This is a genomic window from Providencia heimbachae ATCC 35613 (assembly GCF_001655055.1).
Classification (GTDB): domain Bacteria; phylum Pseudomonadota; class Gammaproteobacteria; order Enterobacterales; family Enterobacteriaceae; genus Providencia; species Providencia heimbachae.
The window spans coordinates 57,672-115,342 of record NZ_LXEW01000047.1; the positions used below are offsets into that span (position 1 = coordinate 57,672).

At 39.9% G+C, this 57,671-nt stretch carries 52 protein-coding genes (2 of these 52 cut by a window edge); 43 read left to right on the forward strand and 9 right to left on the reverse strand.

What is annotated here, in order from left to right:
* From M998_RS16490 to lpxC, 20 genes are all read left to right on the forward strand, one after another.
* Positions 1–168: the final stretch of an AMP-dependent synthetase/ligase gene (locus M998_RS16490; protein WP_068909920.1), read on the forward strand. Its footprint begins 1,593 nt before the window's first position; only the last 168 of its 1,761 coding nucleotides appear in the window; its start codon lies beyond the left edge, outside the window; it ends in the stop codon at positions 166–168.
* Between the two features lie 360 nt (positions 169–528).
* On the forward strand, positions 529–2,256 hold the full coding sequence (ilvI, locus tag M998_RS16495) for an acetolactate synthase 3 large subunit (RefSeq protein ID WP_068445713.1): 1,728 nt from the start codon (positions 529–531) through the stop codon (positions 2,254–2,256).
* Positions 2,257–2,258: 2 nt separating this feature from the next.
* The gene (gene ilvN / locus M998_RS16500; protein WP_068445711.1) at positions 2,259–2,750 is read left to right on the forward strand and encodes an acetolactate synthase small subunit; all 492 of its coding nucleotides are present in this window, start codon (positions 2,259–2,261) and stop codon (positions 2,748–2,750) included.
* Between the two features lie 84 nt (positions 2,751–2,834).
* Entirely contained in the window at positions 2,835–3,845 is a 1,011-nt protein-coding gene (gene cra, locus M998_RS16505) for a catabolite repressor/activator (protein WP_068445709.1), read from the forward strand.
* A 693-nt stretch (positions 3,846–4,538) separates the two neighbouring features.
* Positions 4,539–4,997 carry a division/cell wall cluster transcriptional repressor MraZ gene (gene mraZ, locus M998_RS16510; RefSeq protein ID WP_068445707.1) on the forward strand — a complete coding sequence of 153 codons (459 nt, stop codon included), beginning with the start codon at positions 4,539–4,541 and terminating at the stop codon, positions 4,995–4,997.
* A 2-nt stretch (positions 4,998–4,999) separates the two neighbouring features.
* Positions 5,000–5,953, forward strand: coding sequence for a 16S rRNA (cytosine(1402)-N(4))-methyltransferase RsmH (rsmH, locus tag M998_RS16515; protein ID WP_068909869.1), 954 nt, complete (start codon positions 5,000–5,002; stop codon positions 5,951–5,953).
* Positions 5,953–6,273 (forward strand): cell division protein FtsL, encoded by a 321-nt coding sequence (gene ftsL, locus M998_RS16520; protein ID WP_068445703.1) that lies wholly within the window; start codon positions 5,953–5,955, stop codon positions 6,271–6,273. The genes rsmH and ftsL overlap by 1 nt, the downstream gene beginning before the upstream one ends.
* An 11-nt stretch (positions 6,274–6,284) precedes the next feature.
* Positions 6,285–8,051 (forward strand): peptidoglycan DD-transpeptidase PBP3, encoded by a 1,767-nt coding sequence (gene ftsI / locus M998_RS16525; protein WP_068445701.1) that lies wholly within the window; start codon positions 6,285–6,287, stop codon positions 8,049–8,051.
* A complete protein-coding gene (murE, locus tag M998_RS16530) occupies positions 8,038–9,525 on the forward strand; it encodes a UDP-N-acetylmuramoyl-L-alanyl-D-glutamate--2,6-diaminopimelate ligase (protein WP_068909870.1) in 1,488 nt (495 codons plus the stop codon). Before ftsI ends, murE begins: the two co-directional genes overlap by 14 nt.
* The gene (gene murF, locus M998_RS16535; RefSeq protein WP_068909872.1) at positions 9,522–10,886 is read left to right on the forward strand and encodes a UDP-N-acetylmuramoyl-tripeptide--D-alanyl-D-alanine ligase; all 1,365 of its coding nucleotides are present in this window, start codon (positions 9,522–9,524) and stop codon (positions 10,884–10,886) included. Before murE ends, murF begins: the two co-directional genes overlap by 4 nt.
* On the forward strand, positions 10,880–11,962 hold the full coding sequence (mraY, locus tag M998_RS16540) for a phospho-N-acetylmuramoyl-pentapeptide-transferase (RefSeq protein ID WP_068909874.1): 1,083 nt from the start codon (positions 10,880–10,882) through the stop codon (positions 11,960–11,962). The genes murF and mraY overlap by 7 nt, the downstream gene beginning before the upstream one ends.
* A 13-nt stretch (positions 11,963–11,975) precedes the next feature.
* A complete protein-coding gene (gene murD / locus M998_RS16545) occupies positions 11,976–13,304 on the forward strand; it encodes a UDP-N-acetylmuramoyl-L-alanine--D-glutamate ligase (RefSeq protein WP_068909922.1) in 1,329 nt (442 codons plus the stop codon).
* The gene (ftsW, locus tag M998_RS16550; protein ID WP_068445695.1) at positions 13,304–14,497 is read left to right on the forward strand and encodes a cell division protein FtsW; all 1,194 of its coding nucleotides are present in this window, start codon (positions 13,304–13,306) and stop codon (positions 14,495–14,497) included. Before murD ends, ftsW begins: the two co-directional genes overlap by 1 nt.
* Entirely contained in the window at positions 14,494–15,567 is a 1,074-nt protein-coding gene (gene murG, locus M998_RS16555; protein ID WP_068445693.1) for an undecaprenyldiphospho-muramoylpentapeptide beta-N-acetylglucosaminyltransferase, read from the forward strand. Before ftsW ends, murG begins: the two co-directional genes overlap by 4 nt.
* Before the next feature lie 56 nt (positions 15,568–15,623).
* Positions 15,624–17,087, forward strand: coding sequence for a UDP-N-acetylmuramate--L-alanine ligase (gene murC / locus M998_RS16560; RefSeq protein WP_068445691.1), 1,464 nt, complete (start codon positions 15,624–15,626; stop codon positions 17,085–17,087).
* Between the two features lie 2 nt (positions 17,088–17,089).
* Positions 17,090–18,010 carry a D-alanine--D-alanine ligase gene (locus M998_RS16565; RefSeq protein WP_068909876.1) on the forward strand — a complete coding sequence of 307 codons (921 nt, stop codon included), beginning with the start codon at positions 17,090–17,092 and terminating at the stop codon, positions 18,008–18,010.
* A 1-nt stretch (position 18,011) separates the two neighbouring features.
* The gene (gene ftsQ / locus M998_RS16570; protein ID WP_068445686.1) at positions 18,012–18,821 is read left to right on the forward strand and encodes a cell division protein FtsQ; all 810 of its coding nucleotides are present in this window, start codon (positions 18,012–18,014) and stop codon (positions 18,819–18,821) included.
* A gap of 36 nt (positions 18,822–18,857) precedes the next feature.
* On the forward strand, positions 18,858–20,114 hold the full coding sequence (gene ftsA, locus M998_RS16575; protein ID WP_068909877.1) for a cell division protein FtsA: 1,257 nt from the start codon (positions 18,858–18,860) through the stop codon (positions 20,112–20,114).
* Between the two features lie 60 nt (positions 20,115–20,174).
* Positions 20,175–21,332, forward strand: coding sequence for a cell division protein FtsZ (gene ftsZ / locus M998_RS16580; protein WP_042845111.1), 1,158 nt, complete (start codon positions 20,175–20,177; stop codon positions 21,330–21,332).
* Positions 21,333–21,431: 99 nt separating this feature from the next.
* Complete coding sequence (gene lpxC, locus M998_RS16585; protein ID WP_068445679.1) at positions 21,432–22,349, forward strand: UDP-3-O-acyl-N-acetylglucosamine deacetylase; 918 nt, start codon at positions 21,432–21,434, stop codon at positions 22,347–22,349.
* A 38-nt stretch (positions 22,350–22,387) separates the two neighbouring features.
* Here the strand turns inward: lpxC and M998_RS16590 are convergent, their stop codons facing one another.
* Complete coding sequence (locus M998_RS16590) at positions 22,388–22,909, reverse strand: DUF721 domain-containing protein (RefSeq protein WP_068909879.1); 522 nt, start codon at positions 22,907–22,909, stop codon at positions 22,388–22,390.
* A gap of 137 nt (positions 22,910–23,046) precedes the next feature.
* On the opposite strand from M998_RS16590, the gene secM reads away from it, so the two are divergent.
* From secM to mutT, 3 genes are all read left to right on the forward strand, one after another.
* The gene (gene secM / locus M998_RS16595; RefSeq protein ID WP_068909881.1) at positions 23,047–23,574 is read left to right on the forward strand and encodes a secA translation cis-regulator SecM; all 528 of its coding nucleotides are present in this window, start codon (positions 23,047–23,049) and stop codon (positions 23,572–23,574) included.
* Positions 23,575–23,676: 102 nt separating this feature from the next.
* Positions 23,677–26,388, forward strand: a complete 2,712-nt coding sequence (gene secA, locus M998_RS16600) for a preprotein translocase subunit SecA (protein ID WP_068909882.1) — start codon at positions 23,677–23,679, stop codon at positions 26,386–26,388.
* A gap of 62 nt (positions 26,389–26,450) precedes the next feature.
* Entirely contained in the window at positions 26,451–26,843 is a 393-nt protein-coding gene (mutT, locus tag M998_RS16605) for an 8-oxo-dGTP diphosphatase MutT (protein ID WP_068445673.1), read from the forward strand.
* Between the two features lie 90 nt (positions 26,844–26,933).
* Here mutT and yacG read toward each other — a convergent pair whose 3' ends face one another.
* The 7 genes from yacG to ampD all read right to left on the reverse strand — a co-directional run bounded on the left by yacG (position 26,934) and on the right by ampD (position 32,537).
* Positions 26,934–27,137 (reverse strand): DNA gyrase inhibitor YacG, encoded by a 204-nt coding sequence (gene yacG / locus M998_RS16610; protein WP_068445671.1) that lies wholly within the window; start codon positions 27,135–27,137, stop codon positions 26,934–26,936.
* Between the two features lie 32 nt (positions 27,138–27,169).
* The gene (gene zapD / locus M998_RS16615) at positions 27,170–27,928 is read right to left on the reverse strand and encodes a cell division protein ZapD (protein WP_068445669.1); all 759 of its coding nucleotides are present in this window, start codon (positions 27,926–27,928) and stop codon (positions 27,170–27,172) included.
* Between the two features lie 3 nt (positions 27,929–27,931).
* Positions 27,932–28,543 (reverse strand): dephospho-CoA kinase, encoded by a 612-nt coding sequence (coaE, locus tag M998_RS16620; RefSeq protein ID WP_068446578.1) that lies wholly within the window; start codon positions 28,541–28,543, stop codon positions 27,932–27,934.
* Positions 28,544–28,698: 155 nt separating this feature from the next.
* On the reverse strand, positions 28,699–29,886 hold the full coding sequence (locus M998_RS16625; RefSeq protein ID WP_068909884.1) for a type II secretion system F family protein: 1,188 nt from the start codon (positions 29,884–29,886) through the stop codon (positions 28,699–28,701).
* Positions 29,886–31,286 carry an ATPase, T2SS/T4P/T4SS family gene (locus M998_RS16630; RefSeq protein ID WP_068909885.1) on the reverse strand — a complete coding sequence of 467 codons (1,401 nt, stop codon included), beginning with the start codon at positions 31,284–31,286 and terminating at the stop codon, positions 29,886–29,888. The genes M998_RS16625 and M998_RS16630 overlap by 1 nt, the downstream gene beginning before the upstream one ends.
* A gap of 12 nt (positions 31,287–31,298) precedes the next feature.
* Positions 31,299–31,724 carry a prepilin peptidase-dependent pilin gene (ppdD, locus tag M998_RS16635; protein WP_068445662.1) on the reverse strand — a complete coding sequence of 142 codons (426 nt, stop codon included), beginning with the start codon at positions 31,722–31,724 and terminating at the stop codon, positions 31,299–31,301.
* Positions 31,725–31,997: 273 nt separating this feature from the next.
* Positions 31,998–32,537 carry a 1,6-anhydro-N-acetylmuramyl-L-alanine amidase AmpD gene (ampD, locus tag M998_RS16640; RefSeq protein WP_068909924.1) on the reverse strand — a complete coding sequence of 180 codons (540 nt, stop codon included), beginning with the start codon at positions 32,535–32,537 and terminating at the stop codon, positions 31,998–32,000.
* Positions 32,538–32,646: 109 nt separating this feature from the next.
* Between ampD and nadC the strand changes: the two genes are divergently transcribed.
* The 18 genes from nadC to M998_RS16725 all read left to right on the forward strand — a co-directional run bounded on the left by nadC (position 32,647) and on the right by M998_RS16725 (position 55,124).
* Positions 32,647–33,546 (forward strand): carboxylating nicotinate-nucleotide diphosphorylase, encoded by a 900-nt coding sequence (nadC, locus tag M998_RS16645; protein WP_068909889.1) that lies wholly within the window; start codon positions 32,647–32,649, stop codon positions 33,544–33,546.
* A 614-nt stretch (positions 33,547–34,160) separates the two neighbouring features.
* Positions 34,161–34,934, forward strand: coding sequence for a pyruvate dehydrogenase complex transcriptional repressor PdhR (pdhR, locus tag M998_RS16650; RefSeq protein ID WP_068445657.1), 774 nt, complete (start codon positions 34,161–34,163; stop codon positions 34,932–34,934).
* A gap of 170 nt (positions 34,935–35,104) precedes the next feature.
* The gene (gene aceE, locus M998_RS16655; protein WP_068445655.1) at positions 35,105–37,771 is read left to right on the forward strand and encodes a pyruvate dehydrogenase (acetyl-transferring), homodimeric type; all 2,667 of its coding nucleotides are present in this window, start codon (positions 35,105–35,107) and stop codon (positions 37,769–37,771) included.
* 13 nt (positions 37,772–37,784) lie between these two features.
* Positions 37,785–39,650 carry a pyruvate dehydrogenase complex dihydrolipoyllysine-residue acetyltransferase gene (aceF, locus tag M998_RS16660; RefSeq protein WP_068909891.1) on the forward strand — a complete coding sequence of 622 codons (1,866 nt, stop codon included), beginning with the start codon at positions 37,785–37,787 and terminating at the stop codon, positions 39,648–39,650.
* Between the two features lie 205 nt (positions 39,651–39,855).
* The gene (gene lpdA, locus M998_RS16665; protein WP_111750932.1) at positions 39,856–41,283 is read left to right on the forward strand and encodes a dihydrolipoyl dehydrogenase; all 1,428 of its coding nucleotides are present in this window, start codon (positions 39,856–39,858) and stop codon (positions 41,281–41,283) included.
* Positions 41,284–41,363: 80 nt separating this feature from the next.
* A complete protein-coding gene (locus tag M998_RS19950; protein WP_269459835.1) occupies positions 41,364–41,486 on the forward strand; it encodes a hypothetical protein in 123 nt (40 codons plus the stop codon).
* Between the two features lie 234 nt (positions 41,487–41,720).
* Positions 41,721–42,005 carry a hypothetical protein gene (locus M998_RS16670; protein WP_068909893.1) on the forward strand — a complete coding sequence of 95 codons (285 nt, stop codon included), beginning with the start codon at positions 41,721–41,723 and terminating at the stop codon, positions 42,003–42,005.
* A gap of 539 nt (positions 42,006–42,544) precedes the next feature.
* The gene (gene acnB, locus M998_RS16675; protein WP_068909894.1) at positions 42,545–45,142 is read left to right on the forward strand and encodes a bifunctional aconitate hydratase 2/2-methylisocitrate dehydratase; all 2,598 of its coding nucleotides are present in this window, start codon (positions 42,545–42,547) and stop codon (positions 45,140–45,142) included.
* 883 nt (positions 45,143–46,025) lie between these two features.
* Positions 46,026–46,652 carry a fimbrial protein gene (locus tag M998_RS16680; protein WP_068445641.1) on the forward strand — a complete coding sequence of 209 codons (627 nt, stop codon included), beginning with the start codon at positions 46,026–46,028 and terminating at the stop codon, positions 46,650–46,652.
* 56 nt (positions 46,653–46,708) lie between these two features.
* Positions 46,709–47,389: a hypothetical protein gene (locus M998_RS16685; protein ID WP_082913044.1), complete on the forward strand. Its 681-nt coding sequence runs from the start codon at positions 46,709–46,711 to the stop codon at positions 47,387–47,389.
* 39 nt (positions 47,390–47,428) lie between these two features.
* The gene (locus M998_RS16690; protein WP_068909896.1) at positions 47,429–48,082 is read left to right on the forward strand and encodes a hypothetical protein; all 654 of its coding nucleotides are present in this window, start codon (positions 47,429–47,431) and stop codon (positions 48,080–48,082) included.
* 41 nt (positions 48,083–48,123) lie between these two features.
* The gene (locus M998_RS16695) at positions 48,124–50,550 is read left to right on the forward strand and encodes a fimbria/pilus outer membrane usher protein (protein ID WP_068445637.1); all 2,427 of its coding nucleotides are present in this window, start codon (positions 48,124–48,126) and stop codon (positions 50,548–50,550) included.
* A 41-nt stretch (positions 50,551–50,591) separates the two neighbouring features.
* Positions 50,592–51,278: a fimbria/pilus chaperone family protein gene (locus M998_RS16700; protein WP_068445636.1), complete on the forward strand. Its 687-nt coding sequence runs from the start codon at positions 50,592–50,594 to the stop codon at positions 51,276–51,278.
* Between the two features lie 43 nt (positions 51,279–51,321).
* Positions 51,322–51,672 (forward strand): helix-turn-helix domain-containing protein, encoded by a 351-nt coding sequence (locus M998_RS16705; RefSeq protein ID WP_068445635.1) that lies wholly within the window; start codon positions 51,322–51,324, stop codon positions 51,670–51,672.
* Between the two features lie 349 nt (positions 51,673–52,021).
* The gene (locus tag M998_RS16710; RefSeq protein ID WP_068909927.1) at positions 52,022–52,387 is read left to right on the forward strand and encodes a YacL family protein; all 366 of its coding nucleotides are present in this window, start codon (positions 52,022–52,024) and stop codon (positions 52,385–52,387) included.
* A gap of 141 nt (positions 52,388–52,528) precedes the next feature.
* Positions 52,529–53,401, forward strand: a complete 873-nt coding sequence (gene mscS, locus M998_RS16715) for a small-conductance mechanosensitive channel MscS (protein WP_068445629.1) — start codon at positions 52,529–52,531, stop codon at positions 53,399–53,401.
* A 209-nt stretch (positions 53,402–53,610) separates the two neighbouring features.
* On the forward strand, positions 53,611–54,231 hold the full coding sequence (gene argO, locus M998_RS16720; RefSeq protein WP_068445628.1) for an arginine exporter ArgO: 621 nt from the start codon (positions 53,611–53,613) through the stop codon (positions 54,229–54,231).
* Positions 54,232–54,389: 158 nt separating this feature from the next.
* Positions 54,390–55,124, forward strand: coding sequence for an oxidative stress defense protein (locus M998_RS16725; protein WP_068909898.1), 735 nt, complete (start codon positions 54,390–54,392; stop codon positions 55,122–55,124).
* Here the strand turns inward: M998_RS16725 and M998_RS16730 are convergent.
* The gene (locus M998_RS16730) at positions 55,121–56,035 is read right to left on the reverse strand and encodes a LysR family transcriptional regulator ArgP (protein ID WP_068445625.1); all 915 of its coding nucleotides are present in this window, start codon (positions 56,033–56,035) and stop codon (positions 55,121–55,123) included. The genes M998_RS16725 and M998_RS16730 overlap by 4 nt on opposite strands.
* A gap of 286 nt (positions 56,036–56,321) precedes the next feature.
* Between M998_RS16730 and rpiA the strand changes: the two genes are divergently transcribed.
* Positions 56,322–56,981 carry a ribose-5-phosphate isomerase RpiA gene (rpiA, locus tag M998_RS16735; RefSeq protein ID WP_068445623.1) on the forward strand — a complete coding sequence of 220 codons (660 nt, stop codon included), beginning with the start codon at positions 56,322–56,324 and terminating at the stop codon, positions 56,979–56,981.
* Positions 56,982–57,387: 406 nt separating this feature from the next.
* On the forward strand, positions 57,388–57,671 hold the start of the coding sequence (gene serA, locus M998_RS16740; protein ID WP_068909899.1) for a phosphoglycerate dehydrogenase. The gene runs 967 nt beyond the window's last position; 284 of the gene's 1,251 nt are visible here — the first part of the coding sequence; it begins with the start codon at positions 57,388–57,390; the stop codon falls past the right edge of the window.

Here is a 57,671-nt window from a genome sequence, read left to right on the forward strand (position 1 = left end):
AAAGAATTACAAAAGAACTTGGAAAATTTTCATCAGGTAAAACGATTTACCCTACTTCCCGTTAATTTTTCGATGGAGAAAGGCGAATTAACACCTACGTTGAAATTACGCCGAAAAATTATTTCTGAACGTTATCAATCAGAAATAGAATCGATGTATCAAGAGTAGTCGTTTTCATCCTTAAAACGACTCGGTGAACGTCAAACAATCGTGAGCCGAGTCGTCAATTACAAATTGATACACTTCCCCCTTATACCAACGAATAGAAAGCTGGCTTTTATTTGTGTTCTTTTCGTCTAGGTTTTAGTTATTTCAGCTTTCTTTTTGATTATATGCAGTCAATGCATCTGCTAATCATTAACGCTCAAGACAAAATGAAAATTTAATGGGTCTTCTGTTGAAATGATGTTTGCGTCGTTTCAGCCGGAGCGATATGTTAATAGTGGTAATTACGATACTTAATGATAAAAATTAAAGAGGGAAACCATACCTCTGTTAACTTGCAAAAAATAGTCTGGGAGCAAACGCATGGAGATGTTGTCGGGAGCTGAAATGGTCGTCAAATCCTTGATTGACCAAGGAGTAAAGCACGTGTTTGGTTATCCAGGCGGTGCTGTTTTAGATATATATGATGCATTGCATACGGTTGGTGGAGTCGAACATATTTTAGTGCGCCATGAACAAGCTGCGGTGCATATGGCTGATGGCTACGCGCGTTCTACTGGCGATGTTGGTGTCGTCTTAGTAACTTCTGGGCCGGGTGCAACAAACGCAATTACCGGTATTGCGACTGCCTACATGGACTCAGTGCCATTGGTGGTTTTATCTGGGCAAGTAGCCAGTTCCCTCATCGGAAATGATGCCTTTCAAGAATGCGATATGGTGGGAATTTCGCGGCCCATCGTCAAACATAGTTTCTTAATTAAAAGTGCTGAAGAAATTCCAGAAACAATTAAAAAAGCCTTTTATATTGCGGCAAGTGGTCGTCCGGGTCCTGTCGTCATCGACTTTCCAAAAGATACGGTTAACCCAGCCTTAAAATTTGCTTATCGCTATCCTGATTCAGTTTCATTGCGTTCTTACAATCCTACATTACAAGGGCATAAAGGGCAGATCAAAAAAGCATTATCTAAATTAGTCTCCGCGAAAAAGCCGGTTTTTTATATTGGTGGCGGTACTGTCAATGCTAATTGTTCAGCAGAGCTTATTGAGCTGGCGGAAAAATTACAGTTACCTGTTGTGTCAACATTGATGGGGCTTGGGGCATTCCCTGAAACCCATGCGCAATCCGTTGGTATGTTAGGCATGCACGGTACATTCGAAGCCAATAAAGTGATGCACCATTCGGATGTGATTTTTGCCGTTGGTGTACGCTTTGATGATAGAACAACCAATAACTTAGAAAAATATTGTCCGAATGCGACGGTGATCCAAATTGATGTTGACCCAACGTCGATTTCTAAAACGGTAAGTGTTGATATCCCGATTGTTGGTGATGCGAAATTAACACTAAAACAGATGCTTGGGCAACTTGAGCAATCGCTGTCCAAACAAGATAGCCAAGCACTGAAAGATTGGTGGAAAGAGATTGAAGTATGGCGCAGTAAAAAATGTTTGAATTACGCAACCAATCCAGAAAAAGTGAAACCACAACAAGCCATTGAGACGATTTACCGTTTAACCAACGGGGAAGCGTATGTCACCTCAGATGTTGGGCAACATCAAATGTTTGCCGCCTTATATTATCCGTTTGATAAACCGCGTCAGTGGATCAATTCAGGGGGATTAGGCACTATGGGGTTTGGCTTGCCAGCAGCACTTGGCGTGAAATTAGCACATCCAAAATCAACCGTGATTTGTGTGACTGGTGATGGCAGTATTCAAATGAATATTCAGGAGCTTTCAACCGCGTTGCAGTATGGTTTACCTGTTCTCGTGCTTAATTTGAATAATGGTTTTCTTGGCATGGTTAAACAGTGGCAGGATATGATTTACCAAGGGCGTCATTCTCAATCTTATATGCAATCATTGCCAAATTTTATCAAGCTTGCTGAAGCGTATGGACACGTAGGGATTTCAATCTCTTCGCCAGATGAGCTTGAAGAGAAGCTGAAACAGGCTTTAGTAGAAGTGAATGAGAATCAACGGTTAGTATTTGTTGATGTGAATATTGATGAAACAGAACACGTTTACCCAATGCAAATCCGCGGTGGAGCAATGGATGAAATGTGGTTGAGCAAAACAGAGAGGACCTGATCATGCGTCGTATTTTATCCGTTCTACTAGAAAATGAATCAGGTGCATTATCTCGTGTTATTGGGCTGTTTTCTCAACGAGGCTATAATATTGAAAGCCTGACCGTTGCACCGACTGATGACCCGACTTTGTCACGTATGACCATTCAAACGAAAGGTGATGCGAAAGTGCTTGAGCAAATTGAAAAACAGCTGCATAAGCTGGTTGATGTGCTGCGTGTTAGCGAGCTTACAGCATCTGCACATATTGAGCGTGAAATCATGTTAGTGAAGTTGCAAGCGTCAGGTTATGGACGTGATGAAATTAAACGTTGCTCCGATATTTTTCGTGGACAAATCGTCGATGTGACTCCAACGCTTTATACCGTTCAGCTCGCAGGAACAAGCGATAAACTGGATGCTTTCATTGAAGCAGTTCGTGGTGTTGCTGAAATTGTTGAAGTTGTCCGCTCAGGGATCGTCGGCGTTTCCCGTGGTGATAAAATTATGCGATGAAAAATTTATCATCAAAAGGTAGAATGTCTTGGTGTAATGCCCCGAATGGCTCGGGGCTACCCCCAATATTGTAAAGAGGTTAACGTGAAACTGGATGAAATAGCTCGTTTAGCAGGTGTTTCCCGCACAACGGCTAGTTATGTGATCAACGGCAAGGCCAAGCAGTATCGAGTCAGCGATAAAACTGTAGAAAAAGTGATGGCAGTCGTCAGAGAACACAATTACCATCCAAATGCAGTAGCCGCAGGCTTGCGCGCAGGCCGAACTCGTTCTATTGGGCTCGTGATCCCCGATCTTGAAAATACCAGCTATACCCGTATAGCGAATTACCTTGAGAGACAGGCACGTCAGCGCGGCTATCAATTATTGATAGCGTGTTCAGAAGATCAGCCTGATAACGAAATTCGTTGTGTAGAACATCTTCTTCAGCGCCAAGTTGATGCGATTATCGTTTCAACGGCACTACCGCCAGAGCACCCTTTTTATCAGCGTTGGGCTAATCGTTCTTTGCCTATCATTGCCCTTGATAGGGCATTGGAAAAAGAGCACTTTATTAGCGTCGTCGGCGATGATCAAGAAGACGCGTTTATGGTTTCAGCTGAATTACGTAAATTTCCGGCAGCGTCGGTATTGTACCTTGGTGCATTACCTGAATTATCGGTCAGTTATTTACGTGAACAGGGATTTCGTAAGGCGTGGGAAGGGGATCCTCGTGAAGTTGATTACCTTTATGCCAATAGCTATGAAAGAGATTCAGCCGCAGACGTTTTTGCAAATTGGTTAGATAACGGTAATGCAATGCCAGATGCGTTGTTCACAACCTCATTCTCTTTATTGCAAGGTGTGCTTGATGTTGCATTAAAACGTAACGGCCGTTTACCTGAGCATATGGTAATAGCGACCTTTGGTGACAACGAATTACTCGATTTCTTAGAGTGCCCAGTACTTTCTCTTGCCCAACGGCACAGAGATATTGCTGAACGCATATTGGAACTGGTATTAGCGAGTCTTGATGAAAAACAAAAACCAGATGCAGGAATTACACGTATTCGTCGAGATTTATGCCGCCGTGGAAGTCTAGGTCGTAAGCAATAAAGCCAATTTATCTTTAACAATTAGATAAAACCCGTTTAATAGTTAGTGATGTTGATCACAATTATGAGTAATATATGGACCCCTACTGAGTAGGGGTCTTTTTTTTATATGCTAAAAACGTGTAAATATTTAACTTTAGGAATTATCTTAATATATTTATAGGGAATTTTTAAACGTAAATAAAATTTATCAATGATTTTGTCCTAATTTTATTTTTTTTATGTAAAAAATGAAATCAATGTTAATTAATTTTGTTGTACTGTTTATTAAAACAGTTGTTTAATTTATTGAAATTTATTGATTTTATTTAGCTGTAAGGGGGTTTTAACTCGAAGCGATAATTAAGCATCGTTTGTAGATAATTTTAAAGTAAAGGATCGGTATAAATAAAGCTGATTAAAAATGAGACATATATAGCATTTACTCGAATTTGTATGATTTTGCAGCAATAAAATCACGTTTAACGTGTTTTAACTGTGTTCTATAAAATAAGTGAATTATATCAACCCGTTATTTCTCATTTTCTTTCCAAGTTAGATCTTACTCAATCTTATCTTTTCTGAATTCTTCTGTAAATAAGGCTAAAGCTAGGTGCGACTGGCTTGACAACGTTTTCATACCATTCGTAAACTTTATATGTGGTGAATTGTGGGGTAAAGTGGGTGCTAAGGAAATTAAGGGGATAAATCGGGTATGTTTCGTGGGGCTACACTGGTTAATCTCGACAGCAAAGGGCGAATAACCGTGCCGACTCGTTATCGAGGAATGCTGAGCGAGGAATCGAAAGGGCAAATGGTATGTACCATTGACCTTCACCAGCCATGCCTGCTGCTTTATACCTTACCCGAGTGGGAGATTATCGAAGAAAAACTGTCACGCTTATCAACGATGAACCCCGCAGAAAGACGTGTACAGCGCCTTTTACTTGGTCACGCCAGTGAATGTCAGATGGATAATGCCGGACGTCTTTTGCTAGCTAATACGCTGCGCCAGCACGCAGGGCTAACAAAAGAAGTCATGCTGGTAGGCCAAATAAATAAATTTGAACTTTGGGATGAGCAGATGTGGTATCAGCAGGTGGAAAATGACATTGCCGCTGAACGTCTTGCAGAAGAACCTCTGTCATCCCGTTTACAGGATTTGTCACTATAACAATGACACAGCAGCAATTTAAACATGTAACAGTTCTGCTCGATGAAGCAGTCAACGGCTTAAATATTAAGCAAGATGGTATCTACATTGATGGAACTTTTGGTCGAGGTGGACATTCTCGCCTGATTTTAAGTCAGCTAGGTGAAAACGGTCGCTTAATTGCCATTGACCGCGACCCTGAAGCGATAAAAGCAGCACAATCCATTGATGATCCTCGTTTTATGATCAAGCATGGCCCATTTTCAGAGATTGCTGAGTATGTGGAAGAAGAAGGCTTAGTCGGTAAAATTGATGGCGTTCTATTGGATTTAGGGGTTTCTTCACCGCAATTGGATGACCCTGAAAGAGGTTTTTCGTTTATGCGTGATGGGCCACTGGACATGCGTATGGATCCAACTAAAGGTCAATCAGCGCAGCAATGGCTGATGACGGCGGAAGCAGATGATATTGCTTGGGTATTAAAAACCTTTGGTGAAGAGCGTTTTTCTCGACGTATCGCAAGGGCTATTGTGGAACGTAATCATAACCCTGATGAAGAGCCGTTAACACGTACTCGCCATCTTGCAGAGTTGATCGCAAAAGTCAGTCCGATGAAAGACAGGCATAAACATCCGGCTACCCGAAGCTTTCAAGCAATTAGAATTTATATCAACAGTGAATTAGAAGAGATTGAAAAAGCATTAAATGGTGCGATGTCAGTGCTAGCACCTGAAGGGCGATTATCAGTGATCAGTTTCCATTCATTGGAAGATAGGTTGGTTAAACGTTTTATTCGTCAAAACAGTAAAGGGCCAAGTGTCCCCGCAGGGATCCCGCTGACGGAAACTCAAATTAAAGCGCTGGGTGCAGCAAAACTGCGTGATCTTGGAAAGATGAAGCCATCTGAGGGTGAAATCAATGAAAACCCAAGAGCGCGTAGCTCAGTGCTGCGATTTGCAGAAAGGGCAGTAGAATAATGATCCCTGAAAGGCACAGCCTTGCAAAAGTTATCGGGCGTGATTTATTTCGCTATGGCATCATCCCGTTAATTTTGTTAGGTGCGATAACGATCAGTGCCATATTTGTCGTAACGACAGCCCATGAAACACGCTTATTGACTGCAGCTAAAGACAAATTGTATGAAGAAAAAGATTCCCTCGATATTGAATGGCGGAACCTTATTCTGGAAGAAAATGCTTTAGCCAGCCATAGCCGCGTTGAGCGTTTGTCAGTAGAAAAATTACAGATGGTTCATGTTGAGCCATCACAAGAAAATATTATTGTTTCTAAACAATAAAAAGGTTCCTAATGAAAGCGCCGAAATCAGCTAAAAACAAGAAGCAAGAAGAAACCAGCAGTTTTATCCGCTGGCGCTTTATTTTGCTGTGTGGATGCATTGTGTTGGCTTTAGCTGGTTTATTGACGCGTGTGGCTTACTTACAAATTATCGCCCCAGAAAAATTAGTAAAAGAAGGCGATATGCGTTCTTTACGTGTGCAAGAAGTGGCGACAGCACGCGGTATGATCAGTGATAGGGAAGGGCGTCAATTAGCGGTAAGTGTACCTGTTTATGCTATCTGGGCTGATCCCAAAGAGATTTTTGAAAAAGGTGGGATAAGCAATGATGAACACTGGAAGGCACTCGCCGATTCGCTCGAAATACCACTCGAGCAAATTACCACTAAAATTTCAGCGAACCCTCGGGGTCGCTTTGTTTATATTGCACGCCAAGTAAACCCATCGATTGGTGAGTATGTTAAAAAATTAAAGATCAAGGGTATTTATTTACGCAAAGAATCTCGACGTTACTACCCGTCAGGTCCAGTTACCGCTCACTTACTCGGTGTAACTAATATTGATGGTGAAGGAATAGAAGGCGTTGAAAAAAGTTTTAATCGCTGGCTAAAAGGTTCTCCTGGTGAGCGAACTGTGCGTAAAGATCGGAATGGACGCGTGATTGAAACGGTTTCATCGGTTGATAGCCAAGCAGCGCATAATCTCACGTTAAGTATTGATGAGCGTATTCAATCGATTGTATACCGTGAGTTGACCAAAGGGGTTCAAGAAAATAAAGCAGAATCAGGTATCGCTATTTTAGTGGATGTACATACAGGCGAAATTTTGGCGATGGCAAATAGCCCATCATATAACCCAAATAATCTTGCAGGTACAACAATGGACTCCATGCGAAATCGCGCAATTACCGATATTTTTGAACCGGGTTCAACCGTAAAACCGATGGTTATTATGAGTGCGTTGCACAATAAAATTATTAAAGAAAATACCGTATTGAATACTTACCCATATCGGATCAGCGGCCATGAAATTAAGGACGTTGCACGTTATGCAGAGCTTTCTATTACCGGTATTTTACAGAAGTCGAGTAACGTTGGTGTTTCTAAACTGGCGTTAGCGATGCCTGCTACAGAGCTGGTGGATGTGTATAACCGCTTTGGGTTTGGCAAGCCGACTAACTTGGGGTTAGTTGGGGAAAGTAGTGGCATCTTTCCAAGTAAAAAAAACCGGTGGTCTGATTTAGAAAGGGCCACCTTTTCTTTTGGCTACGGGCAAATGGTAACACCGTTACAATTAGCACGAGCTTATGCAACGATTGGTAGCTTTGGGATTTATCGCCCATTATCAATTACGAAGGTTGACCCTCCTGTCCCCGGAACTCGTGTTTTCCCCGAGCCGATAATGAAGACAGTTGTTCATATGATGGAAAGTGTTGCTCTACCGGGTGGTGGAGGAACACGCGCAGCCATAAAAGGTTATCGCATTGCGATTAAAACGGGTACGGCTAAAAAAGTGGGCCCAGAAGGGCGTTATGTGAATAAATACATCGCTTACGCGGCAGGTGTCGCGCCTGCGAGTAATCCGCGCTATGCCCTTGTTGTTGTGATCAACGAGCCAAGCGCTGGGAAATATTACGGTGGTGCGGTCTCCGCACCGATATTTGGGTCAATTATGGGCGGCGTTTTACGCCTGATGAATATTGAGCCAGATGCATTACAAACAGGCGATAAAAACGAAATCGTGAACAGTCAAAAAGAGGTTAAAAGTGGCAGATCGTAATCTTTGTGATCTTCTCGCACCTTTTGGTGTGAGCACAACAAATATCTCACTACGTGAGATGACGCTAGACAGCCGAAAGGCTGCTGCGGGTGATCTGTTTATTGCGATAAAAGGCCATCAGTCAGACGGTAGACACTATATACCTCAAGCTATTGCACAAGGTGTGTCTGCGGTGATAGCAGAAGCACAAGATGAAGCGGAAGAAGGGGAAGTCCGTTTTATTCATGGTGTCCCGGTTATTTATCTTAGTGACCTTAATAACCGTTTATCCGCTTTAGCTGGCGAATTTTATCATCAACCATCATCACAAATGAAATTAGTGGGTGTTACTGGTACGAATGGTAAAACGACCACGACTCAGCTAATCGCACAGTGGGCTAAAGGGCTCGGTGAAATTAGTGCGGTGATGGGAACCGTAGGGAATGGTTTACTGGGTCATGTATCTCCGAGTGAGAACACAACCGGTTCAGCCGTTGATATTCAACTTGAATTGACACAATTATTGCAGCAGAAAGCCACATTAACGGCAATGGAAGTTTCCTCTCACGGTTTAGTGCAAGGGCGTGTTGCCGCACTCAATTTTGATGCTGCTGTATTTACTAATTTAAGCCGTGATCACCTTGACTATCATGGTGATATGGCAAGTTATGAAGACGCTAAGTGGCTATTGTTCTCCACGCATCTTGCGAAAACGCAAATAATTAATGCAGATGATGAAGTGGGATTAAAATGGTTACAACGCTTACCGCAAGCTTGCGCGGTTTCAATGGAAAACCGTTTGCCGAATAATTGGCAGGGGCCGTGGTTACAAACGACGAATGTGGATTACCACGATAAAGGTGCAACGATTCATTTTGATTCCTCATGGGGCAATGGCAGCTTTGAAAGCCCTCTGATGGGTGCCTTTAATGTCAGCAATTTACTGCTAGCCATGGCAACTTTGCTAATGATGGAATATCCATTAACACAATTATTAGCCGCGACAAAATACCTCGAGCCCGTTTGTGGACGAATGGAAGTTTTCAGTGCGCCGGGTAAGCCGACGGTGGTGGTTGACTATGCACATACCCCTGATGCATTAGAGAAAGCCCTTGCTGCTGCGCGTTTACATTGCAAAGGCCAGCTATGGTGCGTCTTTGGCTGTGGTGGTGATAGGGACAAAGGCAAACGCCCATTAATGGGGGCTGCGGCTGAAGAGTGGGCAGATAAAGTCGTCATTACTGATGATAACCCCCGCAGCGAAGAGCCATTAGCGATTATTAATGACATCATGGCAGGGGTTTTAGATTCTACTCGTGTACTGGCTATTCCAGGACGTCCTGAAGCCGTAACGAACACCATCTTACAAGCCGCCGTGGATGATGTGATCCTCATCGCAGGTAAAGGTCACGAAGACTATCAAATTATTGGTCAACGCAGGTTAGATTATTCAGACCGCTTAACGGTGGCAAGACTTTTGGGGGTACTCGCATGATCCCTATTACATTAACGCAACTCGCAGACGTGATCCACGGCCGCATTATAAAAGCGGCAGAGAGTGAATTGACGATACAAAATGTCAGCACGGATAGCCGTAATATGGGGCAAAACTGTGCATTTATCGCCTTGAAAGGCGAACGCTTTGATGCTCATGATTTTGTTTCACAAGTGGTTATTGACGGTGCTAAGGCGTTAATCGTTGAGCGAGAACTTGATGTTGATTGCCCACAAGTTATTGTTGATGATACACGTATTGCGATGGGGAAATTGGCGGCTTGGGTTCGCCAACAATGTAAAGCCAAAGTGGTTGGTTTAACAGGCTCTTCAGGTAAAACCTCCGTCAAAGAGATGACCGCATCAATTTTATCCGAGCGTGGTAATACACTTTATACCGCAGGAAACCTAAATAATGACATCGGCGTACCGCTAACACTGTTTCGATTAACCCCTGAATATGATTTTGCGGTTATCGAAATGGGTGCGAACCATCCGAATGAAATCGCGTATACCACCAATTTAGTGAAACCTGAAACGGCTTTGGTGAATAACTTATTTGGTGCGCATCTTGCCGGTTTTGGTTCTCCCGAAGGTGTCGCGAAAGCAAAAGGTGAAATCTACCAAGGCTTACCTGATGAAGGTACTGCGATTGTTAACCTTGATAGCTATAGTGATAAATGGCAATTTCAACCGCGCCAAACCGTTTGGTATTATTCGTTAACAGCACAAGCAAAAGCAGACTTCTACCCATCGAATATTCAAATCAAACAGTTAACCACTGATTTTACCTTGCATACACCTGTTGGACAGGTCGAAATTACCTTGCCATTACCGGGTGAGCACAACATTGCAAATGTATTAGCGGCAAGTGCACTGGCGATTTCTGTAGGCGCCTCCTTGAATGAAATTCAAAACGGATTAGCGAAAACGCAGGCGGTTCCAGGGCGTTTATATCCGGTACGCTTGAGTGAGCAAAAAGTCGTTTTAGATGATACTTACAACGCCAATGACGGCTCAATGATTGCGGCTATCAAAGTACTGGCTAAAATGCCGGGCTACCAAATCTTAGTCGTAGGCGATATGGGCGAGTTGGGTGATTACGCTGATGAATGCCATCAACGTGTAGGTATCGAAGCAAAAAATGCCGGATTAGATAAAGTCCTTAGCGTTGGGCAACTGAGCGAAATTATTAGCCAGTCTAGCGAGTGTGGTGAGCACTTTACATTCAAAAGAGATTTATTAACCCGACTCATCCCGCTGGTTCAGCAGAATGAGGTTGTTTCTATTTTAGTTAAGGGTTCACGCAGCTCCGCGATGGAAGATGTAGTGAATGCATTGAAGGAGTGCTTCGAATGTTAGTCTGGCTTGCCGAAATGTTGGTCCATAAGTTTTCTGTCTTTAACGTCTTTTCTTATCTGACGTTTAGAGCCATTGTCGGTTTGCTGACCGCCCTTGCCATCGCGTTGTGGATGGGGCCACACCTTATTGCTTACTTACAAAAAATGCAGATTGGTCAAGTTGTGCGTAGCGAAGGGCCAGAATCACATTTTAGTAAGCGTGGCACGCCAACCATGGGCGGTTTACTTATTCTGTTCTCTATCACTGTCTCGACTTTATTGTGGGCGCGTTTAGACAACCCCTATGTCTGGTGTGTTCTGCTCGTCCTCGTTGGTTATGGCGTGGTGGGTTTTGTTGATGATTACCGTAAAGTGGTTAGAAAAGATACTCGTGGTTTAATTGCACGTTGGAAATATTTTTGGCAATCAGCTTTGGCCTTGGTTGTCGCATTTTCCATGTATGCGATTGGTAAAGATACCGCGGCGACTCAGCTAGTCGTACCATTTTTCAAAGATGTTATGCCACAGCTTGGTTTGCTTTATATCTTATTAGCTTACTTTGTCATTGTTGGAACCAGTAATGCTGTTAATTTAACCGATGGCCTTGATGGCTTAGCTATCATGCCGACGGTTTTTGTTGCCGCTGGTTTTGCCCTTGTCGCTTGGGCAACAGGTAACGTTAATTTTGCGAGTTACCTACACATTCCATTCCTACCTCACGCGGGTGAGTTGGTGATTGTTTGTACCGCAATCGTCGGTGCAGGACTTGGGTTTTTATGGTTTAACACTTACCCAGCGCAAGTATTTATGGGGGATGTCGGCTCCCTGGCACTTGGGGGAGCATTAGGCACAATCGCGGTATTGCTGCGCCAAGAGTTTTTACTTGTCATCATGGGCGGTGTGTTTGTCGTTGAAACACTGTCAGTCATATTACAAGTGGGTTCATTTAAGTTACGTGGACAAAGAATTTTCCGTATGGCGCCAATTCACCATCATTATGAATTGAAAGGCTGGCCTGAACCACGCGTGATCGTGCGTTTTTGGATCATTTCCTTAATGTTAGTCCTCATTGGGCTAGCGACATTGAAGGTGCGTTAAGATGGCACAAAAAATGGGTCGATTATTGCTTGGGGATGTATACCAAGGTAAAAAAGTGGTCATTATCGGGCTAGGGTTAACCGGCCTGTCATGTGTTCGCTTTTTTCTCGACCGTGGTGTTGTTCCTCGTGTGATGGATACCCGTGCTACCCCGCCGGGACTTGATGAGCTTCCTGAAAATGTTGTTTGTCACTGTGGCAGCTTAAATGATGAATGGTTGCAACAAGCTGATTTAATTGTCGCAAGTCCAGGTATTGCGCTGGCGACGAAGCAGTTGCAACAAGCGGCAGATCGCGGAATTGAAATTGTGGGTGACATTGAGTTGTTCTGCCGTGAGGCCGATGCACCGGTTATTGCTATTACAGGGTCGAATGGGAAAAGCACCGTAACCACTTTAGTAGGTGAAATGGCGAAAGCTGCGGGTATTTCGGTCGGTGTTGGTGGCAATATTGGCATCCCTGCACTGTCATTATTAAATTCAGGTCATACTTTATATGTCTTAGAATTATCCAGCTTTCAACTTGAAACCACATCAAGCTTAAAAGCCTTGGCCGCAACAGTATTGAATATTAGTGAAGATCATATGGATAGATATCCATTAGGCCTTGAACAATACCGTGATGCGAAATTAAAAGTGTATGACAATGCACAAAATTGCATTGTTAATGCCCAAGACTCGTTAACCTTACCTAAAGGCCAGACGCTTAATAAATGCATGAGTTTTGGTGTGAATAATGGCGATTATGTCTTTGATACACAACAACGTGTATTAATCGCCAAAGGGGAAACCGTGTTAGATGTGGCACAAATGCATTTAACTGGGCAACACAATTATATGAATGCGCTCGCTGCTCTTGCATTAGCCGATACGGCAGGTATTGAACGAAATGCTAGCCTTCAAGTATTAAAAGAATATGCGGGTTTAGTACACCGTTTTCAGTTGGTGTTGTTTAACAACGGTGTTCGTTGGATTAACGACTCTAAAGCGACCAATGTGGGAAGCACTGAAGCGGCGTTAAATGGTTTACATGTGGATGGCACGATTTATTTATTACTCGGTGGAGATGGTAAGTCTGCGGATTTTTCTTCACTAAAACAGTATATTACTGCGGATAACTACCGGCTTTATTGTTTTGGTCGCGATGGAAAAGCTTTGGCTCAGTTAGCACCAGAGAAGTCAGTACTCACTGAAACGATGGAACAAAGTATGAGGCAATTGGCACCATTACTGAAAGATGGAGATATGGTGCTGTTATCGCCAGCCTGTGCAAGTTTGGATCAATTCAAAAGTTTTGAACAGCGTGGTGATGTGTTCGCTAAATTAGCCAAGGAGTTAGGTTAATGACGATACCGGGTGCTGCGCGCATAAAAAATTGGGTCATAGGCGAAAAACATGGCGTGATTTCGGGCACGACACTCTACGACCGTACGCTGGTATGGTTGGCATTCGGCTTAGCAGCAATTGGTTTTATTATGGTGACTTCAGCATCGATGCCTGTAGGCCAACGATTGACAGAAGACCCGTTTTATTTTGCCAAGCGAGATATGGTTTACATCGTTATTGCCTTTATTCTTGTTTTAGTTGTCATGCGGATATCAATGGCAACATGGGAAAAATATAGCTTTGTGTTATTAATGATTTCCCTCGGTTTATTGGCAATAGTATTGGTTGCAGGTAGCTCCGTTAATGGCGCTTCACGTTGGATAGATGTGGGTGTTGTGAAAATTCAGCCCGCAGAAATTTCAAAATTTGCCCTATTTTGCTATGTATCAAGTTATTTAGTGCGCAAATCCGATGAAGTCCGTACACGTTTTCTTGGTTTTGTAAAACCGATGTGTATTCTGATCGCAATGTCGCTATTGCTGTTGCTGCAACCCGATTTAGGTACAGTAGTCGTGTTAGTCGTCACCACGCTGGGACTGCTTTTTCTCGCAGGTGCAAGGCTGGCCCCCTTTATTATTGGTATTGCAGGTTGTGCTGTTGGTGTACTGGCATTGATTTGGTTCGAGCCATATCGTTTGCGCCGTGTTACGTCGTTTTTAAATCCGTGGGATGATCCTTTTGGAAGCGGTTATCAGTTGACTCAATCATTGATGGCATTTGGTCGCGGTGAGTTGTTTGGTCAAGGGTTAGGAAATTCAGTACAAAAATTAGAATATTTACCCGAAGCGCATACCGATTTTATTTTTTCAGTACTCGCCGAAGAGCTTGGCTATATTGGTGTCGTACTTGTTTTGATTATGGTTTTTATGCTGGCATTTAGGGCGATGATGATAGGCCGCCGTGCGTTGCTCTCTAATCAGCTGTTTGGTGGTTACTTAGCTTGTTCGATTGGTATTTGGTTTACATTCCAAGCCCTTGTTAATGTTGGAGCGGCAGCAGGGATGTTACCCACGAAAGGGCTCACATTACCGTTAATTAGTTATGGTGGTTCGAGCCTATTAGTGATGTCAGCGGCGATAGCAATATTATTGCGTATAGATTTTGAAACACGCCTTGAAAAGGCACAAGCATTTGTAAGGAGTACCAAATGAGTCAGGCAAAAAAATTACTCGTCATGGCTGGTGGAACTGGGGGACATGTTTTTCCGGGCTTAGCGGTGGCGCATTATTTGCAGGCTCAAGGTTGGGAAATTCGCTGGTTGGGCACGGCCGATCGTATGGAAGCGACACTCGTGCCTAAACATGGCATTGAAATTGAATTTATTCAGATTTCAGGTCTAAGAGGCAAAGGCCTTGTCGCGATGCTTGGAGCGCCTTGGCGTATTTACAAAGCAATTGGCCAAGCGAAAGCAATCATTAAACACTATCAGCCCGATGCCGTCTTAGGAATGGGGGGGTATGTTTCAGGCCCCGGTGGTATAGCCGCTTGGCAATGTGGTGTCCCTGTTGTACTGCATGAGCAAAATGGTATCGCGGGTTTGACGAACAAATGGCTATCGCGAATTGCCAAAAGAGTATTGCAAGCATTCCCAGGTGCTTTTCCAGATGCGCCCGTTGTTGGTAATCCGGTGCGTGATGATGTGCTAGCCTTGCCATCGCCACAAGAGCGCTTAACCGGTCGTGAAGGTGCTATACGCGTTTTGGTTGTGGGTGGAAGTCAAGGGGCACGTATTTTAAATCAAGTCATGCCTGTTGTTGCTCAAAAAACAAACAAACAGTTAAATATATGGCATCAAGCTGGAAAAGGCAGTAAGGAATCTACTGAAGCATTGTATAATGAGTATCTGCAAGATTCAGTCAATTCCGAGTATAAAGTTACTGAATTTATTGACGATATAGCGCAAGCTTATGCATGGGCAGATATTGTAATTTGTCGCTCAGGCGCATTAACTGTCAGTGAAGTTGCAGCAGCAGGTTTACCTGCCATATTTGTTCCTTTTCAGCATAAAGACCGTCAGCAATATTGGAATGCTTTACCATTAGAAAAAGCAGGCGCTGCAAAAATTATCGAGCAGCCACAATTTACAGCAGAGGCGGTTGCTATCTTGTTAGAACAATGGGATAGAGCAGAATTATTATCGATGGCCGAAAAAGCGCGTAGCTGCGCAATTACGAATGCGACTGAGCGTGTTGCCGCTGTAATTTGCGAAGTGGCAAAATGATTCGGCCGTTATAAGCCAAAATTGATACAGAATTAATTAATAAGCGAAGACATATAGTGAATACACAACAATTAGCGAAATTAAGAACATCAGTGCCAGAAATGAGAAGAGTCAGGCACATCCATTTTGTCGGCATCGGCGGTGCTGGCATGGGTGGTATCGCTGAAGTGTTGGCAAATGAAGGTTATGAAATTAGTGGTTCGGACTTGGCTCCAAATGCAGTGACTCAGCAATTAACCAATTTGGGCGCAACAATTTATTTTAATCACCGCCCTGAAAATGTTGAAAATGCCAGTGTTGTGGTGGTTTCTACAGCCATTTCTGCTGAAAATCCAGAAATTCAAGCGGCAAATGAATTACGGATACCCGTTATTCGTCGTGCAGAGATGTTGGCTGAATTAATGCGTTATCGTCATGGAATTGCTGTGGCGGGTACGCACGGAAAAACAACCACGACTGCGATGATTTCAGGTATTTATGCGCAAGCAGGCCTAGATCCAACATTTGTGAATGGTGGGTTAGTGAAATCAGCAGGTACGCATGCCCGTTTAGGTAGCAGTCGCTATCTCATCGCAGAGGCCGATGAAAGTGATGCATCGTTCTTACATTTACAGCCTTTGGTTGCGGTAGTCACGAACATTGAAGCTGACCATATGGACACCTATCAGGGCAACTTTGAAAATTTAACGGATACTTTCATTAATTTTCTGCATAACTTGCCTTTCTATGGTCGTGCTGTGATGTGTATTGATGACCCAGTGATCCGTACATTACTGCCAAGAATTGGTCGTTACATCACCACTTATGGTTTTAGTGAAGATGCTGATGTCAGAATTATCAAGTACGAGCAAAAAGGCAACCAAGGGTTCTTTACTATTGCTCGTGAAGGAATGCCTGAGCTAACTGTCGTTTTAAACGCACCGGGTCGCCATAACGCATTGAATGCGACAGCGGCAGTTGCAGTAGCAACAGAAGAAGGCATTGATGACCTTCATATTTTGACTGCTTTGGTTGAATTCCAAGGAACAGGACGCCGCTTTGATTTCCTCGGGAATTATGCATTACGTCATGTCAATGGCAAAGAAGGCGAAGTGATGCTGGTTGATGACTATGGCCATCACCCGACGGAAGTGGATGCAACAATTAAAGCAGCAAGAGCAGGGTGGCCGGATAAACGCATTGTCATGGTTTTTCAGCCACATCGTTATTCGCGTACACGCGATTTATATGATGACTTTGCCAACGTATTGAGTCAGGTAGATGTACTGCTAATGCTTGAAGTATATGCCGCCGGGGAAAAAGCTGTGCCCGGTGCAGACAGCCGCTCATTATGCAGAACGATTCGTAATCGTGGTCAGGTAGATCCAATTTTTGTGGCAGATCCTGAACAAGTCAGCCATATCTTGGCTCAGGCACTTGATGATAATGATTTAATTTTAGTTCAAGGCGCAGGAAATATTGGTAAAATAGCCAAAACCCTTGCTGAAACAAAATTACAGCCACCAATGGTTGAGGAATGAGCATGACAGAGAAAGTTGCGGTTTTATTAGGAGGAACATCTGCTGAACGTGAGGTTTCACTTCAGTCAGGAAGCGCTGTGCTAAAAGGGCTTTGCCAAGCAGGCATTGACGCGCACCCTATTGATACCAAAGATTTCCCTGTGGTGACACTAAAAGAAGCCGGTTTTGATAAAGTCTTTATCGCATTACATGGTCGCGGCGGTGAAGACGGTACTATCCAAGGCATGCTTGAATTTCTCGGTCTTCCATACACAGGCAGTGGTGTAATGGCCTCAGCCTTAAGTATGGATAAGCTAAGAACTAAACAACTTTGGCAAGGTGCTGAGCTGAGTGTATCGCCTTATATCTCGTTGACGAAACAGCAATATACACAAATGACTGAAGCGCAAATTGCTCAGCAAGCTAAGCCTCTTGGATTGCCATTGATAGTTAAACCAAGCTTGGAAGGCTCAAGTGTTGGTATGAGTAAAGTTGATAGTTTAGATAAATTATCCTCAGCCATTGAACTGGCATTTGAATTTGACGAAACATTGCTAATTGAAAAATGGTTGAGTGGTCCTGAATATACGGTTGCTGTGTTGGGTAATGAAACATTACCGTCAATTCGTATTCAACCACCGGGTATTTTTTATGACTATGAAGCAAAGTATCTCTCTGATGAGACTCAATATTTTTGCCCAAGTGGTTTAGATGCTCAGCGAGAATCTGAACTTGCGACGCTTGCGATGCAAGCATATCAAGCGGTGGGTTGTCGTGGATGGGGTCGAGTTGATGTCATGCAAGACAGTGACGGCCAATTTTATTTGCTTGAGGTGAATACTTCACCGGGCATGACTAGCCATAGCCTTGTGCCGATGGCAGCGAATCAAGCAGGATTGGATTTCTCACAATTAGTTGTGCGTATTTTGGAATTGGCTCGTTGATATGTCACAGGCAGCGTTAAACGTAAAGCATCATCAGAATAAGGGGAACGATGAAGATCCCCATTCAGGACCGAGTAATGGTGCTTTTCTGAGCGGATTGTTCTTCTTCTTAGTGGTTGTGAGTACAATCGTTTGGAGTGGTTGGACTGTGATGACTTGGATGAAGGACGCAGATAGGCTGCCAATGTCAAAGTTAGTCCTGACAGGCGAGCGTCACTACACCAAAAACGATGATGTTAGGAAAGCAATTTTGTCCCTTGGTCAGCCGGGCACATTTATGACCGTAGACGTTAATGCTATCCAAAATCAAATTAGTATGATGCCTTGGATCCGCCAAGTTACTGTGCGTAAACAATGGCCAGATGAGTTAAAGATCCACATCGTTGAGTATGTTCCTTTCGCAAGATGGAATGATCAAAATATGGTGGATGGTGAAGGTCGAGTATTTACGCTTCCAGCAAGTGAAAATAGTAAAGGCGATTATGTCTTACTGTATGGACCGCAAGGAAGCCAGACCGAAGTACTTAAAGAATATTCTGTACTAAAAAATATTCTAGCGAAGCATAATATAAAGTTAAAATCGGTATCGATGACAGCGCGACATGCTTGGCAGGTTATTTTAGATAACGATGTGCGAATCGAGCTAGGCAAAAAAGAGGTATTAGAGCGGTTAAATCGGTTCCTTGAGCTTTATCCGCTTTTGCAGCAAACAACGGACAAACGCGTCGACTATGTTGACCTACGTTATACCAGTGGTGCTGCGGTGGGGTGGGCACCTTTATTGGTTGACGCACCACCGGGGTTTCAATAATGAACATTGCTAATAATTCAAATTAGGCAGAAGCAAATGATTAAAACAACGGACAGAAAATTAGTGGTAGGCCTTGAAATTGGAACTTCCAAGGTATCGGCCCTTGTTGGCGAAATTCTGCCCGATGGTATGGTTAATATTATCGGGGTGGGAAGTTGTCCATCTCGTGGAATGGATAAAGGCGGCGTCAACGACCTAGAATCGGTCGTAAAATGTGTACAAAGAACCATTGACCAAGCTGAATTAATGGCAGATTGCCAAATATCTTCTGTCTATCTCGCATTATCAGGCAAGCACGTTAGCTGCCAGAACGAAATTGGGATGGTACCTATATCGGAAGAAGAGGTAACACAGGAAGATGTGGATAGCGTTGTTCATACTGCAAAATCAGTTCGAGTGCGCGATGAACATCGAATTTTACATGTGATTCCGCAAGAATTTGCCATTGATTACCAAGAAGGTATCAAAAATCCGGTTGGGTTATCCGGTGTTCGTATGCAAGCGAAAGTCCATTTGATTACCTGCCATAACGATATGGCAAAGAATATTGTTAAAGCGGTTGAGCGTTGTGGATTAAAAGTTGATCAGCTTATTTTTGCAGGTCTTGCTGCAAGCTATGCCGTATTAACAGAAGATGAGCGTGAATTAGGCGTATGCGTTGTTGATGTCGGTGGCGGCACCATGGATATGGCTGTTTATACGGGTGGCGCTTTACGTCATACCAAGGTCATTCCTTACGCAGGTAATGTGGTCACCAGTGATATCGCCTATGCTTTTGGTACACCACCCACTGACGCGGAAGCGATTAAAGTGCGTCACGGTTGTGCAGTCGGTTCTATCGTAAGTAAAGATGAAACTGTCGAGGTGCCGAGTGTTGGTGGGCGTCCACCGAGAAGTTTACAGCGCCAAACCTTAGCAGAAGTGATTGAGCCACGTTATACTGAGTTGTTGAATTTAGTTAATGAAGAAATTTTAAATTTACAGGAACAGTTACGCCAACAAGGTGTCAAACACCATTTGGCAGCGGGTATTGTCTTGACAGGCGGTGCCGCACAAATTGACGGATTAGTCGAGTGCGCACAGAAAGTCTTTCATACGCAGGTTAGAATTGGTACACCGCTGAATATTACAGGATTAACGGATTATGCGCAGGAGCCATACTACTCAACGGCAGTCGGGCTTCTGCATTACGGTAAAGAAAGCCATTTAGGCGATGATACCGAGATAGAAAAACGTTCTTCAGTGGGCGGATGGTTTAGTAAAATCACCAGCTGGCTAAGAAAAGAATTTTAATTTTTATTCAGAAGCATATTATTAGCTTCGCAAGTAGTAAGCACAATACGGAGAGACATTATGTTTGAACCAATGGAGCTAACCAATGATGCGGTGATTAAAGTCATCGGCGTTGGTGGCGGCGGCGGCAACGCTGTTGAACACATGGTGCGTGAGCGTATCGAAGGCGTTGAGTTCTTCGCTGTGAACACTGACGCACAAGCCCTGCGTAAAACCGCAGTCGGACAAACTATCCAGATCGGTACAGGTATTACCAAAGGTCTGGGTGCTGGCGCAAACCCTGAAGTTGGCCGCAATGCCGCTGAAGAAGACCGTGAAGCATTACGCAATGCCCTTGATGGTGCAGACATGGTTTTCATCGCAGCAGGTATGGGCGGTGGTACTGGTACTGGTGCGGCTCCGGTCGTTGCCGAAGTTGCCAAAGAATTGGGAATTCTAACGGTTGCTGTTGTGACTAAGCCATTCAATTTTGAAGGCAAAAAGCGCATGGCATTCGCAGAAGCTGGTATCACTGAGTTATCTAAGCATGTTGACTCATTGATCACTATTCCTAACGACAAATTACTGAAAGTTCTTGGTCGTGGTATCTCTTTACTGGATGCTTTTGGTGCGGCAAATGACGTACTTAAAGGCGCAGTACAAGGTATTGCAGAACTGATTACTCGCCCTGGTTTGATGAACGTGGACTTTGCTGACGTACGTACTGTTATGTCAGAAATGGGCTACGCGATGATGGGTTCAGGTGTTGCTCGTGGCGAAGACAGAGCGGAAGAAGCGGCTGAAATGGCAATTTCTAGCCCACTTCTAGAAGATATCGACTTATCTGGCGCTCGCGGTGTGTTAGTCAACATCACTGCTGGTTTCGATCTGCGTTTAGATGAGTTTGAAACGGTAGGTAACACTATCCGTGCATTCGCATCTGACAACGCAACGGTAGTCATCGGTACTTCTCTCGACCCAGAAATGCACGAAGAGCTGCGTGTAACCGTTGTTGCTACAGGTATTGGTATGGATAAACGTCCAGAAATTACTTTAGTTAGCAATAAAATGTCACAGCAAACGTCAATGGAGCAACGCTATCAGCAGATGCAAAATAGCATGTCTTCATTAACAGAAGAGAAACCAGCGGCTAAAGCGGTCAATGACCAAAATACGCAAACAAATAAAGAACCAGATTATCTCGATATTCCTGCGTTCTTGCGTAAGCAGGCCGATTAATTTTATTTATATTGGATTCTCCGCTTTTTGTGCTAAAATTTCCTACTGGTTATCCTGTATGATAATCAGTAGGACTTATAACATTGCGAGAAATATACGATGATCAAACAACGGACACTTAAACGTATTATTAAAGCGACTGGTGTTGGTTTACATACCGGCAAGAAAGTTACGCTTACTTTACGTCCAGCGCCGGCAAACACCGGGGTCATCTACCGTCGTACTGACCTTAATCCACCGGTTGATTTTCCGGCAGATGCGAAATCAGTTCGCGATACCATGTTATGTACTTGCTTAGTCAACGAAGATAACGTGCGTATTTCAACTGTTGAGCACTTGAATGCTGCTTTAGCAGGGTTAGGTATCGATAACATTGTTATTGAAGTCAATGCGCCTGAAATCCCGATCATGGATGGCAGTGCAGCACCATTTGTTTTCTTACTACTTGATGGTGGTATTGAAGAATTAAATAGTGCAAAGAAATTCTTACGTATTAAAGAAACGGTACGTGTTGAAGATGGTGATAAGTGGGCTGAAATGAAACCTTACAATGGCTTCAGTCTTGACTTTACTATCGATTTCCAACACCCGGCTATTGATAGCAGTACTCAAAGCTACGCACTTGATTTCTCAGCGGAATCATTTGTTAATCAAATCAGTCGTGCACGTACCTTTGGTTTTATGCGTGATATCGAATATCTGCAATCGAAGGGCTTATGCTTAGGCGGTAGTTTCGACTGTGCTATCGTTGTTGATGACTATAGAGTTCTCAATGAAGATGGCTTACGTTTTGAAGATGAATTTGTTCGTCACAAAATGCTTGATGCAATTGGTGACCTGTTTATGTGTGGGCATAATATTATTGGTGCATTTACTGCATTCAAATCTGGACACGCACTGAACAACAAACTTCTACAGGCAGTTCTTGCAAAAGAATCCGCTTGGGATTTGGTCACATTTGAAGATGAAGCAGAATTGCCAGTGGCATTCAAAGCACCTTCAGCAGTATACGCATAAGAAATTATGCAGCTATATCTGAATATAATTTAGTCAGGTTAGCCCTTTCTGTTGGTTGCACTAGTACTCTCTCCGGCTAGTGCAGCCAGCCGCTCAAATCTCTCTTTTAATCCTTTTGGACTTCTCTGCGCCAGTCTTAATAACTGCTGTGCTGTCTCAATACTTATCCTTCTTTCACTCATATTTTGCTTAGTTGAGACTGTTTGCTTATTCATTGAGCTGTTTTGCTTGGTTTTTCGCATGAGATCAGGATTGATTCTGATGTCGATAGAAGATAAAGATGGTAGAATAGACGTTCTTAATGCGGAAAGTAGGTTTATTTTTTCATAATTAAGGCGAGTCATCCAACTGGCATTAGCCACTTCAATGACTATAATATTATTTCGGTAGTTCGCAACACGGCACATTGGTTTAATTTCGGTCGGCAGTAAACTCTTCACCGCCTTGTTCAGTTTTATAATCGCTTTTGCGTTTCGCTGAATAAGCTGTAAAGGGCTCGACGATTTAGCCAAAGATTCATCGAGAACATCAAAAAGTGCTTGTGGATGACTGTCTCTCATTTTTTGCTCCGGCTGATTATGACTGAAAAATTATATGCAAGAAATAATATATACTAAGTATTCAAATCGCATGTAATTCAAGATGTGAAAAATTTTGTGTTAAATCTATTGTAACAGACAAATTATATAAGAGTTTGATGGGCATTTTAAATTTTTGGCGACAACTTGGTAGAAAATACTTTTGGTCACACCTTTTGTTAGGTGTTGTGGCTACGGGTGTCGGCTTGCCTACGATCTTAAATGCACTGTCTGAACTACAGCATACTCAAGTTAACTCTTCACCTGCTAATCGTCAAAGCCAAGCTGTTAACGCTTTCGATAATCTATTTGCACAACAGAATTCTCAACGCTCTTCTTCTTCATCATCCTATTCCGTTAATTATTGGCAGCAGCATGCGGTAAGAAATGTCATTAGACAACTTACGTTTGCTTTTTCTGCTAATGAAGATGATGAGTCGAATAAGCAAGCAGCACAGAAAGAACAACTTCTTGCTCCTCAGTTAATGCTAGACACATTGTATGCAATGTTGGCACAGCGTTCACTTCAATGGGATATAAATATTGCTCAAACAAGCAGCTATATTTATCCACCTTTCATTACATATCAACCCGCAATTTGGGTTGCTCAGGTACATGGCATACGGGCTGGTCCTGTTTCTGCTTAATTATCTTTTTTGATACGGCTAGCACATGCTTATGTGCGGCATGTTATCGTTGAAAATTATTATCACTAAAATAACCAATTGATTTACCTGAGATTAAAAAATATGTTTACAAAATTACTAACGAAAGTTTTTGGTAGCCGTAATGATCGTACGCTACGTCGTCTACGTAAAGAAGTCGAAAAAGTTAATCGCTTAGAGCCAGAATTTGAAAAACTGACAGATGACGAGCTGAAAGCAAAAACGATTGAATTCCGTGAGCGTTTAAGTAAAAAAGAAAGTCTTGAAAGCCTCATTCCTGAAGCATTTGCAACGGTACGTGAAGCTAGCAGACGTGTATTTGGTATGCGTCATTTCGATGTGCAGCTTATAGGTGGTATGGTTTTAAACGAACGCTGTATTGCGGAAATGCGTACGGGTGAAGGTAAAACGTTAACCGCTACATTGCCAGCTTACCTTAATGCACTCACGGGTAAAGGTGTCCACGTTATTACCGTGAATGACTACTTGGCAAAACGTGATGCTGAAAACAACCGTCCATTATTTGAATTTTTAGGTTTAACCGTTGGGATTAACCTGTCAGGTATGGCACCGCCTGCAAAACGTGAAGCCTATGCAGCAGATATTACTTACGGTACTAACAACGAATTTGGTTTTGACTATTTACGTGACAATATGGCATTTAGCCCTGAAGAACGTGTCCAACGTAAATTACATTATGCTTTGGTGGATGAAGTCGACTCAATCCTTATCGATGAGGCGCGTACGCCACTGATCATTTCAGGACCAGCAGAAGATAGCTCAGAATTATATCAAAAAGTTGATAAACTGATCCCTCACTTGCAGCGTCAAGAAAAAGAAGATTCAGATAAATTCCAAGGTGAAGGCCATTTCTCGGTAGATGAAAAAGCCCGCCAAGTCACGATTACTGAACGTGGATTGGTCTTGATTGAGGAGTTGTTAGCGAAAGAAGGCTTAATGGATGAAGGGGAATCGTTATATTCACCGACTAACATTATGCTGATGCATCACGTAATGGCGGGCCTACGCGCTCATGCATTATTCACACTTGATGTTGACTACATTGTTAAAGATAACCAAGTCATTATTGTTGATGAGCATACTGGTCGTACAATGGAAGGCCGTCGTTGGTCGGATGGTCTACATCAGGCAGTAGAAGCAAAAGAAGGTGTTGAAATTCAAAATGAAAACCAAACACTTGCCTCTATTACATTCCAGAACTATTTCCGCTTGTATGAAAAATTAGCGGGTATGACGGGTACCGCAGATACAGAAGCTTTCGAATTTAGCTCTATCTATAAATTAGACACTATTGTTATCCCAACTAACCGTCCAATGGTGCGTAAAGATTTACCTGATCTTGTTTATATGAATGAAGCTGATAAATACGAAGCTATTATTGAGGATATCCGAGAAAGAACAGCGAACGGTCAGCCTGTTCTGGTCGGTACTATCTCAATCGAAAAATCAGAATTAATTTCAAATGCACTCAACAAGGCAAAAATTGCGCATAACGTTTTGAATGCGAAATTCCACGCAATGGAAGCGGATATTATCGCTAACGCGGGTCAAGCGGGCGCCGTTACTATCGCAACGAATATGGCAGGACGTGGTACGGATATAGTATTAGGTGGTAGCTGGCAGTCAGAAGTTGCAGCCTTAGAAGAGCCGACAAAAGATCAAATTGATGCTATCAAGGCAGAATGGAAAATTCGTCATGATGCCGTATTGGCTTCAGGTGGTTTGCATATTATTGGTACTGAGCGCCATGAGTCTCGTCGTATCGATAACCAATTACGTGGTCGTGCCGGTCGTCAAGGGGATGCCGGTTCATCTCGTTTCTATCTTTCCATGGAAGATGCTTTGATGCGTATTTTCGCATCTGACCGTGTGACGGGCATGATGAAAAAGCTGGGCATGAAGCCAGGTGAAGCAATTGAGCATCCATGGGTAACTAAAGCAATTGCCAATGCACAGCGTAAAGTCGAAAGCCGTAACTTTGATATTCGTAAGCAATTGCTTGAGTATGATGATGTTGCAAGTGATCAACGTCGTGCTATCTATAGTCAACGTAATGAATTACTGGACGGTGGTGATATCAAAGAAACCGTTGATAGCATTCGTGAAGATGTCTTAAAAACAACAATGGATGCTTATATTCCACCGCAATCGTTAGAAGAAATGTGGGATATCGAAGGGCTACATCAGCGTCTTGTGAATGACTTTGATCTTGATTTGCCAATGAAAGAATGGCTCGATAAAGAGCCTGAGCTTCATGAAGAAACACTTCGTGAGCGCATTATGGAAAAAGCGATCGAAGTTTATCAGCGCAAAGAAGAAATTGTTGGTGAAGAAGCCATGCGTAACTTTGAGAAAGGTGTCATGCTGCAAACGCTTGATACCTTATGGAAAGAACACTTGGCGGCAATGGATTATCTACGTCAAGGTATCCATTTGCGTGGTTATGCACAAAAAGATCCAAAACAAGAATACAAGCGTGAATCTTTCAGCATGTTTGCAAATATGCTTGAAGCATTGAAGTATGAAGTGATTAGCACTTTATCTAAAGTACAAGTGCGTTTACCTGAAGAAGTTGAAGCATTAGAGCAACAACGTCGTGAAGAAGCCGAGCGTTTAGCTAAAAGACAGCAGCTTAGCCATGAGGAAAGTGCTGAATCATTAATGACCGAAACTGAAGCGAAAATTGCAACTCAGGGGCACAAAATTGGTCGTAATGACCCATGCCCTTGTGGGTCAGGTAAAAAATACAAACAATGCCATGGTCGTTTAAACTAATCATTAATCGATTAATAGCCAAACAATAAGGCGGGGAAACCCGCCTTTTTAACGAAGAAATTATGGAAAAAAAACATCTACATATTGCTGCGGGCATTATTCGTAATGCTCAGCAACAAATATTTATTACCGAGCGCCCAGATGGCACACATATGGCTGGCTTTTGGGAGTTTCCCGGTGGGAAATTAGAAAAAGGTGAGGAAGCTGAAGAGGCTTTAGTCCGTGAACTGGAAGAAGAAGTTGGGATTATTGTTACTGAGAGTCAACTATTTCATCGTGTTGATCACGAGTTTGATGATCGATTCATTACACTTTATTTCTTTATTGTATCTAATTGGGATAATGAACCGTACGGAAAAGAAGGGCAAAAATCTCGCTGGATAGAGCAAAAAGATTTAGTTGCAAATGAATTCCCTCCTGCTAATCGCGTTATTGTGGATATGCTAACTAAGTGAAATTAGCTGCAATAATAGTCATGACGTATTGAAGATTAAGTGGAAACTATATTAGCTATCTATATTTTCCACTTTTAACTGAATGGATACCTAATAATTATTATCAGGCTGCTCACTCCAATTATCACTGTCAGATATATCTCCTTGGCTTTCAATGCGCTTTTCTTCGCTCGCCCATTCACCGAGGTCGATTAATTGGCAGCGTTTGCTACAAAATGGTCTAAAAGGGCTATTTTCATTCCAAACTACAATTTTTTGACAAGTTGGGCAGTTAACTTCAATAACTTCATTCATAAATTGGTTTCTCTAATCTATTTTTCTTTAACTTAACAGCATGATAACTCAAAGCGAATAACCTCGGGTAGTATACCATTTTCACTGTCAATATGAAGAAAACGCAGGGCAAAACGTGTTTTATGTCCTGAAATCTGAGGATAAATTAAGTGGTCTGCCGCGAGTTTTATGCGGAGTAATTCTTTGCCTTCAACACTATCTTGATAGAAACCGTTATTAGATTTTTTGATTTCAAAAGTGCCTGATTGACGTATTAATGTGAGGACTGTTTGTAGCGCATCTTTTAATGGCGCGATGCTATCAAGCCAGCTTTTAATTGTTCTATCTCTTTCAGATTGTTGGATATTCAACCAAAGCTGTAAGGTGGGCAAGTCGAAACTACAGCATCCGCCAGGAATACTTAAGCGTTGGCGAACCATACTAATAATTTTATCTGTTCTAAGCTGATGACCAAACCTTGCTGCAGACATGAGATGGGTGATTTTAGCTGATAGGTCATTAAGTAAAGAAGTGATTAACTCATTATCGACATTTGGTGATTCTGCCCATGTGGACAGGCGAGAACGATGTTTCTCAAGCTCTTTTATTAGATCAGAGCGAACTTCACCTCGATCAAGTATTTCTATCAATTCTGAAACCGAACGAAAAAAAGCAATACCCGATGAATAGGAGGTAATATTACTGAGTTCAAAAATTTGTGATAAAAGGGTTTCAAGGCGTAACCAAGAACGGATTTTTTCATTCATTGGGTATTCATAGGTAATGAAATTTGTTTCAGTTAGTTCGCCCATTTTTTATCCTGTTTTCTTGTTTTCCGATAGTGTCAAATATAGGTTATGAAGTGTTGCTACCTTATCTTTGATATTGGTGTCATTGGTATGATTTGTGATCACATCATTAGCATAAGATAATCGTTTCTCTCTACTAGCCTGAGCTTCCAATATATTGCTGACTTGTTCCTGACTAATATTATCTCGTGCGATTGTTCGTGAAATCTGCTCTTCTCGTGTCACATCGACAACTAAAACTCTATCTGCTAAATGTGAAATATTATTTTCGATTAGTAGTGGAACAACCCATAAAACATAAGGATAATCAGCTTGTTGGAATTGCTTCTGCGTTTCCGTTTGGATCAGTGGATGCAATAAAGCGTTCAACCATTTTTTCTCTTCAACGTTTGAAAAAATAATCGCTCTCAAGTGGCTTCGGTTCAATGTACCGTCAGGGTTGAGAATGTTTTTACCGTAACGTAATACGATAGAATTTAATGCAGGAGTCTCTGGCTCAACGACTTGGCGAGCAATAACGTCTGCATCAACAAGGGGAACTCCAAGTTTTGCAAACTCATTAGCAACTGTTGTTTTACCGCTTCCAATACCGCCTGTTAAAGCAACTATATATGGCATCATATCGTTCGTTTACATATTAAGATAAAAATAGATTACACTGAAACTTGTTGCTTGTCTGCACTCACTTTTGCCAACACCTTATGTGTTAGACATATACCTTTTATATTTTATTTATAGCATAAAGACTCAAATTCTATCCTTTAAATAAGCAATTAAATCCCTGTAATTACATTGCCTAAATTAAATATGGGTAGGTACATAGCAAGCATTATCACTCCAACCAAAACCGCAATCAGTGCAAGAAGAATGGGTTCAAGGCTTTTAAGATTTTTTTCTGTAATGGATATATATTGATCTGAATAGTATTTGAATAAATAATCTGTAAAATAATGAAGCTTATCAGTCTCTTCTGCGATAGAAATAAGTTGAATTGATAATGATGGAAATAATGTGCTTTCTTTCATTGCTACGGATAAAGAATCTCCTTTTATTATCGATAATAGAATATTTTGAATTTCTTTTGTATATTGAGGGCTACGGCTTGTTTCAATCGAGCACTTTAAACACTCTGCTAATGGTAGCCCAGCTTTAATTGTCGAAGATAGTGTTAGAAAATAAATGGTTAAATTATTTAATTTAGTCATCTGATTAATGTATGGCAACAGGAGAAATGATTTTTTAATGTGTGGGGTTATCGAGTTTTTATATTTCATAATGAATAAAAAAGAGACAATTAATAAAATAATTGCCATGTGTATTTTTTCTCTTATAAAACTAGAAATGGAAATCATTATCTGCGTTAAGAATGGAAGTTCATGCTGAAAAGTAGTGTATATATCCTCAAATTGAGGAATGACGAAAATTATCATAACAGATAAAAGAATGAAAGAAAAAATGGAGATTGTTATTGGGTAGCGCAAGGCTTTTTTAATCTGCAGTGATGTTTTTTGATTATGTTCCAGCATTGATGTAATAATTCTAAAACTTTCTTCATATTGACCTGTTTTTTCAGCAATAACAATTAAATTTATGGTTGTGCTATCAAAAATGTTAGAATGTTCTTTTAACTTACTGGATAAGGTTTCACCTTTTTCTAAACCATTTATTGTATGAGAAATAATATCTCTCCAAAAAGGAAGATGGCAATTAGATTTTAAAATTCTCAAGCATTTCAAAATATTAATACCTGATGAAATTAATGTTTTTAATTGATGAAAAAAGTGAGTTTTATAATTTAAATTTTCGGTATTTAATATGAGGATGTTTTTTAATTTTATTTTTAATGGGATTTGGTTTTTATCTATTATTGATAAATAAGCATGTTTTTTGTTTTTAGCAATCAAAGTATCATGAATTACAACATTATTAATACTTAAAGAAATATAAGAATATATAAACATTATTGATGGCCTCCATGTCCAACGGTAGCATAAACCTCTTGTAAATTAGTTTCACCAGAATCAATTAGTTGAATTCCAGATTGCAGTAAACTGACAAAATTATTGTTATTATTCACATCACCCGAAAAAATATTTTGCAGATCTTCATGATAAAGTGATTCATAAATTGCGGTTCTTCCCATAAACCCTGCAAAGCAGTGTTCACATCCTTTGGATGACCATTCATTGATCTTTGTTTTTTCATCAATATTAATTTGTCTGGGGTTAGGTTGCTTACAGTGAGTACATAATTTTCGTACCAATCTTTGCGCTATAACCATTTTTAAACAAGTGCTAAGTTGTGCCTTACTAACACCAAGTTGATCCATGCGTTCAATTGCACTAAACGTACAGTTTGTATGTAATGTTGAAAGAACTAAATGTCCCGTTTGAGCAGCTCTGGTGGCAATTTTTGCAGTTTCCTCATCCCTTATTTCACCGACCATAATAATGTCTGGATCTTGGCGTAATAATGCCCTTAAAATATGAGCAAAGCTAAGCCCATATTTTTCATGAACTTGAATTTGATTTATACCTTGAATTGGGATTTCTATGGGATCCTCTATTGTTGATATGTTTCTTGATGATTGATTCAAAAACTCAAGAGCACTATAGAGCGTTACCGTTTTACCACTTCCGGTAGGGCCAGTAACTAAGATCAATCCTTGGGGTCTATTTAAGTTATTTTTTAATGAATTTAATAGGTCAGAGCACATCCCGAGGTGTTCTAAAGAATATTTTAATTGTGTATTTAAAATTCGTAATACAAGCTTTTCCCCATACAATGTGGGTATGCTCGATAGACGAACACTAAAGTTTTGACCTTCAAAATACCAATTCATTTGGCCATCTTGAGGAAGCCTTTTCTCTGCAATGTTCATTTTAGCGAGTATTTTGATTCGTGCGATGATTTCATTGTTAATCTCACAAGGGGGAGATGGCATGAAATAAAGCTTCCCATCAACCCTAATACGTATCTTAATCCCCAGTTTTGTCGGTTCTATATGTATATCTGATGAACGTTTTCGTACAGCAATTTTCAGCAAATCCTCCACGAAATCAACAGCCGGTGAGCTTGTATTTAGAATTTCACTCTCTTTAGCTTGATAAGGGGTTTCCTCTTCTTGTGCTTCTTGGATATTACGATTGAAATAATGATCAATTTTTTCTTTGGGCCAAATTTCATAGCAAACAGGAACGCTGGCAATAAATCTTAGTGTTGCAAGTACATTGTCATCAGGATTTTGTGATACTGCAATTGATAGCCTTTTCTGATTGTAATCAATTATTATTATATAATTTTTATCACATACATTTTTTATCTCTTTTAAAATGTATTGTCTTTCCCTGGTTAAATTCATATAAATCCCTAATTAAAAACTAAGCGTTTTTTCACACAGTGATTTTAAATTGTCATTATTGTCAATTTCACAAATAACACTCCATTTGAAAGGTGCATTATCAGTTGAAATAATTGGGCTAAGTGTTATCGATAAGCCTGTTAGTGCTTTTTCTGTATTAAGTGTGATTACACCTGATTTGACATCGATTTGCTTGATGTATTTTCCTGTTATATTAATAGGAATGTTATCTTTCCCACTATTACATTGAGAAAGCCCCCCTTGATTAAAGCTACATAGCTCAACATTGTTTTTGTATGGCAATATTGTTTGTAGCACATCCGTCATTGCGGCTTTTTGCATATATCCTTGATAGCCAGGAATGGCTATAGCACTTAATATAGAAATTATTGCTATAACAACCATTATTTCAATTAATGAAAATCCTTTTTGATACATAGTTAAATCCTCCTTGGTTAAGTGAGGAGTTATCATAAAAGAATATTTATTTTGAGTTTATTTGATAAATATAAATGTGCGAGTAGCTTTCAGATTATATTTATAGAGGATAAGTTAATTACATTTTTTTTGGAGCGTTATCGCAAAGAAATAAAGAGGCTAAAGATTGTTATGGAATTGGATGGAAATTTAACTACGCTACTCTATAAATGAAAGTTGGAATTAAATCGCTAATACAAATTATAGGTTTATTATTAGCTAATGTTTCTATAATTACTTTATTTTGTCATTATAGTATTGCCAATCAAAATAAGGTCCGGGATCTGTTTTACGATTTGGCGCAATATTACTATGGCCTGTAATGTTGTGTTTAATTAACGGATATTGCTTAATAAGAAGTTGAGTTAGCTTTGTTAGAGCCTGATATTGAGCTTCTGTGAAAGGTTCAAAATCGGTACCTTCTAATTCAATACCAATTGAAAAATCATTGCATTTCTCTTTACCTTGATAAATCGATTGCCCAGCATGCCAGGCCCGCAAATGAAAAGGAACATATTGAATGATTTCGCCATCTCGGCGTATTAAACAATGCGCAGATACACGCAAATGTTTGATCTCTTCAAAGAACGGGTGTTCATTGGGATCCAAAGTTCCGGTAAAAAGTTGGTTAATATATGGGCCACCGAATTGGTTTGGTGGAAGGCTAATGTTATGTATAACGAGAAGAGAAGGCGCTATATTTTCAGGGCGTTCGTCATAATGAGGAGAAGGGATATGAGTCACATTATTGAGCCAACCATTATGTATTTTCATCTCAGTATCCATCGTATTCTCTATTTCTTTCTCTTATAAACGCTCGTTATCTGAAGACAGAAAGATTAGCATAGATGAGACAAGACATGTGCATATTTTGGAGTAAGTAATGACGATGCGACGTTATGATGAGCAGCAAAGACGTAAGATTCTTTTGGAGCGATTAGCTGTAGATATTCCCTTTATGGTGAGTGTTGCGTTAAAAGAAGATTTAGGCCAAAAAGTAGATTATAAACAAGATATTACAGGGCAGTTGTTAAATGAAAGAGCCATTTCGATAGCCCGAATTATTACTCGAGAGGAGGGGGTTTTTTGTGGTCAGCAGTGGTTAGATGAGGTATTTCGCCAATTAGGCTCTCAAGTTAGTGTTGATTGGCAGGTTAGCGATGGCGATTCGGTTACGGCTAATCAGGTACTTTGCGAAATGCAGGGGCCTTCTCAAGTGTTACTGACGGGTGAGCGAACTGCTCTTAATTTCATTCAAACTCTTTCTTCTGTTGCGACTATGACAGCGAAATATGTAAAACAAATCGAAGGAACAAGGGCGAAATTACTTGATACCCGTAAAACGATCCCTGGCCTCAGAACAGCATTAAAATATGCAGTTTTGGCAGGCGGTGGATTTAATCATCGATTGGGTTTATCCGATGCTTATCTTATTAAAGAAAATCATATTATTTCTGCAGGGTCAGTCAGCCAAGCTGTTAATTTGGCAAGACAGTCACATCCAGCAGTTCCTATAGAGGTTGAAGTTGAAAGCCTTGACGAATTACTTCAGGCAATTAGAGCTGAGGCAGATATCATTATGTTAGATAATTTTACTACCGTTATGATGAAAGAAGCTGTTGTTTTAACTGCGGGTAAAGCGGCATTAGAAGTGTCAGGTAACGTCACGTTAGAAACAATTAAACAATTTGCACTAACAGGAATTGACTTCATATCCGTCGGTGCTTTAACTAAACACATTCAAGCGATGGATTTATCTATGCGGTTTGTGAATGAAAAATAATTAGGGGTGCCGAGTGATTTTTATACTCGGCAGTTCAATAATAAAAAATTAACTTACTTATATAATAGAAGGTAGTAGAGCTTATCGATGATTCATGTCAACCCTGCTACCATTCAAATTTGATGGTAAAAATATTAAAAAGATATTGCATTATTTTATTTCTATCTAAAATTAAATCGTGTTGCACTCATAACAATGGGCATAAATTTAAGTTAAGAATTGTAATGATTAATTTGTTAACAATAGGGCTACGAGAATGTCATCTTATAATGTCATTGAACTCACTCAAAATAGCGAAGTGATTTTTTATTCATTGAAAATGATTAAATTTGATTTAAATTAATGACTGTAACGCTTCAGTTTTTTTGTTTTAGCATAAAAAATCGATTTTAATGTTAAATATGCGTGTTGATGAATACAAGTTTGGTTATCAAATCATGCTAAAATTTAAAATAATTTGTTAAAATTTGCAGAATTTTATGATTTAGCTCAAGGTCTTTATGGACAGATAGTGAATACTTTGTTACTTTATTAATCCATAAATAAATTGGTATTACCAATTAACACTGGGTAATACGTAATCAATAATTACTCACTAATGAACATGGCAGATTATGACTTACGGTAAAATTCGCCAACCAAAGTTATCCGATGTGATAGAGCAACGGCTTGAACATCTTATTTTCGAGGGGACTTTACGCCCCGGCGAAAAGCTGCCTCCTGAACGTGAACTGGCAAAACAGTTTGACGTCTCCAGACCATCAGTGCGTGAAGCAATTCAGACATTAGAAGCCAAAGGGCTTTTATCGCGCCGCCAAGGCGGTGGGACTTTTGTTCAAAAACAAATGTGGCAAAGTTTTAGTGATCCACTTGCTGAATTACTTGCTGGTAACCCCGAATCTCAATTTGATCTCCTTGAAACTCGCCATGCCCTTGAAGGTATTGCCGCTTATTATGCTGCATTGCGTGGCACAGAAGAAGATTTAGAGAGGATTCGTCAAAGTTATGAATTAATAGAAAAAGTGCAGCAAGGCGATGAGTTAGAAGCAGAGTCAGATGCGGTATTACAATATCAACTGATTGTGACTGAAGCAGCTCATAACGTCGTTTTATTGCATTTATTACGCTGTATGGTCCCTATGTTAGAGCAAAACATTCGTCAAAATTTCGAGTTCTTATATACCCGTAAAGATATGTATAAAGCAGTTAGTGAACATAGAGCTCAGATTTTCTCCGCTATAATGGCTAGAGAACCAGAAAAGGCGCGAGAAGCTTCTCATCGTCACTTAGCCTTTATAGAAGATTTACTCTTGGATATAAGTCGTGAGCAAACAAGGCGAGAACGTTCATTACGGCGATTACAGCAACATCCTGATTTGAATTCGTAATATAGAGTCTGACTGCTGCGTCTATATTACGGTGAATGCTCTATTTGAGTATTAAAGCGGCAATTACATCAGGGCCTATCTTCCCTTTATTTTTAAAGATTAAAGGGAAAGTATCGGGAAGATAGGCTCCACATAACCATATAAAATAGATAACAGATAAGGAATACACCATGTCAGATATGTTAAAAAATGACGTGGATCCGATTGAAACTCGCGACTGGCTACAGGCGATTGAATCGGTCATCCGTGAAGAAGGTGTTGATCGTGCTCAGTTTATTATCGAACAGGTATTAAGCGAAGCGCGTAAAGGCGGTGTTAACATTGCTGCTGGTGCATCTGGTCGTTCTGATTACATCAACACGATTGCTGTTGAAGATGAACCTGCATACCCTGGCAACATGGATTTAGAGCGCCGTATTCGCTCTGCAATTCGCTGGAACGCAGTTATGACTGTTCTGCGCGCATCTAAAAAGGATCTGGAATTGGGTGGCCACATGGCATCATTCCAATCCGCAGCAACGTTATATGAAGTTTGCTTCAACCACTTCTTCCGTGCTCATAATAACAATGATGGCGGCGACCTTGTATTTTTCCAAGGCCATATCTCCCCAGGTATTTATGCACGTGCCTTTTTAGAAGGTCGATTAACTGAAGAGCAGATGAATAATTTCCGTCAAGAAATTGGTGGTAATGGTTTGTCTTCTTACCCACATCCTAAGCTAATGCCTGATTTCTGGCAGTTCCCGACTGTTTCAATGGGGCTGGGTCCAATTAATGCTATTTATCAAGCTAAATTCTTAAAATATCTTGATAACCGTGGCCTGAAAGATACTTCAGCACAGCGCGTTTATGCTTTCCTAGGTGATGGTGAGATGGATGAGCCAGAATCTAAAGGTGCGATTACTATCGCTACTCGCGATAAGCTCGACAATCTTGTCTTTGTTATTAACTGTAACCTGCAACGTCTTGATGGCCCAGTGACGGGTAACGGGAAAATCGTTAACGAGCTAGAAGGTATCTTTAATGGTGCTGGCTGGCAAGTTATCAAAGTTATGTGGGGTGACCGTTGGGATGAACTGCTGCGTAAAGATACCAGCGGCAAGCTTGTTCAATTGATGAACGAGACCCTTGATGGTGACTATCAAACATTTAAATCACGTGATGGCGCATACGTTCGCGAACACTTCTTTAATCGTTACCCAGAAACTGCCGCATTAGTCAAAGATATGTCTGATGATGAGATTTGGGCACTGAACCGTGGTGGTCACGATCCTAAGAAAGTTTATGCTGCATTCAGAAAAGCTCAAGAAACTAAAGGGCAACCAACTGTTATTTTAGCGCAAACCATCAAAGGTTATGGTATGGGTGAAACGGCAGAAGGTAAAAATATTGCTCACCAAGTGAAGAAAATGAACATGGATGGCGTGCGCCACTTCCGTGATCAATTCAATGTACCAGTTGCTGATGAGCAAATTGAAAATCTGCCATACATCACCTTTGACAAAGATTCAGAAGAGCACAAATATCTGCATGAGCGCCGTCAAGCGCTGGGCGGTTATTTACCTGCTCGTCGTGCGAAATTTGAAGAAAAACTGGAAATTCCAGCACTGTCAGATTTTAGTCAGCTTCTTGAAGAACAATCTAAAGAAATTTCAACGACGATCGCGTTTGTTCGCGTTTTGAATGTAATGTTGAAAAATAACTCTATCAAAGAGCGTTTAGTCCCAATTATTGCGGATGAAGCACGTACTTTCGGTATGGAAGGCTTGTTCCGTCAAATCGGTATTTATAGTCCGAAAGGACAGCAATATACCCCGCAGGATCGTGAGCAAGTTGCTTACTATAAAGAAGACTCTAAAGGTCAAATTCTGCAAGAAGGTATCAATGAGCTTGGCGCAGGTTCATCATGGTTAGCGGCTGCAACGTCTTATAGCACCAACAACTTACCGATGATCCCATTCTATATCTACTACTCAATGTTCGGTTTCCAACGTATTGGTGATTTGATGTGGGCTGCAGGTGACCAACAAGCTCGTGGCTTCTTAATTGGTGGTACTTCAGGCCGTACAACACTTAACGGTGAAGGCTTACAACATGAAGATGGTCATAGCCATATTCAATCTCTGACGATCCCTAACTGTATTTCTTATGACCCAGCTTATGCTTATGAAGTTGCTGTCATTATGCAAAATGGTTTAGAGCGTATGTATGGTGAGAAACAAGAGAACGTGTATTACTACATCACGACTCTGAATGAAAACTACCACATGCATGCAATGCCTGAAGGTGTTGAAGACGGTATCCGTAAAGGTATCTATAAACTGGCTTCAGTAGAAGGTAAGAAAGGGAAAGTTCAGCTGTTAGGTTCAGGTTCAATGATGCGCCATGTTCGTGAAGCTGCTGATGTTTTAGCTACAGAATATGGTATTGGCTCTGATGTTTATAGCGTAACTTCATTTACTGAGCTGGCACGTGATGGTCAAGATTGTGAGCGTTGGAATATGCTGCACCCATCTGCAACACCACGTGTTCCATATGTTGCTCAAGTAATGAATGATGCTCCAGCTGTTGCATCAACTGACTACATGAAATTGTTTGCAGAGCAAATTCGTACTTATGTCCCAGCTAGCGATTACCGTGTGCTTGGTACAGATGGTTTCGGTCGCTCAGATAGTCGTGAAAACCTGCGTCACCACTTCGAAGTGGATACAACTTATGTGATAGTTGCAGCGTTAGGTGAATTGGCTAAACGTGGTGAAATTGATGTTCAAGTCGTTGAAGAAGCGATTAAAAAATATAACATCAACCCAGATAAAGTTAACCCACGTTTGGCATAAGAGGTAATAATCAATGTCTATTGAAATCCAAGTACCTGATATCGGTGCTGATGAAGTTGAAGTCACCGAAATAATGGTTAAAGTTGGTGATAAAGTAGAAGCTGAACAATCACTTATTACAGTTGAAGGTGACAAAGCTTCTATGGAAGTCCCATCTCCACAAGCGGGTGTGGTTAAAGAAATTAAAATTGCAGTTGGTGATAAAGTTACCACTGGCAAATTAATGATGGTCTTCGAAGCGGAAGGCGGTGCTGCTGCACCTGCGCCTGCAGAAGCACCAACTGCGCCAGTCGCGAGCGCGGCACCAGCAGCGGCAGAATTGAAAGAAGTTGCTGTACCTGATATCGGTGGCGATGAAGTAGAAGTTACTGAAATCATGGTTAAAGTCGGTGATTCCGTATCTGCTGAGCAATCCATCATTACCGTTGAAGGTGACAAAGCCTCAATGGAAGTTCCTGCGCCATTTGCAGGTACAGTTAAAGAAATCAAAATTGCAGCAGGCGATAAAGTTCAAACAGGTTCTTTAATCATGGTATTTGAAGTTGCAGGTTCTGGCACTGCGGCGCCAGCACAATCTGCAGCTCCAGCGGCTCCTGCCGCAGCTACAGCTTCTGCAATTAAAGAGGTTAACGTTCCTGATATCGGTGGCGATGAAGTAGAAGTTACTGAAATCATGGTTAAAGTTGGTGATTCTGTATCTGCTGAGCAATCGATCATTACCGTTGAAGGCGATAAAGCCTCAATGGAAGTACCTGCACCATTTGCCGGTACGGTTAAAGAGATCAAAATTGCGACTGGTGATAAAGTAAAAACTGGCTCATTGGTCATGACCTTTGAAGTTGCAGGGGCTGCGCCAACTGCTGCTCCAGCAGCACAAACGGCCGCACCAGCGCCTTCAGCTCCGGTTGCATCTGCACCAGCAAAAGCCGCTGATAGCAAAAATGAGTTTACTGAAAATGATGCTTATATTCATGCAACGCCGGTTATTCGTCGTTTAGCGCGTGAATTTGGTGTTAATTTAGCAAAAGTTAAAGGTACAGGTCGTAAAGGTCGTATCCTTCGTGAAGACGTACAAGCTTACGTTAAAGATGCAGTTAAGCGTGCTGAGTCTCCTGCTGCTGCAGGTGGCGGTTTACCGGGCATGCTGCCATGGCCGAAAATTGATTACAGCAAGTTTGGTGAAGTTGAAGAAGTCGAACTTGGTCGTATTCAAAAAATCTCTGGTGCAAATCTGAGCCGTAACTGGGTTATGATCCCGCATGTTACATTGATGGAAGATGTTGATACCACTGAAGTTGAAGAGTTCCGTAAACAGCAGAATAAAGAAGCTGAGAAAAAACAGCTTGGTGTGAAAATCACGCCGCTGGTGTTTATTATGAAAGCGGTTGCTCGTGCTTTAGAAGAAATGCCACGTTTCAATAGCTCTATTTCAGAAGATGCACAGCGTCTGTTCCTGAAAAAATATATTAATATCGGTATTGCAGTAGATACACCAAACGGCCTTGTTGTTCCTGTTTTCAAAGATGTTAACAAAAAAGGCATTATGGAACTGTCTCGTGAATTAGGCGAAGTGTCTAAGAAAGCACGTGCAGGTAAATTAACTGCGGCTGATATGCAGGGCGGTTGCTTCACTATTTCGAGCCTTGGTGGTATTGGTACAACCGGTTTTGCACCGATTGTTAATGCACCAGAAGTGGCCATTATGGGTCTATCTCGTTCAGCGATGAAGCCTGTTTGGAATGGTAGTGAATTTGTACCACGCCTAATCCTGCCTATGTCACTTTCATTTGACCATCGAGTGATTGATGGCGCTGATGGCGCTCGCTTCATCACCTTAGTTGGACAGTTGATGAGCGATATTCGTCGCCTAGTGATGTAATTAATAAGACCGGCTGATAGGCCGGTCTGTTTTATTTAGGCTGGGGCAGCGTTTTTTGCTATTGCTGCGAAAGGTTGGGAGTTACATCACGGAATGAGCCTTTTCAGGGTGTTAACAATTCTGTAAACTGCTTTTAGTGTGTACTTTCCCAGTAGAAAATTCGTTTATTCGGCTACCCTGCTGGACAAAACAAAAAGAGGTCATGATGAGTACTGAAATAAAAGCCCAAGTCGTTGTACTTGGAGCAGGCCCTGCAGGATATTCTGCGGCTTTCCGTTGCGCTGACTTAGGTTTAGAAACTGTTTTGGTTGAACGTTATTCAACTCTAGGTGGAGTTTGTCTAAACGTAGGTTGTATCCCTTCTAAAGCTTTACTGCATGTAGCAAAAGTCATCGAAGAAGCAAAAGCCTTAGCTGAGCATGGTATCGTTTTTGGTGAACCAAAAACCGATATCAATAAAGTTCGCACATGGAAAGAAAAAGTTATTAACCAACTGACTGGTGGTTTGGCGGGTATGGCCAAAGGCCGTAAAGTTAACGTTGTTAACGGTCTTGGCAAATTTACAGGCGCTAATACTCTGGTTGTTGAAGGCGAAAATGGCAGCACAACTATCAATTTTGATAATGCGATCATTGCAGCAGGTTCACGTCCAATTCAATTACCATTCATCCCACATGAAGACTCACGTATTTGGGATTCTACCGATGCGTTAGAACTGAAAGAAGTTCCTGAGCGTCTATTGGTTATGGGTGGTGGTATCATCGGTCTAGAAATGGGAACTGTGTATCATGCACTGGGTTCTCAAATCGATGTGGTTGAAATGTTTGACCAAGTTATTCCAGCTGCTGATAAAGATGTTGTTAAAGTATTCACTAAGCAAATCAGTAAAAAATTCAACTTACTGTTAGAAACGAAAGTGACCGCTGTTGAAGCGAAAGAAGACGGCATTTATGTTTCAATGGAAGGTAAAAAAGCCTCTGCTGAGCCACAACGTTATGATGCGGTATTAGTTGCTATCGGTCGTGTGCCTAATGGTAAAAACTTAGATGCAGGCCAAGCAGGCGTTGAAGTTGATGACCGTGGTTTCATTCATGTTGATAAACAAATGCGTACTAACGTTCCTCACATCTTTGCTATCGGCGATATCGTTGGTCAACCAATGTTAGCACACAAAGGTGTTCATGAAGGTCACGTTGCCGCTGAAGTGATCTCGGGTCTGAAGCATTATTTTGATCCAAAAGTGATCCCATCAATTGCTTACACTGAGCCAGAAGTTGCTTGGGTTGGTTTAACAGAGAAAGAAGCTAAAGAGAAAAACATCAGCTACGAAGTTGCAACGTTCCCATGGGCTGCATCAGGCCGTGCAATTGCATCTGACTGTGCTGAAGGTATGACTAAGCTGATTTTTGACAAACAAACTAACCGTGTTATCGGTGGTGCGGTTGTGGGTGTTAACGGTGGTGAATTACTCGGTGAAATTGGCCTAGCAATTGAAATGGGTTGTGATGCAGAAGATTTAGCGCTGACTATTCATGCTCACCCAACACTGTACGAATCAATCGGTATGGCTGCTGAAATTTATGAAGGTAGCATCACTGATTTACCAAATGCAAAAGCGAAAAAGAAAAAATAATTTCTTAAGTCGCATTGATAAATGGTCTCTTTAGTTGACTGTTTGTCATGAAAATTGATAAAAGCCAATGTGGAAACACATTGGCTTTTTACGTTTATGTTGGAAAAGATCTTTCAAATTCAGATAAAGTTGAATTAGGTGGGGCGGGTTCAGTTATTCCTCCCGAATGGGATCCTGACGACAGTAACAATAGTGACAGGTAATTAAGCATTTCTGATAGACGATCTGTTCATTCGCTTAGGGAGCAAGTTAGATTGCATGAAGAAAAATTAACTGCTTATAAGCGTAATCCAGATGCATTTGATAATTTAGGTCACCTAAAAAATGCTCCAAATACCATAGCTAGACAAAAAATTATTGACGGTCGGATTAGGCATTGAGAACACGAAATTAAAATATTTAAAGAAAATATAAATAAAATTAAAAAAGGATAAATTATGAACATAGAACTCAATGTACTTAAAGATACGATTAATACAATCTTCGATGAAATGAAAGCGCACGGAATAGAGAGCATTAAGCTGGATTCTGATTTTTATTGGAACTTACCAGCAGAATCTCTTTATGATATTTATAATGATCCACAACAGCTAGACATAGGGCAGTTAGAAGATGATTATAGGACGCTATACGAGGCTAAAGAAAAAGATATTTTAGTCCGCTACAATTTAAAAAATATCTCAGCGATTCTTCGATATTTAGCAGAGAAAGATCCTGAATAGTTCTTTTTATCTATTTTTGTAATTCTAGAGTCTGAATTTTTCTAGACTCTTTCTTTATTGCTTCCCTCACTAATCCGATTGAACTTAAAAGACCATTAAAATCCATAAAATCCTTTAATAAAATTAAAACCAATCGCAATGATTTACCTTATCAATTAGTAATATAAATAAAATTACGGTAATAAATATAATTTGTGATGTCTGAAGAGAAAACCCACAAAATAGGGTGCTTTAAATGCAGAAATGCATTATAAAAAGTATGGTCTTTTTTACTTTTTATGATTATTTATAATCCCTTAAGTTAAAAAATGACCTGTAATTAAGTGTTAAGACTTGAAGTTAGTAGATGAATGTTGCTTTCTTGTGAATGAATTAACATTTCGTTTAAATTCTGCTATGCTGAGAGCCCGAAGCTGGACATAATTTTACCGCCATTGAGATTATGCGAGCAAGTTCCTCTGACCTGGCACCGGATGATTATTTTTTCAGCATGGTGCGGACAGCCGGGTATACAATTACAATGAAGCGAGGAGAACGTCGTGCTAGAAGAATACCGTAAGCACATAGCCGAGCGTGCCGCACAAGGGATTGTCCCTAAACCATTAGATGCGTCACAAGTAGCTGCACTGGTAGAGTTACTAAAAAACCCACCCAAAGGTGAAGAAGATTTCTTGTTAGACCTGCTAACCAACCGCGTCCCCCCTGGTGTTGATGAAGCAGCGTATGTCAAAGCTGGATTTTTAGCCGCAGTCGCAAAAGGCGAAACATCCTCTCCCCTAATCTCCCCTGAAAAAGCAATTGAATTGCTAGGTACAATGCAGGGTGGATATAATATTCATGCACTGATTGATGCTTTGGATGATACCAAGCTTGCACCAATCGCTGCAAAAGCACTTTCTCATACCTTGCTGATGTTCGATAACTTCTATGATGTAGAAGAGAAAGCAAAGGCAGGAAACGCGCATGCTAAGCAAGTTATTCAATCATGGGCCGATGCCGAGTGGTTTACGCAGCGTCCTGCGCTAGCAGAAAAAATGACAGTCACTGTATTTAAAGTTACTGGTGAAACCAATACCGATGATTTATCACCTGCACCAGATGCATGGTCACGTCCCGATATTCCATTGCATGCGCTTGCAATGTTGAAAAACGAGCGTGAGGGTATTGTGCCTGATGAAGCCGGTAATGTTGGCCCAATCAAACAAATAGAAGCGCTAAATAAGAAAGGTTTTCCTCTCGCCTATGTTGGTGATGTTGTCGGTACTGGCTCTTCACGCAAGTCTGCAACTAACTCAGTTCTGTGGTTTATGGGTGACGATATTCCATTCGTGCCAAATAAACGCGGTGGTGGTGTGGTGCTAGGCAGTAAAATCGCCCCTATCTTCTTTAATACTATGGAAGATGCAGGTGCGCTACCTATAGAAGTGGAAGTATCGAAACTGAATATGGGTGATGTCATTGATATCTATCCATTTAAAGGCGAAGTACGCAACCATGAAACGGGTGAATTGCTCGAAACCTTTGAACTGAAAACGGATGTGTTGATTGATGAAGTTCGTGCAGGTGGGCGTATCCCATTGATTATTGGTCGGGGATTAACCAGTAAAGCACGTGAATCATTAGGTTTAGGTACAACGGATATATTCCGTCATGCTAGATCTGTAGCACAAAGTAATCGCGGTTTCTCATTAGCTCAAAAAATGGTTGGTCGTGCATGTGGCCGTTCAGGTATTCGCCCTGGTGAATACTGTGAACCTAAGATGACATCGGTTGGCTCACAAGATACAACGGGTCCAATGACGCGTGATGAGCTGAAAGATCTAGCTTGCCTTGGTTTCTCTGCTGATTTAGTGATGCAATCTTTTTGTCATACCGCCGCATATCCTAAACCTGTCGATGTAACAACTCACCACACATTACCTGATTTTATTATGAATCGCGGTGGTGTTTCCCTGCGTCCGGGCGACGGAATTATCCACTCTTGGTTAAACCGTATGTTATTACCAGATACTGTCGGTACTGGTGGTGACTCACATACGCGTTTCCCAATTGGTATTTCATTCCCAGCAGGGTCTGGCTTAGTGGCATTTGCTGCTGCAACGGGCGTGATGCCGTTGGATATGCCTGAGTCGGTATTAGTACGCTTTAAAGGTGAAATGCAACCGGGAATTACGCTGCGTGATCTCGTTCATGCTATCCCATTGTATGCGATTAAAGACGGTTTACTGACCGTAGAGAAAAAAGGTAAGAAAAATATTTTCTCTGGTCGTATCTTGGAAATTGAAGGTTTACCTGAGTTGAAAGTTGAGCAAGCATTTGAACTAGCGGATGCTTCAGCGGAACGTTCTGCGGCAGGCTGTACTATCAAACTGGATCAAGCACCTATTATTGAATACCTGCAATCAAATATTGTTTTATTAAAATGGATGATAGCGGAAGGTTACGGTGATCGTCGTACAATAGAACGTCGTATTAAAGGCATGGAAAGTTGGTTAGCAGATCCTCAATTGCTTGAAGGCGACGCAGATGCTGAATATGCGGCAGTTATTGAAATCGATTTGAATGACATCAAACAACCTATTCTGTGTGCGCCAAACGATCCAGATGATGCGCGTTTATTGTCTGATGTTCAAAATGAAAAAATTGATGAAGTCTTTATCGGTTCTTGCATGACGAACATCGGTCATTTCCGTGCTGCTGGTAAATTGTTAGATTCGCATAAAGGTCAATTGCCAACACGTTTATGGGTTGCGCCACCAACGAAGATGGATGCGGCTCAGTTAACAGAAGAGGGCTATTACAGCGTCTTTGGTAAGAGTGGTGCACGTATTGAAGTTCCGGGTTGCTCATTATGTATGGGTAACCAAGCACGTGTAGCTGATGGTGCAACAGTTGTATCGACATCAACCCGTAACTTCCCTAACCGTTTAGGAACCGGGGCTAACGTTTACCTTGCCTCAGCGGAATTGGCTGCGGTTGCTTCTCTGTTAGGTCGACTACCGACACCAGATGAGTACCTACAGTTTATGAACAAGGTTGAAGAAACGGCGGAAGATACTTACCGTTATTTGAATTTTGATCAGCTTGCTCAATATACTGAAAAAGCAGACGGTGTTATTTTCCAAACAGCAGTTTAATTGTATAGCGGTATTACCGGCGTAAAGTCGATAATACGTTAAGGCAATAAAATAAATAAAAAGCCAGATTGAATTTTCAATCTGGCTTTTTTGTTTATTTTATATGTCATATTTCGATTGTATTTTTATCGATTAAATTGGAATTATTTTTTACTTTTATTATTTTTATATCAGAATTAGATTAGAAAAGGTAGTCGGAAGTATACGTTAAAATCTAATTATATAGTAAAAAGACAATCGATAATTGATGGTCATATACTTGAATAGTTATTTATATTGTCAGTTACACCTATAATGTGTAACTGGTTTTCGAACTATTAGAGTGAGATTTATTCTATTTGTGTGGAAACCTATTATTTATTAAAGGTTTTATTTTTAACCTTTTACACTTTAAAACGATAAGTGGTTGGTTTATATGGTAAGTTAAAATCTTCTTGTAATATTATGTCAAGATTAAAGCCCCGAAAAAACACGTTTGATGAGTATATATGTTATATATTATTATTAAAATAAATAATACGATTAATTTAAAATTAAGTACTTTATTACCATTCTTTTTTGTACATCTTTAGTGTTAATGATGGTTAGAGCAATATCATTAAACGATGTACTAAATTTACTTGTTTGTTTTGTATGGTGAAATATATTGAAATATTATGTAATAATTTAAAGTATCGATATTAATGCATAATTGTACTAATGTTAAATTTAATATTTTATGTTTATAATACTGGCCATCTGATTAATTAATGTGATGGGAATTAATTCACTTTTAGTCGATATGAAAACAAATGAAAAATACTTCTATTTATTAACCTATTAATTTATAGGTTAATAAGTTTATTTTGTTTGTTTAAATATAATTTTTATTTAGGATTAAATCATGTTTAAAAAAACAATTATTGCATTATCTTTAACTTTTGTTTCAAGCGCTGCATTATCAGCGGCTCCTGTTGCTAACTTAAAAGTAGTTGGTACGATTGCACCTCCAACTTGTAGTATTCAAGGGCAGAATGAAGTGGATTTTGAATATGTTTTTACTATCTCACCAGAAATGTTTCCATTATCAGGTAATTTAACTGTTGATGGGAAAAGAAATAATATTGAAGTTATTTGTGATGCAGCGACTTATTTAACCTTTTCATCTACAGATAACAGAGCCGATTCAGCTTTAATTGTATCGAATACCAATTTTGGATTAGGCTTATTTGATACCGATAAAAAAATTGGTAATTACATTATTACAATGAAAAATGCTACCGTGAAAGCAACCCCAACTGATAATGCACTAGCAGTCGGGATTTCTAATGGAGCCACTTATAACACACTACTTAATGTTGATAAAACAAAAAAATTAGGTTGGGCAACATCTGTTAGTGCTCTGAAAGCGGGTCAAGTGTTTGCTGCTGATTTTGATGTTACACCGACATTGAATGCGGCATTAAAATCTAGCTCAGGTGAAGCTAAACTAGATGGTCATGCAACCTTAGCATTTGCATTTGCACTTTAAAATTAAAAAGAATAGATATATCGCTATATCTATTCTAATTTATTGAGGGTTATGGTTTGAAAATTAAAAAAATTATTTTATCTGCGATGTTGGTTTCACCTACGGTATTTGCAAATACATCTGCGAATATTAATGTATTAGGGGAGATTAAACCGCCGACTTGTTTAATTAATGGTGCGAGTCAATCCGATATTATTTTTTCATTACCAACGATTTCACCAAAATTTTTATTGAAGTCTAGTAGCTATGATTTATCTAAACTTGAAAAAGTTAAAAAAGAAATTACTGTTATTTGTGATGCGGAAACGTATTTAACGTTTAAAACATCAGATGCTTATGCAAGCACAGGGAGTAGTATGTCTCAATATCCATATTATTTCTCATTAGTCTCATCTAAAGAAACGGAAAAATCTATTGGTTCGATTTTGTTTTCATATACTGATATTAAAGTAGATTCAAATAAGGCTTATATTTCTGCAGTATTGCCATCAGGTAACACTAATGTAATGGTGTTATATAAGAATGCATTAACAGGTTGGTCAAAATCAGAAAATGATTTAGCATCGAATGCTGAATTATTTAAAGTATTAAAGTCAGGAAAGGTTTTTGCTTTTTCAATAAATAATGAGGCGACATACATCGATTCAATTGATAGATTGACCGCTTCAGGAATTGATCTTGCCTCTGAAGTTAATTATCAAGGAGAAGTTGTTCTTACGTTTAATTTTGGTGTATAAATAATTATATTTTTTAGTTGTTAATTGGTTGAGGTATATATGCATTTATTTAGCGCAATCACAGCTAAAAAATCATCGATTCTATTCTTGTGTAATTTTTTTTTTAGTGATTTTGTATATTCGTATAGTTTGCAAAATAGAAATATTAATGCAGAAATAGAATCACCTCCATCATGTGAGATAATTATCCCTGATGGTGGGCAGTATCAATTTAATCAGATACATGCTCGCCTATTTCATGCAACAAAAAAAATGGAAATACCTGAGGTCGTAAAAACATGGCAGGTTGTTTGTAATACCTCAATTCAATTATCAGTACGATTTTCTGATAATAGAGTGGATACATCATCGATAGGTATTGAAAATAATTTTGGATTGGGTCAGGTTAATACTCATGGTAAATTAGGTAATTATCAACTAATACTAAATCAATTTAAAGTTGATGGGGATTTAGTAGGTTTAGGTGCGATTAATAATATAAGTCAATCAAAAACAACAAAAGGTTTAACTGTATTAAAAAATGAAAGTTATACATGGTTAAATAGCGATAACTCATTATCAGTTGGAAAGGTTTTTTCACTTAATATAGCCGTTAAGCCTATTTTGAATAACCTTACAGAAACAAATGGCCCAATTATTGATGGTGCTGATTTTGACGGTAGTGCAGATATTATATTTTCATTTGGAATTTGATTTTTACTATTAAAAAATTAATTAGGAAATAAGAAACGATAATGTATAAGAAAAATAAAATTTCTTATTGCTACCCATTTTTGATTTTTATTGCTCTGTATATAAATAATGCGATTGCATCTAAAGTGGAAAATAGGACTGAAGCACCTTCGTCAGTATTAACTAACTTTGATATTGATTCACTTAAATCATTAGGATATGGAACTGAGGTTGCCGAATTTTTTATGAAAGGTAATCAGTTTTTACCAGGAAATCATGATGTTACTATAAAGCTGAATAGTAGTGCTGAATATACAGAAAATATAGAAATCAATGAAAATGGTGAGCTTTGTATTAATGATAAATTGATGACAAAACTAAAATTAAAAAAAATTAATTTATTGGAAGGATGTAACCCTTTTCAGCAGGTATTTCCAAATGGCCAAATAATACTGCATCCTAGTAATTTTAAAATCGATCTCATCGTTTCAGAAAATTATCTAGATCCTAAATTACAGGGACGTGAGCTAACTTATGGTGGCTTTGGTATTGTCAGTAATTATCAAATGTATGGTATGGAAATTAATGGAAACTATAACCAAAGGTTCTATCAAGGTGAATTTGAAACAGGGCTAAATTGGAATAATTGGATTTTGAGAAATAATAGTAGCATGTCAGTGGGAGACTCTCGTTCAGAATACCAATTTAATGAAACTATTTTATCACGGAGTATTGAAGCTATTAATGCCCAAATCGAGATGGGACAACTGAATATTCAAGGTGCTTTTTTTGGTGGAACACCAATTGATGGTATTCAGGTATATTCTGATAGTTCTTTGCAATCGACGAGTAATTTAGTAGTGCCAATTACGGGGTTTGCCAGTTCACCTTCAACGGTTGAAGTGCAGCAAAATGGCCGATTATTATATCGAACAATTGTAGCTGCTGGGGCTTTTGAGTTAAATAAAATTAATAATGTCGTCATTGGAACGCCTTTAGATATTACGGTGGTACAGGATAATGGCGAACAGCAGAAGTTTCAGGTTGTAACTGCTAACCAAATGAATGGAGTGTCATCACCAATATCTTATTTGTTTAGCTCTGGGCAATATCGTAGTCGTGGTGAGTCAAAGGTAGAAAAACCGCTCATCAGTAGTGCAGAGATGAGCATGCAGAATAAATACGCAAACTATATTGCTGGCATGCTTTATTCTGATAAATACCAAGCAATGAGTGGGCGCGTAAATTCATCCTTTGGCGTATTGTCACCAATTACGGGTGGTTTGGGTATCCAAAGTAGCCGAAATAATAAAAAACGTGGTGAACAAGTTGATTTTAATACGTCAATTGCTTTTGACAAAACGTCAGTTGGAGCATCTGTATTATATCGAACAAATCAGTTCCCAACGCTTGAGAGTTCACTATTAAAAGATACGCATGAAATAGATGTTAATGAACAAACCAACAACTGGTTTAGCGGAGAATTGCAGACTTCCTCTTCATTATTTGCAAGTTGGGGAGATATTACTTGGGGAAGGTTTAGTAGTAGCTTTAGCCATAATCATTTTTATGACAATAAGTCTGATACGGTTTCTTATTCTGTGGGTTATGGTAGAAAAATTGCAGATGTTTCTTTGAATGTGAATTACCAAACAGGAGATGGCCAAGATAGTCGAGTTTTTATTAATGCCTCAATGCCATTAAGTAAAAAAAGTAATATTAGTATTCAGAGTCAGCATTACCAAGATAAAACAATGACGATGGCAAATTATAATCAGCGAGTCAATGATAACTGGCGTTATTCCGTGGGTGTTGGCCGTAACGATGGTACACAAATTGTTAATGGTAGCGTTAATAATACCAACGCTTATAGTAATATCGCTATTACAGGTTCAATATTACAAAATAATACACGCTCTTTAATGGCTTCTGCTTCGGGTGGGTTAGCTTATTCAAATGGATTGTTTGCCACATCATCAGTACCAATAGGAGATACATTTGGGATTGTTTATATTCCTAATGAATCAGGAGTAAGAGTTAATTCATTAGGTAGTGGTACAACAATAACAAATCATTTTGGTACAGCTGCAATTTCATCGTTACCTGAAAATAAACAATCTACGGTGCAGTTGAATACGGAAAACTTACCTCTTAATGTCCGTTTAGATACCACTTCTTTTGATGTGGCAGTCGCGAGAGGATCTGTAATAACAAGAGAAATTAACTCAACCAAAATGAGACAGCTATTACTTAGTATTAAAATGCCAAACGGTGAGTTTGTCCCTTTTGGTGGAAGTGTTTTAAATAAAACCAGTGATTATATGGGCACTATTATGGGGGAAGGTAATTTACTGTTAAGTAATGAACAGATTGGTAAGGATATTATATTAAGATCGCCAAATGCTGATGATTGCATTATCAAATATACTGTACCTAAAGATTTTTCACCTGAGTCATTATATGAAGAAGCTGAAGCAATTTGTCATTAACTTCAGTATTAAGTATTTTAAAATTTAAATTAGAGGCTGTAATGAAAAAAATTATATCGACTATAACTTTATTTTTAATCGTTTTGGCTAGCTTTTCTGCTAAAGCTAGCTTTCAACTTGAAACAATGACAGTAATATTAGATGCAGGAGAAACTAGAAAGGTATTTAATGTTAAAAACACCACCAAGGAACCTATTTTATTATCGACAAAAGTCTCTGACCTTGATGGTTCTAAGCCAATGGCAAAGGATATAATGGTATCACCACCGATTATTCGTATTGAACCAAATGAAAGCCAGCAAATTAACTTTGTTTTGAAGCAAGGTATTGATTTAAAACAAGAGGAAATTCTGAAAGTCTCTTTTCAAGGTGTGGGTGCGAGTAAGAAAAATTCTGCCAAGATGCCTATACGTCAAGATATTGCGATGTTAATTTCACCTGCAAACTTATCGGTAAACCAAAAGCCTTGGGATAATGTGAGTGCTAGCCAAAAAAATAATGAATTAACATTGCAAAATAAGAGCGATCAGGTTGTGCGACTGTCACCTTCAGTTACTGCATTACCGAGCGAAGAAGTATATTCAATTGGTCAATTTTATCTTCGTCCAAATGAAAGTAAAACAATTGAAGTAAAAGGGACTGTACAAGAAGTAACGTTTTCGCCTTTAAGTCGCTATGGCTTTAAACTTGCTGAAAATAAAACTATAAAAGTAAGCATGAATAAATAAAGACTAATTTATACTATTTGATATTTAAAAAGTTAACCTAATTATGAATGATAAAAAAATAATGATAGCTTCGAATAATTTCTATTCGTCTATCATTGGTGGTGAAATAAGGAAAGTACGGAAATTACGTATGTTATCGGGAACCAAAGTTGCTAAAAGACTTGGCGTATCCCAGCAGCAATATTCACGATATGAATGTGGTATTTGTTCTATATCAGTAGATATGTTATTTAATCTTTTATATATATTGGAATATGATTTAAATTATTTTTTCACGCAAGTAAGCTTAAGTATTAAAAATAAAAATAATGATATATATAATGATCTTGGGACTGTTCTTAATTTAGCAAATACACATAAAGATATTGAAAGTTATTTTTATAAAAAAGAATAAGAATAATATTGGCTAGTGCCGCTATCCGTTTATATGTCCCTAAAAATATCAACATTTTATGGTTAAATGTACGGTAGTACTGCATCTAATGAACCGAGGATGGAGAGGTGTACTTTTGGTTCAAATTCCTTGCTGTATTGATGAAGATCGATTTTTGTTGGACAAATTGCCAAATATCCCCTTATTCACTAGAGCTATTGTGGCTATAGGGAGCCTGTTTTTTAGTCGACAGGCGTATTTTTGGTCAATAATAGCTAATTTAATCGAGCACTCAGGGAATACCTCTCAACAATACGGCTTTTCTCACGTTATAATTAGCCTTAACGAAGTAAGCGTGGGAGATAAGCAGATGGACTACCAATTTTTTCAGGATATAACCGGAAATATCAGCGCGAAATTTTCAATGGACCACGAAGCTATTGGTCATTGGCTAAATGAAGAGATTAAAAGTGATCTTAGTATGTTAGATTCCATTGAACAAAATTATGAAAAAATAAAGGGCAGCGAGAATCAGTGGGAGCTTATTGGTCATGAGTACACTCTCATATTAGATGATGAAGAAGTGATGATACGAGCAAATTTATTATCATTTGAAATCGATGGTTTAGAAGAGGGAATGAGTTATTACGATAATGAAAGTGTTGCCTTCTGTGGTATTGATGATTTTATTTTAATGCTAAAAGATTACCGAGAGTTTGTAATCGAAAACCGATAGTATAAGTTTTTTTTATTGATTTATTTTATATTTTCACCAATTGCCGCTATTATTTGTGCTGTATTACTCAATGGTTAGTATTATGAGTTATGCAATTGAAGTTTATACTCACAAAATGATTGAATTCGAAGGGATGAAAATATGAATACTGATGATGTTACAGGCGCGTTGAACAATGCAACGAATTGGTTTGCAGCAAATCAGGATCTGTTAGTTCAATATGTAGTGAATATCGTTGCGGCAATCTTAATTTTAATCGTCGGTATGATGATTGCGAAAGCGGTTGGGCGCGGTATTCATCGTGTTATGACGATGAAAGGGGTTGACTCAACCGTCAGTGATTTTTTATCAGCAATTGTACGCTATACCATTGTTGCATTTACCTTGATTGCAGTACTAGGCAAAATAGGTGTTCAAACAGCGTCTGTTATTGCTGTTATGGGTGCGGCGGGATTAGCGGTTGGTTTGGCATTACAAAACTCTTTAGGTAACTTCGCAGCAGGCGTATTGCTAGTGGTCTTTAGACCATTAAAAGCGGGAGAATATGTCACTATTGGTGCTGTAGAAGGGACTGTACAGAATGTGCAGATATTTTCGACAACCTTAAGAACTGCGGATGACCGTATCATTGTTATTCCAAATGGTAAAATTATTGCAGATAACATCATTAACGTTTCGCGTGAACCAAATCGTCGTCAAGATATCATTGTTGGTTTAGCTTATGACTCAGATATTGATGTCGTTAAAAAAGTATTAGGCGATATTGTTGCTGCGGATACACGTATTCAACATGACAAAGGTGTGACTATTCGTTTACATGATATGGCTCCGTCTTCATTAAACTATTTAGTCCGTTTTTGGACAACCAATGGTGATGCATGGCCAGTCTATTGGGATTTAATGGAAGAGTTCAAACGTGCATTGGATAAGCACCAAATTGGCATTCCGTTCCCACAAATGGATGTTCATGTTCATCCACAAAATGTAAATGTGAATAAAATATCTGCTGAATAATTTACTGCAATTAATAAACTACGGAACCTAAGATAATGGGTTCCGTTACCCTACCAATTACCCTTCTACTTTTCCTTATTTTATCGACTTTAATCAGCATGAACCTGATAAGTAATACTTATGCCTTATAAGAGATAATCATTTCAACTTATAATTTTTTATCCGTAATATTCAAGTCTTAGTGTTGAATAATTATTTGGAAATTATGCATGTTTACGATCTATTTTCAGGGAGCTTTATTAGGTGCTGCAATGATATTGCCTCTAGGGCCACAAAATGCTTTTGTTTTACAGCAAGGTAGTCGAAAGCAGTTTCATATGATGAGTGCATTATTATGTGCTTTGAGTGATACCTTATTAATCATTGCAGGTGTTTTTGGTGGAAGTGCTTTATTGAGTCAGTCCGAAATATTAATGCAGTTAATTACATGGGCAGGGGTAGCATTTTTACTTTGGTATGGTTATGGCGCATTTCGTACTGCAATGAGTCCTGACAATGTTATTTTTCAAGTGGAAAACCGTATTATTACGCGCTGGAAAGTGGTTATCACGCTTTTTGCGGTTACTTGGTTAAATCCTCATGTTTATTTAGATACTTTTGTGGTTCTAGGTAGTGTTGGAAGCCAGTTAGAAAGCCAATTACGACCTTGGTTTACCGCAGGCGCATTAACAGCATCATTTGTTTGGTTTTTTGTTCTAGCAATGTTAGCGGCATGGTTTTCTCCTATATTAAATAAGCCCCGTTCACAACGCATTATTAATCTTTTTGTCGGAAGTGTTATGTGGTTTATTGCATTCCAGTTAGCAAAGCAAGGGGTAGGATATTTATAATTTAGCCTTATTCTGAATCGTACTTTCATTCACTTGTGTTAATGTTAAAGATGTTCAGGGAAGGTTTGTCATGAACTTTCCCTTTTTTATTCGCGTCATGCTTCGAGTACAGTATTGTTTAACTGACTTTGTGACGTAAAAATCTGATTGGAGGTTCTGTGAAATTAAAATCTTTAGTTCTTGCTGCCATGATGGCAGGTGTTGCGGTTCCTACCATGTCATTTGCTAACCCGCTTCCTGAAGGGCCGCATATTACAACATCCGGTAACTCGGTTATTAAGGCGACGCCAGATATGGCGACCCTGAACATTAATGTGAGTGTGACTGAAAAAGATGCAGCAGCAGCGAAAGCCGGTGTGGATAAACGTGTTGCCGAATATTTTGAATTTTTGAAGAAAAACGGTATTGATAAAAAAGATATTAATGCTGCGAATGTACGTACTCAGCCTAAATATGACTATAGTAGCGTAAAACAAAAATCGACAATTGAAGGTTATGTTGCAACCCGTACTGTTGAAGTGAAAGTTAACAATTTAGAGCAGCTTAATTCATTGCTGGATGGTGCTTTGGCGGCAGGCTTAAATGAAATTAGCTCAGTAGAGTTTGGTGTTGTTAATCCACAGCAATATCGCAATGAGGCTCGTGAAAAAGCTATCCAAAATGCAACGGAACAAGCGAATGCGTTAGCGAAAGGATTCAATGTACAACTCGGTCCTGTGTATAGCATTAACTATAATGCACCAGCCGCAGTGCCATTTCCTGTCGCATTAAGAAGTGCGGGCGCGCCGATGAAAGCAATGGTAGCTCAAGATCTCAATGTGAATGAGACCTATGAGCAAGAAAGTATTAATTTTAATGACCAAGTTGATGTTGTTTTTGAATTAAAACGTTAATTTTCAATGGGTAACCCATCTTCTTGTTTTAACATCTGGCGTCCTGTTTTAAGTAGGGCGTCAGTGACTTTCTTCATTGTACGGCTTTCAGGGGCAAACCGGTGCCAATACAGCATACGGCGTTGACATAAACCCGGGGTTAAATCGACCAATTCACCATTTTTTAATTCATTCGCTATCTGTAGGTGCGGGATCATGCAACAGGTAGAGCCTTGTTTCGCCAATTGTACAAACGCTTCTGATGAATTGACGATATGGCAAGGTACGCTTCCTGGTGATAAGCCAAAATTTTGCTGAACAAAAGCTTGATGCATATCGTCTAAGTGGTCAAATGCGACAGCAGGGGCTTTAAGGAGTGACGAGCGAGTGACGCCATCAGGAAAATACTGTGCTGCGAACCCGGGGGAGGCGACAAAGAGATAATCGAGTGCGCCAAGTTTATCAACGACACAACCGGGGAGTGCTTGCGGTTGGATACTGATAGCACCAACAACTTCGCCTCGCCTTAAGCGTTCTTGGGTGCGAGTTTCATCTTCCACTTGGATATTCAAGCGAATCGGGCTATTGATTAATACTGGATTAAGAGCAGGTAGCAGCCATGTGGCTAAGCTATCGGCGTTGACTGCAAGGGATAAAAGTAAAGGTGTTGAGCCCCCATTTTCATCTCCTAACCACTGTTCTTCTAGTAATTCAACTTGATGAAGCAGCGCTAATAGTTTTTGCCCTTGTTCAGTTGGGTGCGGCGGTACTGTTCGAACCAGCAATGGCTGCCCAAATAGATTTTCCAGCTGCTTGATGCGTTGTGAAACAGCAGATTGGGTGATACACAGTTTTTGAGCCGCTCGCTCAAACCCTCGTTCACGAATGACGGCATCCAGTGCTTGCAACGCGCGGTAATCAGGGCGCTTCATCGAAAAATCTCCTTTTTGTTATTCTACTAAGCACTATGCCATAATTTTTAATCTAGCACTTGAATATATTGTAGATATGTCTTCAATCCTTCAAGTAGCTTGAGAGGTGTTTAGTTGTTTTCGTTTGATACCCACAAGTAAATCGAATTATTTGAAGTTTGGGCAGTAAAACTCAAGAAGTAGAGCACAAACTTTGCTAACAAAACTGCAACTCGTCAGTTGTCCGGTATATACTAGTATTATTAAACCTTAATGATGACTTAATTTAATAGTGGAAGGCATGAGTATGACTCAGGAAGAATTAAAGAAAGCGGTAGGTTGGGCAGCATTAGAATATGTCAAACCGGGTACGATTGTTGGTGTTGGTACAGGTTCAACGGCATCTCATTTCATTGATGCACTAGCAACAATGAAAGATAAAATTGAAGGCGCAGTATCGAGCTCTGAAGCATCGACTCAAAAGCTTAAATCACTGGGTATCACTGTATTTGATTGTAATGAAGTTGATTCATTAGATGTTTATGTTGATGGCGCGGATGAAGTCGACAACAATATGAATATGATTAAAGGTGGTGGTGCTGCCTTAACGCGTGAGAAAATTGTTTCGGCTATTGCAAAAACATTTGTGTGTATTGTGGATCAATCTAAACTCGTTGATGTATTAGGTAAATTTCCATTACCAGTGGAAGTGATCCCGATGGCGCGTAGCTACGTTGCTCGTGAGCTGGTTAAGTTAGGAGGCACGCCTGAGTATCGCCAAAATGTGGTCACAGACAATGGTAATGTTATCCTTGATGTTTATAATTTAAGCATTGTTGACCCCGTTGCTTTAGAAAATAAAATCAATGGGATCGCAGGTGTCGTGACTGTTGGCTTATTCGCTAATCGTGGCGCAGATGTTGTGCTGATGGGAACAGCTGAAGGTGTGAAAACCATTAAACTTTAGTCGTCATTAAGCGGTAGGTTGTTTATTTCCTACATGCATCTTGAATATAACGCCAAATTAATCATATTTAATAAGCCAGATAATCAATTGATTTCTGGCTTAATTGTTTTTATCTATAAATTTAACATTAGTGAATTAATTTCCGGTATAACATCGACTTTGAAATTTATTTTAATTTTTTTAATTTGAGCTAATTTCGGTGATATATGTCACATTAATAGGCTTACTGTAGGCAAAATTCTTATTTTGTGTTACCAACCCTGATTTTCTACCATTTAACTTCTTTTTCTTCGCAGTTTTTAGAGTGTCTTAGGCAAACGGTTGTATTGATACTGCGCCATTTTTTGTTATGTTGTTAGACGGAAGATTCATCTGTCATAAATTAAAGCACGATAGGGTAGGGGAAATGGTTAAGGTATCTTTGCACAAAGACAAAATAAAGTTTTTACTGCTAGAAGGTGTACATCAAAGCGCGGTGGATAACCTCAAAGCAGCGGGTTACACTAATATCGAATATCATAAAGGCGCGTTATCAGACAAAGAATTAAAAGAAGCAATTAAAGATGCGCGTTTTGTCGGTATTCGTTCTCGTACTCATCTGTCAGAAGACATTTTTGCCGCGGCGGAGAAATTAGTTGCGGTAGGTTGTTTCTGCATTGGTACAAACCAAGTTGATTTGGATGCCGCCGC

What these genes read in the sequence shown, in the direction of transcription:
- ilvI (WP_068445713.1), top strand. Translation starts at nt 529, where the DNA reads ATGGAGATGTTGTCGGGAGCTGAAATGGTCGTCAAATCCTTGATTGAC.
- ilvN (WP_068445711.1), top strand. Translation starts at nt 2,259, where the DNA reads ATGCGTCGTATTTTATCCGTTCTACTAGAAAATGAATCAGGTGCATTA.
- mraZ (WP_068445707.1), top strand. Translation starts at nt 4,539, where the DNA reads ATGTTTCGTGGGGCTACACTGGTTAATCTCGACAGCAAAGGGCGAATA.
- rsmH (WP_068909869.1), top strand. Translation starts at nt 5,000, where the DNA reads ATGACACAGCAGCAATTTAAACATGTAACAGTTCTGCTCGATGAAGCA.
- ftsL (WP_068445703.1), top strand. Translation starts at nt 5,953, where the DNA reads ATGATCCCTGAAAGGCACAGCCTTGCAAAAGTTATCGGGCGTGATTTA.
- ftsI (WP_068445701.1), top strand. Translation starts at nt 6,285, where the DNA reads ATGAAAGCGCCGAAATCAGCTAAAAACAAGAAGCAAGAAGAAACCAGC.
- murF (WP_068909872.1), top strand. Translation starts at nt 9,522, where the DNA reads ATGATCCCTATTACATTAACGCAACTCGCAGACGTGATCCACGGCCGC.
- mraY (WP_068909874.1), top strand. Translation starts at nt 10,880, where the DNA reads ATGTTAGTCTGGCTTGCCGAAATGTTGGTCCATAAGTTTTCTGTCTTT.
- murD (WP_068909922.1), top strand. Translation starts at nt 11,976, where the DNA reads ATGGGTCGATTATTGCTTGGGGATGTATACCAAGGTAAAAAAGTGGTC.
- ftsW (WP_068445695.1), top strand. Translation starts at nt 13,304, where the DNA reads ATGACGATACCGGGTGCTGCGCGCATAAAAAATTGGGTCATAGGCGAA.
- murG (WP_068445693.1), top strand. Translation starts at nt 14,494, where the DNA reads ATGAGTCAGGCAAAAAAATTACTCGTCATGGCTGGTGGAACTGGGGGA.
- M998_RS16565 (WP_068909876.1), top strand. Translation starts at nt 17,090, where the DNA reads ATGACAGAGAAAGTTGCGGTTTTATTAGGAGGAACATCTGCTGAACGT.
- ftsQ (WP_068445686.1), top strand. Translation starts at nt 18,012, where the DNA reads ATGTCACAGGCAGCGTTAAACGTAAAGCATCATCAGAATAAGGGGAAC.
- ftsA (WP_068909877.1), top strand. Translation starts at nt 18,858, where the DNA reads ATGATTAAAACAACGGACAGAAAATTAGTGGTAGGCCTTGAAATTGGA.
- ftsZ (WP_042845111.1), top strand. Translation starts at nt 20,175, where the DNA reads ATGTTTGAACCAATGGAGCTAACCAATGATGCGGTGATTAAAGTCATC.
- lpxC (WP_068445679.1), top strand. Translation starts at nt 21,432, where the DNA reads ATGATCAAACAACGGACACTTAAACGTATTATTAAAGCGACTGGTGTT.
- M998_RS16590 (WP_068909879.1), bottom strand. Translation starts at nt 22,909, where the DNA reads ATGAGAGACAGTCATCCACAAGCACTTTTTGATGTTCTCGATGAATCT.
- secM (WP_068909881.1), top strand. Translation starts at nt 23,047, where the DNA reads ATGGGCATTTTAAATTTTTGGCGACAACTTGGTAGAAAATACTTTTGG.
- secA (WP_068909882.1), top strand. Translation starts at nt 23,677, where the DNA reads ATGTTTACAAAATTACTAACGAAAGTTTTTGGTAGCCGTAATGATCGT.
- mutT (WP_068445673.1), top strand. Translation starts at nt 26,451, where the DNA reads ATGGAAAAAAAACATCTACATATTGCTGCGGGCATTATTCGTAATGCT.
- yacG (WP_068445671.1), bottom strand. Translation starts at nt 27,137, where the DNA reads ATGAATGAAGTTATTGAAGTTAACTGCCCAACTTGTCAAAAAATTGTA.
- zapD (WP_068445669.1), bottom strand. Translation starts at nt 27,928, where the DNA reads ATGGGCGAACTAACTGAAACAAATTTCATTACCTATGAATACCCAATG.
- coaE (WP_068446578.1), bottom strand. Translation starts at nt 28,543, where the DNA reads ATGCCATATATAGTTGCTTTAACAGGCGGTATTGGAAGCGGTAAAACA.
- M998_RS16625 (WP_068909884.1), bottom strand. Translation starts at nt 29,886, where the DNA reads ATGTTTATATATTCTTATATTTCTTTAAGTATTAATAATGTTGTAATT.
- M998_RS16630 (WP_068909885.1), bottom strand. Translation starts at nt 31,286, where the DNA reads ATGAATTTAACCAGGGAAAGACAATACATTTTAAAAGAGATAAAAAAT.
- ppdD (WP_068445662.1), bottom strand. Translation starts at nt 31,724, where the DNA reads ATGTATCAAAAAGGATTTTCATTAATTGAAATAATGGTTGTTATAGCA.
- ampD (WP_068909924.1), bottom strand. Translation starts at nt 32,537, where the DNA reads ATGAAAATACATAATGGTTGGCTCAATAATGTGACTCATATCCCTTCT.
- nadC (WP_068909889.1), top strand. Translation starts at nt 32,647, where the DNA reads ATGACGATGCGACGTTATGATGAGCAGCAAAGACGTAAGATTCTTTTG.
- pdhR (WP_068445657.1), top strand. Translation starts at nt 34,161, where the DNA reads ATGACTTACGGTAAAATTCGCCAACCAAAGTTATCCGATGTGATAGAG.
- aceE (WP_068445655.1), top strand. Translation starts at nt 35,105, where the DNA reads ATGTCAGATATGTTAAAAAATGACGTGGATCCGATTGAAACTCGCGAC.
- aceF (WP_068909891.1), top strand. Translation starts at nt 37,785, where the DNA reads ATGTCTATTGAAATCCAAGTACCTGATATCGGTGCTGATGAAGTTGAA.
- lpdA (WP_111750932.1), top strand. Translation starts at nt 39,856, where the DNA reads ATGAGTACTGAAATAAAAGCCCAAGTCGTTGTACTTGGAGCAGGCCCT.
- M998_RS16670 (WP_068909893.1), top strand. Translation starts at nt 41,721, where the DNA reads ATGAACATAGAACTCAATGTACTTAAAGATACGATTAATACAATCTTC.
- M998_RS16680 (WP_068445641.1), top strand. Translation starts at nt 46,026, where the DNA reads ATGTTTAAAAAAACAATTATTGCATTATCTTTAACTTTTGTTTCAAGC.
- M998_RS16690 (WP_068909896.1), top strand. Translation starts at nt 47,429, where the DNA reads ATGCATTTATTTAGCGCAATCACAGCTAAAAAATCATCGATTCTATTC.
- M998_RS16695 (WP_068445637.1), top strand. Translation starts at nt 48,124, where the DNA reads ATGTATAAGAAAAATAAAATTTCTTATTGCTACCCATTTTTGATTTTT.
- M998_RS16700 (WP_068445636.1), top strand. Translation starts at nt 50,592, where the DNA reads ATGAAAAAAATTATATCGACTATAACTTTATTTTTAATCGTTTTGGCT.
- M998_RS16705 (WP_068445635.1), top strand. Translation starts at nt 51,322, where the DNA reads ATGAATGATAAAAAAATAATGATAGCTTCGAATAATTTCTATTCGTCT.
- M998_RS16710 (WP_068909927.1), top strand. Translation starts at nt 52,022, where the DNA reads ATGGACTACCAATTTTTTCAGGATATAACCGGAAATATCAGCGCGAAA.
- mscS (WP_068445629.1), top strand. Translation starts at nt 52,529, where the DNA reads ATGAATACTGATGATGTTACAGGCGCGTTGAACAATGCAACGAATTGG.
- argO (WP_068445628.1), top strand. Translation starts at nt 53,611, where the DNA reads ATGTTTACGATCTATTTTCAGGGAGCTTTATTAGGTGCTGCAATGATA.
- M998_RS16730 (WP_068445625.1), bottom strand. Translation starts at nt 56,035, where the DNA reads ATGAAGCGCCCTGATTACCGCGCGTTGCAAGCACTGGATGCCGTCATT.
- rpiA (WP_068445623.1), top strand. Translation starts at nt 56,322, where the DNA reads ATGACTCAGGAAGAATTAAAGAAAGCGGTAGGTTGGGCAGCATTAGAA.